The 56622-nt window shown below is 71.3% G+C and carries 55 protein-coding genes and 1 tRNA gene (1 of these 56 only partly in view); 26 read left to right on the top strand and 30 right to left on the bottom strand.

Annotated features, from left to right (window positions below; all coding sequences use genetic code 11):
• The 7 genes from ABD295_RS19630 to ABD295_RS19600 all read left to right on the top strand — a co-directional run.
• Positions 1–474, top strand: partial view of an SDR family NAD(P)-dependent oxidoreductase gene (locus ABD295_RS19630; protein ID WP_344305535.1) — the 3' portion only. It extends 390 nt beyond the left edge of the window; 474 of the gene's 864 nt are visible here — the last part of the coding sequence; the start codon falls outside the window, past its left edge; its stop codon occupies positions 472–474.
• A 42-nt stretch (positions 475–516) separates the two neighbouring features.
• Positions 517–1278, top strand: coding sequence for an IclR family transcriptional regulator (locus ABD295_RS19625; protein ID WP_344305534.1), 762 nt, complete (start codon positions 517–519; stop codon positions 1276–1278).
• Between the two features lie 395 nt (positions 1279–1673).
• A complete protein-coding gene (locus tag ABD295_RS19620; protein ID WP_344305533.1) occupies positions 1674–2804 on the top strand; it encodes a substrate-binding domain-containing protein in 1131 nt (376 codons plus the stop codon).
• Entirely contained in the window at positions 2789–4441 is a 1653-nt protein-coding gene (locus ABD295_RS19615; RefSeq protein WP_344305532.1) for a sugar ABC transporter ATP-binding protein, read from the top strand. The genes ABD295_RS19620 and ABD295_RS19615 overlap by 16 nt, the downstream gene beginning before the upstream one ends.
• Positions 4438–5460 carry an ABC transporter permease gene (locus ABD295_RS19610; RefSeq protein ID WP_344305531.1) on the top strand — a complete coding sequence of 341 codons (1023 nt, stop codon included), beginning with the start codon at positions 4438–4440 and terminating at the stop codon, positions 5458–5460. Before ABD295_RS19615 ends, ABD295_RS19610 begins: the two co-directional genes overlap by 4 nt.
• Entirely contained in the window at positions 5457–6533 is a 1077-nt protein-coding gene (locus ABD295_RS19605; RefSeq protein ID WP_344305530.1) for an ABC transporter permease, read from the top strand. The genes ABD295_RS19610 and ABD295_RS19605 overlap by 4 nt, the downstream gene beginning before the upstream one ends.
• A complete protein-coding gene (locus tag ABD295_RS19600) occupies positions 6523–7299 on the top strand; it encodes an SDR family NAD(P)-dependent oxidoreductase (RefSeq protein WP_344305529.1) in 777 nt (258 codons plus the stop codon). Before ABD295_RS19605 ends, ABD295_RS19600 begins: the two co-directional genes overlap by 11 nt.
• A 185-nt stretch (positions 7300–7484) precedes the next feature.
• Here ABD295_RS19600 and ABD295_RS19595 read toward each other — a convergent pair.
• Positions 7485–7560, bottom strand: a tRNA-Gly gene (locus ABD295_RS19595).
• An 81-nt stretch (positions 7561–7641) separates the two neighbouring features.
• On the opposite strand from ABD295_RS19595, the gene dcd reads away from it, so the two are divergent.
• Complete coding sequence (gene dcd / locus ABD295_RS19590) at positions 7642–8217, top strand: dCTP deaminase (protein WP_344305528.1); 576 nt, start codon at positions 7642–7644, stop codon at positions 8215–8217.
• Positions 8218–8324: 107 nt separating this feature from the next.
• Here the strand turns inward: dcd and ABD295_RS19585 are convergent, their stop codons facing one another.
• From ABD295_RS19585 to ABD295_RS19520, 14 genes are all read right to left on the bottom strand, one after another.
• Positions 8325–9026, bottom strand: coding sequence for a hypothetical protein (locus ABD295_RS19585; RefSeq protein WP_344305527.1), 702 nt, complete (start codon positions 9024–9026; stop codon positions 8325–8327).
• A gap of 123 nt (positions 9027–9149) precedes the next feature.
• A complete protein-coding gene (locus ABD295_RS19580) occupies positions 9150–9833 on the bottom strand; it encodes a response regulator (protein WP_344305526.1) in 684 nt (227 codons plus the stop codon).
• Positions 9830–10978 (bottom strand): sensor histidine kinase, encoded by a 1149-nt coding sequence (locus ABD295_RS19575; RefSeq protein ID WP_344305525.1) that lies wholly within the window; start codon positions 10976–10978, stop codon positions 9830–9832. Before ABD295_RS19575 ends, ABD295_RS19580 begins: the two co-directional genes overlap by 4 nt.
• A gap of 146 nt (positions 10979–11124) precedes the next feature.
• Positions 11125–11295: a hypothetical protein gene (locus ABD295_RS19570; RefSeq protein WP_344305524.1), complete on the bottom strand. Its 171-nt coding sequence runs from the start codon at positions 11293–11295 to the stop codon at positions 11125–11127.
• A gap of 42 nt (positions 11296–11337) precedes the next feature.
• Positions 11338–12183, bottom strand: coding sequence for a DUF4097 family beta strand repeat-containing protein (locus ABD295_RS19565; protein ID WP_344305523.1), 846 nt, complete (start codon positions 12181–12183; stop codon positions 11338–11340).
• Between the two features lie 86 nt (positions 12184–12269).
• Positions 12270–12818, bottom strand: a complete 549-nt coding sequence (locus ABD295_RS19560) for a pilus assembly protein HicB (RefSeq protein WP_344305522.1) — start codon at positions 12816–12818, stop codon at positions 12270–12272.
• A 383-nt stretch (positions 12819–13201) separates the two neighbouring features.
• On the bottom strand, positions 13202–16111 hold the full coding sequence (locus ABD295_RS19555) for a heterodisulfide reductase-related iron-sulfur binding cluster (RefSeq protein ID WP_344305521.1): 2910 nt from the start codon (positions 16109–16111) through the stop codon (positions 13202–13204).
• Positions 16112–16240: 129 nt separating this feature from the next.
• Complete coding sequence (locus ABD295_RS19550; RefSeq protein WP_344305520.1) at positions 16241–17578, bottom strand: hypothetical protein; 1338 nt, start codon at positions 17576–17578, stop codon at positions 16241–16243.
• Positions 17579–17703: 125 nt separating this feature from the next.
• Positions 17704–18465, bottom strand: a complete 762-nt coding sequence (locus ABD295_RS19545) for an IclR family transcriptional regulator (RefSeq protein WP_344305519.1) — start codon at positions 18463–18465, stop codon at positions 17704–17706.
• 16 nt (positions 18466–18481) lie between these two features.
• Complete coding sequence (locus ABD295_RS19540) at positions 18482–18901, bottom strand: hypothetical protein (protein ID WP_344305518.1); 420 nt, start codon at positions 18899–18901, stop codon at positions 18482–18484.
• A gap of 363 nt (positions 18902–19264) precedes the next feature.
• Positions 19265–20512, bottom strand: a complete 1248-nt coding sequence (locus ABD295_RS19535) for a vanadium-dependent haloperoxidase (protein ID WP_344305516.1) — start codon at positions 20510–20512, stop codon at positions 19265–19267.
• 77 nt (positions 20513–20589) lie between these two features.
• Positions 20590–21252 (bottom strand): hypothetical protein, encoded by a 663-nt coding sequence (locus tag ABD295_RS19530; protein WP_344305515.1) that lies wholly within the window; start codon positions 21250–21252, stop codon positions 20590–20592.
• Between the two features lie 160 nt (positions 21253–21412).
• Entirely contained in the window at positions 21413–21904 is a 492-nt protein-coding gene (locus tag ABD295_RS19525) for an RNA polymerase sigma factor (protein WP_344305514.1), read from the bottom strand.
• Between the two features lie 122 nt (positions 21905–22026).
• On the bottom strand, positions 22027–22752 hold the full coding sequence (locus tag ABD295_RS19520; RefSeq protein WP_344305513.1) for a response regulator transcription factor: 726 nt from the start codon (positions 22750–22752) through the stop codon (positions 22027–22029).
• A 167-nt stretch (positions 22753–22919) separates the two neighbouring features.
• Here ABD295_RS19520 and hutH point away from each other — a divergent pair, with 167 nt between their 5' ends.
• From hutH to ABD295_RS19505, 3 genes are all read left to right on the top strand, one after another.
• Complete coding sequence (hutH, locus tag ABD295_RS19515) at positions 22920–24485, top strand: histidine ammonia-lyase (RefSeq protein ID WP_344305512.1); 1566 nt, start codon at positions 22920–22922, stop codon at positions 24483–24485.
• A complete protein-coding gene (hutU, locus tag ABD295_RS19510) occupies positions 24482–26146 on the top strand; it encodes a urocanate hydratase (RefSeq protein ID WP_344305511.1) in 1665 nt (554 codons plus the stop codon). Before hutH ends, hutU begins: the two co-directional genes overlap by 4 nt.
• A gap of 177 nt (positions 26147–26323) precedes the next feature.
• Positions 26324–27349: a hypothetical protein gene (locus ABD295_RS19505; RefSeq protein WP_344305510.1), complete on the top strand. Its 1026-nt coding sequence runs from the start codon at positions 26324–26326 to the stop codon at positions 27347–27349.
• Between the two features lie 199 nt (positions 27350–27548).
• On the opposite strand, the gene ABD295_RS19500 is transcribed toward ABD295_RS19505, so the two are convergent.
• From ABD295_RS19500 to ABD295_RS19470, 7 genes are all read right to left on the bottom strand, one after another.
• The gene (locus tag ABD295_RS19500) at positions 27549–29576 is read right to left on the bottom strand and encodes a spermine/spermidine synthase domain-containing protein (RefSeq protein WP_344305509.1); all 2028 of its coding nucleotides are present in this window, start codon (positions 29574–29576) and stop codon (positions 27549–27551) included.
• A 49-nt stretch (positions 29577–29625) separates the two neighbouring features.
• Positions 29626–30501, bottom strand: a complete 876-nt coding sequence (locus ABD295_RS19495; RefSeq protein WP_344305508.1) for an HpcH/HpaI aldolase/citrate lyase family protein — start codon at positions 30499–30501, stop codon at positions 29626–29628.
• Positions 30498–31574, bottom strand: coding sequence for an HpcH/HpaI aldolase/citrate lyase family protein (locus ABD295_RS19490; protein WP_344305507.1), 1077 nt, complete (start codon positions 31572–31574; stop codon positions 30498–30500). The genes ABD295_RS19495 and ABD295_RS19490 overlap by 4 nt, the downstream gene beginning before the upstream one ends.
• Before the next feature lie 48 nt (positions 31575–31622).
• A complete protein-coding gene (locus ABD295_RS19485) occupies positions 31623–32165 on the bottom strand; it encodes a DnaJ family domain-containing protein (RefSeq protein ID WP_344305505.1) in 543 nt (180 codons plus the stop codon).
• A 33-nt stretch (positions 32166–32198) separates the two neighbouring features.
• The gene (locus tag ABD295_RS19480) at positions 32199–33647 is read right to left on the bottom strand and encodes an MFS transporter (protein ID WP_344305503.1); all 1449 of its coding nucleotides are present in this window, start codon (positions 33645–33647) and stop codon (positions 32199–32201) included.
• Positions 33644–34990 (bottom strand): M20/M25/M40 family metallo-hydrolase, encoded by a 1347-nt coding sequence (locus tag ABD295_RS19475; protein WP_344305502.1) that lies wholly within the window; start codon positions 34988–34990, stop codon positions 33644–33646. The genes ABD295_RS19480 and ABD295_RS19475 overlap by 4 nt, the downstream gene beginning before the upstream one ends.
• Before the next feature lie 89 nt (positions 34991–35079).
• Entirely contained in the window at positions 35080–35262 is a 183-nt protein-coding gene (locus tag ABD295_RS19470; RefSeq protein WP_344305501.1) for a hypothetical protein, read from the bottom strand.
• Between the two features lie 183 nt (positions 35263–35445).
• Here ABD295_RS19470 and ABD295_RS19465 point away from each other — a divergent pair, with 183 nt between their 5' ends.
• Positions 35446–35820, top strand: a complete 375-nt coding sequence (locus tag ABD295_RS19465; protein ID WP_344305812.1) for a PLD nuclease N-terminal domain-containing protein — start codon at positions 35446–35448, stop codon at positions 35818–35820.
• A gap of 214 nt (positions 35821–36034) precedes the next feature.
• Here ABD295_RS19465 and ABD295_RS19460 read toward each other — a convergent pair whose 3' ends face one another.
• The gene (locus tag ABD295_RS19460; RefSeq protein ID WP_344305500.1) at positions 36035–36616 is read right to left on the bottom strand and encodes a GNAT family N-acetyltransferase; all 582 of its coding nucleotides are present in this window, start codon (positions 36614–36616) and stop codon (positions 36035–36037) included.
• The gene (locus ABD295_RS19455) at positions 36613–36780 is read right to left on the bottom strand and encodes a hypothetical protein (RefSeq protein ID WP_344305498.1); all 168 of its coding nucleotides are present in this window, start codon (positions 36778–36780) and stop codon (positions 36613–36615) included. The genes ABD295_RS19460 and ABD295_RS19455 overlap by 4 nt, the downstream gene beginning before the upstream one ends.
• An 18-nt stretch (positions 36781–36798) precedes the next feature.
• Between ABD295_RS19455 and ABD295_RS19450 the strand changes: the two genes are divergently transcribed.
• A complete protein-coding gene (locus tag ABD295_RS19450; protein WP_344305496.1) occupies positions 36799–37161 on the top strand; it encodes a hypothetical protein in 363 nt (120 codons plus the stop codon).
• A gap of 3 nt (positions 37162–37164) precedes the next feature.
• Here ABD295_RS19450 and ABD295_RS19445 read toward each other — a convergent pair whose 3' ends face one another.
• The 4 genes from ABD295_RS19445 to ABD295_RS19430 all read right to left on the bottom strand — a co-directional run bounded on the left by ABD295_RS19445 (position 37165) and on the right by ABD295_RS19430 (position 40322).
• Positions 37165–37776, bottom strand: a complete 612-nt coding sequence (locus ABD295_RS19445; RefSeq protein ID WP_344305495.1) for a hypothetical protein — start codon at positions 37774–37776, stop codon at positions 37165–37167.
• On the bottom strand, positions 37773–39122 hold the full coding sequence (locus ABD295_RS19440) for an MFS transporter (protein WP_344305494.1): 1350 nt from the start codon (positions 39120–39122) through the stop codon (positions 37773–37775). The genes ABD295_RS19445 and ABD295_RS19440 overlap by 4 nt, the downstream gene beginning before the upstream one ends.
• A gap of 124 nt (positions 39123–39246) precedes the next feature.
• Entirely contained in the window at positions 39247–39699 is a 453-nt protein-coding gene (locus ABD295_RS19435) for a TM2 domain-containing protein (protein WP_344305493.1), read from the bottom strand.
• A 17-nt stretch (positions 39700–39716) separates the two neighbouring features.
• Positions 39717–40322 (bottom strand): nitroreductase family protein, encoded by a 606-nt coding sequence (locus ABD295_RS19430; protein WP_344305492.1) that lies wholly within the window; start codon positions 40320–40322, stop codon positions 39717–39719.
• Between the two features lie 37 nt (positions 40323–40359).
• Here ABD295_RS19430 and ABD295_RS19425 point away from each other — a divergent pair, with 37 nt between their 5' ends.
• From ABD295_RS19425 to ABD295_RS19370, 12 genes are all read left to right on the top strand, one after another.
• Positions 40360–41625 (top strand): threonine/serine exporter family protein, encoded by a 1266-nt coding sequence (locus tag ABD295_RS19425; RefSeq protein WP_344305491.1) that lies wholly within the window; start codon positions 40360–40362, stop codon positions 41623–41625.
• Positions 41626–41699: 74 nt separating this feature from the next.
• Positions 41700–42944 (top strand): allantoate amidohydrolase, encoded by a 1245-nt coding sequence (locus ABD295_RS19420; protein ID WP_344305490.1) that lies wholly within the window; start codon positions 41700–41702, stop codon positions 42942–42944.
• Entirely contained in the window at positions 42941–44242 is a 1302-nt protein-coding gene (locus ABD295_RS19415) for a formimidoylglutamate deiminase (protein ID WP_344305489.1), read from the top strand. Before ABD295_RS19420 ends, ABD295_RS19415 begins: the two co-directional genes overlap by 4 nt.
• Positions 44239–45435, top strand: a complete 1197-nt coding sequence (hutI, locus tag ABD295_RS19410) for an imidazolonepropionase (protein ID WP_344305488.1) — start codon at positions 44239–44241, stop codon at positions 45433–45435. The genes ABD295_RS19415 and hutI overlap by 4 nt, the downstream gene beginning before the upstream one ends.
• A gap of 132 nt (positions 45436–45567) precedes the next feature.
• On the top strand, positions 45568–45747 hold the full coding sequence (locus tag ABD295_RS19405) for a hypothetical protein (protein WP_344305487.1): 180 nt from the start codon (positions 45568–45570) through the stop codon (positions 45745–45747).
• On the top strand, positions 45744–48761 hold the full coding sequence (locus tag ABD295_RS19400; RefSeq protein WP_344305486.1) for a helix-turn-helix transcriptional regulator: 3018 nt from the start codon (positions 45744–45746) through the stop codon (positions 48759–48761). Before ABD295_RS19405 ends, ABD295_RS19400 begins: the two co-directional genes overlap by 4 nt.
• 40 nt (positions 48762–48801) lie before the next feature.
• Entirely contained in the window at positions 48802–49563 is a 762-nt protein-coding gene (locus tag ABD295_RS19395; RefSeq protein WP_344305485.1) for a CDP-alcohol phosphatidyltransferase family protein, read from the top strand.
• Positions 49564–49648: 85 nt separating this feature from the next.
• Positions 49649–49852: a hypothetical protein gene (locus ABD295_RS19390; RefSeq protein WP_344305484.1), complete on the top strand. Its 204-nt coding sequence runs from the start codon at positions 49649–49651 to the stop codon at positions 49850–49852.
• A gap of 78 nt (positions 49853–49930) precedes the next feature.
• Positions 49931–51001, top strand: a complete 1071-nt coding sequence (locus ABD295_RS19385; protein ID WP_344305483.1) for a cupin domain-containing protein — start codon at positions 49931–49933, stop codon at positions 50999–51001.
• Complete coding sequence (locus tag ABD295_RS19380) at positions 50998–51939, top strand: ferredoxin family protein (RefSeq protein ID WP_344305482.1); 942 nt, start codon at positions 50998–51000, stop codon at positions 51937–51939. The genes ABD295_RS19385 and ABD295_RS19380 overlap by 4 nt, the downstream gene beginning before the upstream one ends.
• Before the next feature lie 9 nt (positions 51940–51948).
• Positions 51949–53328, top strand: coding sequence for a cytochrome P450 (locus ABD295_RS19375; protein WP_344305481.1), 1380 nt, complete (start codon positions 51949–51951; stop codon positions 53326–53328).
• 22 nt (positions 53329–53350) lie between these two features.
• On the top strand, positions 53351–54712 hold the full coding sequence (locus tag ABD295_RS19370; RefSeq protein ID WP_344305480.1) for an MFS transporter: 1362 nt from the start codon (positions 53351–53353) through the stop codon (positions 54710–54712).
• Positions 54713–55070: 358 nt separating this feature from the next.
• On the opposite strand, the gene ABD295_RS19365 is transcribed toward ABD295_RS19370, so the two are convergent.
• Together ABD295_RS19365 and ABD295_RS19360 are read right to left on the bottom strand one after the other, a co-directional pair.
• Complete coding sequence (locus ABD295_RS19365; protein WP_344305479.1) at positions 55071–55589, bottom strand: hypothetical protein; 519 nt, start codon at positions 55587–55589, stop codon at positions 55071–55073.
• Positions 55586–55888, bottom strand: a complete 303-nt coding sequence (locus ABD295_RS19360; RefSeq protein WP_344305478.1) for a hypothetical protein — start codon at positions 55886–55888, stop codon at positions 55586–55588. The genes ABD295_RS19365 and ABD295_RS19360 overlap by 4 nt, the downstream gene beginning before the upstream one ends.
• 126 nt (positions 55889–56014) lie before the next feature.
• Here ABD295_RS19360 and ABD295_RS19355 point away from each other — a divergent pair, with 126 nt between their 5' ends.
• Positions 56015–56563, top strand: a complete 549-nt coding sequence (locus tag ABD295_RS19355) for a hypothetical protein (protein WP_344305477.1) — start codon at positions 56015–56017, stop codon at positions 56561–56563.
• Positions 56564–56622 lie beyond the last annotated feature (59 nt).

Genomic DNA, 56622 nt, shown 5'->3' with positions numbered 1-56622 from the left:
GTGATGTCGGTCAACGCCGACGGCGTCTTCCTCGTCGGACAGGCCTTCTCCCGCCTCATGGTCAGCCAGCCGGTGAACCCTGTGACGGGCCGGCGAGGGATGGTCGTCAATGTTGGGTCAGTGGCCGCTGAGGTCGGCCGGCCACCGCGAGCGGCGTACGGCGCCAGCAAGGCGCTGGTCAAGCACCTGACGATGACCCAGGCGCTGGCCCTTGCTGAACACCAAGTGGCCGCGTGCCTACTCGTGCCCGGCGAGGTCATTGACGGCATGCTCACCGACATCTACGAGAGGACCGCAGCCGTGGCAGGCCGCGACGTCGGCGACCTGATTCGCGAGGCTGAGATGCAGCTGCCGCGCCAGCAGTTCCAGACACCGGACGAGATCGGGCAGCGAATAGCTTTCCTGGCCAGTTCCCCCGGCATGACGCTCAACGGCACCACACTGTGGTGCGACTCGCGTCTGACCTCGTTTTAGCTTTCAATGTCCCCCGTCCGCTGAGTTGAGGAGAACCCGCTGGTGGCCGAGCCCCGCAAGCCGCACATCGCGTCGGTGACCAAGGCGTTCACCGCACTCTCGGCGATCGCCGAACGCCCCGAGGGCATGTCCGCCAAGGAGCTCGCCGAGCTCATGGGTGCGCCGCTGCCGACGACCTATCACTTGCTGCACACGCTGTCAGCGGCCGGCGCTCTGGCCAAGAGCGGCGGAGGGAACTATCGCCTCGGCCCGCGAATCGGTGCTCTTGGGGAGGCGTACGCAGACCAGGGCGAGCCCTTGGACCGGCTCGAAGGGCCGCTGCGCGACTTGGCGGTCGAGACCGGGGAGACCTCCTACCTCAGTGCATGGCGGGGCGGAGAGGTCGCCGTCATCTCGACCGCCGAAGGCAGCCTCGCTGTCCGGGTTGCGCAGCTTCAACGCGGATCGGTCGGGTACGCCCACGCTCGCGCATCCGGGAAGTTGTTCCTGGCGCATGCGCGACCGAGCGTGCGCGACCAGTACCTTGCCAACCACGAGCTGGAGTCGCTGACGCCCAACACCATCACCGACCGCGACGCCTTGCTGGCCGAGCTCGAGGAGATCCGGTCGCGCGGCTACTCCACCGACGTCGAGGAGTTCGCGCTCGATGTCTCCTGCGTAGCCGCCCCCATCTTCATGGCGGGCCGAATCATCGGGGCCTACACCGTCTCGAGCCCGTCGGGCCGTTACGCGCGGTCGTCCTCGCGGCTCACCGACGCGGTGCTGCGAGCGTGCAAGGAGGCTGAGGAGATCGCAGCCTCATAGCGGGGTGGGCGCGGCTCCTGTCCGTCTCTCCTCCAAAGGCTCCGACGCCGGCCCACGCTGGCGCGCATCCGACCTCTGGGCCTCAGGCCAGCCCGAGGTCCGGCGCTCTGCGCCTGAGCGAGAGGCGCTCGTGTCAACCTCTCGCGGCGCCGCCACCCCCGTGGCCAGGGTGCGGACAACTAGCGACGCGCGGCGGCGCGCGACACTCCACAGGAAGACCATTTTCTCACGATGTAATGCTTGACTCCACTATCGGATAACTCTATTGTTCCTCGCGTCACAGTCGACCACCCTCAGGCCAACCGAGGTCGCGTCCGACAACCGGGAGAGTTCAGGCCCCGCAGGGTTCCCGCTCGCTCCCACTCCGAGCAGAACCGCCCACAGTGAGGTAGCCCATGAAGATTCCACAGCGGCCGTTGCTCCTTGCCGCAGCACTCGCGCTGGTGGCCGCAGTCACCGTCGCCTGCGGAGACGACAAGCCCGGCTCGGGGCAGGGCGGAGGCGGTGACGACGGCAAGTTCAAGATCGCGCTGAACCTGAGCACGACCAACAACACCTACCAGACCCAGGCCCGCAACCTCATCGAGGCTGCGGCGAAGACGCCCCCCTACGACGAGAAGGTCGAGCTGCGCGTGGACGTGGCCGGTGTCGACGTCACCAAGCAGATCCAGATGATCAACAACGAGGTGGCCGCGGGCGTCGACGCCATCGTGCTCTACCCGGTCTCGCCGACCGGGCTCAACCCCGCCATCGAGAAGGCCTGCAAGGCCGGCGTGGTCGTGGTGGCGTGGGATAGCAACGTCACCGCTCCGTGCGCCTACAACGTCTACCCCGACCTCGAGCAGTTCGGGTACACCGGCGCCAAGTGGCTGGTCGACCAGATGGGCGGCAAAGGCGAGTTGATCGTGATCCGCGGCATCGAGGGGGTCCCTGCCGACACCTTCGAGTACGAAGGCGTCCTGAAGGCCATCGAAGGCACCGATGTCGAGATCGTTGCCGAGCCGGAAGGTGAGTGGGCGGCGGCGACCATCAAGACCACCTTCGCCCAGGCCTACGCCGCGCACCCCGAGGCCGACGCGGTGTGGGGAGCGACCGGATGCATCCAGGTGCATGAGATCGTGAAGGACAAGGAGATCTTCTGCTCCGGCGGCATGTCAAAGGACGAGATGATGCTGATGGCGCCCGAGGATGTCGGGGGCGGCGGGGTGACCACGAACGTGGCCGTGCCAGCGCCGCCGTGGGATGGCGAGCTCGCGTTCTTCATCGCGATGGACGTCCTCGAAGGTGCGGACATCCCCAAGACCACGCTGCTGCCGACACCGCTGGTCACCGCCGAGGACGTGAAGGTGGGCACGAACCCGGCCGAAGGGGCCAACCTATTCGTCGGCGACGACATCCCGCCGGACTTCTTCCCGTTCTGGAGCCCACTGGTCGAGCAGGGCCTGGAAGCCGCGCTGCACGGTACCCCGGACAAGATCTCGGATCGGAAGCCGTGCTCGGAGGTCGAGGGATGCGTCCAAAAGTGACGCAGATGGCCGGGCTCCCCGTCAACGATGGCGGGGAGCCCGGTCGCCCCGGGCCGCTTCCCAGTTCAACTCGGGCCGAGGAGGTGCGGCCCGGCAACCCCGGCAAACCAGACAGACCCGGCCCGGACCCAGGGACACCGCGATGGCGTCGGGCCGAGGTCGCCTCGGTCAGCAAATGCTTCGGGGCTATCCAGGCGCTCGACGACGTCAGCGTGGAGTTCCGCACGGGGTCGGTCCATGGCCTCCTGGGGCAGAACGGGGCGGGCAAGTCGACGCTCATCAAAGTCCTCAACGGGCTCGTCCGTCCCGACGCGGGCCAGTTGAGGATCGACGAGAACCCGACTCCGTTCGCCGGGTCGCCGGCATGGCAGGTCTCCACGGCGTACCAGGAGCTGACCCTGGTGCCGTATCTGAGCGTCGCGGAGAATCTCGTGCTGGGCCGCCGCCGTGAGTATGGCGTCACGTCGTTCGAGTCGACCGTCGCCGCCGCCTCGGAGATACTCCGGCGCTGGCGGGTTGACGACGTCGACCCACGCAAGCCGGTGAAGAGCAACCCACTGCCGGTCCGGCAACGGATCGAGATCGTGCGGGCCCTCGAGCGGACCGACCAGGTGCTGGTGCTCGACGAGCCGACCTCGGCGCTTGACCCCGCCGGAGCCGATTGGCTGAAGGGCCAGATTCGCCACCTGCGCGATCGTGGAGTCGCGGTAGTGATCGTGTCGCACCGGCTGGCCGAGATCGAGGACGTGTGCGACTACGTGACGGTGCTGCGCGATGGCCGGGCGGTGGCCTCAGAGTCGTCGTCAGGCCTGAACGAGCAAAAGATCGCCACGCTCATGCTGGGGCGCGAGATGCTCCAGACCCAGCGCGTCATCGCCGACCGTCACGACGAGGCTCCCCGGGCGACAAACACGGTGCTGGAGGTTCAGAGCCTGTCCGTCGAACCGGCACTGCGCGACGTCAGCTTGACGCTCGGTGAAGGCGAGGTCCTCGGTGTCGGCGGCTTGGAGGGGCAAGGGCAGCACGCACTGTTCATGACACTGTTCGGGGCGCAGCGGCCCACCCGCGGAGAGGTCCTGGTCGGTGGCCGGGCGGTACGTCTGAAGAGCCCGCGTCGCGCTATCCGCGCAGGGATCGGCATGGTCCCCGAGGACCGTAAGACCGAAGGGCTGATGCTGCAGCGGACCGTCAGGGAAAATCTGACACTGCCGGCGCTGCGGCGCGTGTCCCGCGCTGGTGTCGTCTCACCGGCCAAGGAAGCGCAGACAGCTGCGCCGGCGATGGCGTCCCTCGGGCTGGCCGCCGGCGTCTTCGACAACGCCGCGAGCTCGCTCAGCGGCGGCAACCAGCAGAAGGTCGTGGCCGCGAAGTGGCTGGTCGCGGACTCGCGGATCCTGCTGATGTTCGACCCGTTGCGCGGGGTCGATGTCGGCGCCCGCCAGGAGTTCTTCGCATGGATGACGACGTTCGCCGCAGGTGGCGGCGCGGTGCTGTTCTACTCCAGCGACATCGACGAGCTCACCACCGTGTGCGACCGCGTCATCACCATCTACCGGGGCGTCGTGACAGGGTCGATGGCTGGCTCCGAGATCACCCGTGAGCGCGTCCTGGCCGGGATGCTGGGAGGCGACTCATGAGCCAGGAGACTGCGACGGCAGTCAGGGTCGGTGAACGCGGCGCCGCGGTGCGCTCGTTCGCGTCCCGGAAGGTCGGGTTCCTCGCCTCCGCGGCGGTGCTGGTTGCCTTCTTCGCCATCAACGCCTCCATCAGCGAAGCCGTGTTGACCACCTACGGGTTCTCCTCTTTCGTCAACGCCGGCGCGACGGTCGCGTTGGCTGCGGCCGGCTTGTCGGTGGTCGTGATGGCCGGCGGCCTAGACCTGTCCGTGGCAGCCGTGGTGGCTCTGGTCAACGTTGTGGTCGCGACCAGGATGCAGGACACCAGCGCCTCGATGATGTGGGTCTCGTTGCTTGCCGTGGGCATCGGTGTGGCCGCCGGCGCCTTGAACGGAGTGCTGGTCACGACCACGGGCCTGCCGTCGGTGATCGTCACGTTGGCCACGTTCTTCATTTGGGGCGGCGCCGCGCTGCTGGTGCTGGACTCGCCGGGCGGGTCGGTCCCTTTCGACTTCGCCGACTTGCTGACCGGGGTGCGGGGCGGTGTCCCCAACGCGGTCCTGCTTCTGCTCGGGCTGTGCGTGCTGTGGCTGCTGCTGAGCCGCACATCGCTGCGGGTCAACATCCTCGCCCTTGGCGGAGACCGGGCAGCAGCTCGAGCGAACGGGGTCCCGGTCGCTGGCACCGAGGTCGCCGCGTTCGCAATCGCCGGGTTCTGCTACGGACTGGCAGGACTTTTCCTCAGCGCCCTCACCGTCAGCGGCACGCCGAACCTAGGCGCCGACTTCACCCTCAACGCGTTTGCTGCGGTCGTCGTCGGCGGCACGCAGTTCGGCGGCGGCAGGGGCACTCCCGTCAGCGGCCTGATCGGCGCGTTCGTCCTTTACACCTCCTACAGCATCCTGTTCACGATCGAGGCCCCGAGCGAGCTCAACTACGTGCTGACTGGCGCCATCTTGGTCGTCGCGGTCGTCGTCCAGAATCCGCGGCGACTGCTCGTCAGCCGCAGTGCCGAACCAGTGTCAGGAGCTGGCGGATGACCGTCGACGCAGAAGGCATGCTGCGGCCGCGGCAGATCTCGGCCACAGAGCTCAGTACGGGATTCCACCCCTCCCGGGAAACCGCCATCGGTCTCGGGGTGCTGTCCCTGGCCGGACTTGTCTTCGTTCTCCAGGTCACAGTGGGGTCTGTCCAGTACTCCGGCCTGGCGAGCAGCGTGTCCGCGTACGCGCTGATCGTGGCGATCGCTGCGTTCGGCCAAGGACTGGTGATGCTGTCGGGCGGGTTCGACCTCAGCATCCCGTGGGTGATGTCGATGTCCGCGCTCGCAATCACCAGGTTCGCCGACGGGTCCGACTCCCGCGCGCTGTGGGTCGCGCCGGCGATCCTGGCCGCAGGCGCGTTCATCGGCGTCGTGAATGGGCTGGGCATCGTCATGCTGCGCCTGCCGGCGATCGTCATGACACTGGCAATGAACGTCGTCTTGCAAGGGCTCGTCCTGCTGTACACCGAGGGCTCTGCCCGCGGCGTGTCGCCGCCCTCGCTGCGCAAGGTCATGGACGAGGACTTGCCAGGCACGCCCATCCCGGGCCCGGTCGTCCTGCTCGCGGTGCTTCTGCTGGCCGGAACGCTGCTGCAATCCAAGACCGGGTTTGGCCGCCGGGTCGCCTCCGTGGGTGCGAGCGCCCGCACGGCGTTCTTGTCTGGAGTGAACAACGCGCGGGTCGTGGTCTCGGTGTACGCGATCAGCGGTGTGAGCGCCGCTCTCGCCGGTGTCATCCTCGCCGGGTACAGCGGTCAGAGCACGCTCGCGATGGGCGACCCGTACCTGTTGCCAACGATCGCAGCGGTAGTCCTTGGCGGTGCTGCGGTCGCTGGCGGGCGCGGCGTGTTCCTCGGCACGCTCGCCGGCGCGTTGTTCATCGCCGTGGTCCAGTCGGTGCTGGCGACCATGTCGGTCGACGCCGCGTGGCGGACGGTCATCTTCGGCACGGTCATCCTGTTCTCGGCGGTGGTCCTTCAGCCTGGCACGATCACCTGGGCCCGCCGCCTGGGCGGCATGGCACGCCCGTCGAGCGCCGCTGTGGTCGGCCGGTCTCAGGATGCGTCCTAACGCCCCGTCGGCCAGCTCCGTACGCCGGACGGCGCTGGTCACCGGCGCCGGGTCGGGCATCGGCTTGGCCTGCGCCGAACGGTTCCTGGAGGACGGCGCGCGCGTCGTGTGCCTGGACCGCGACCTCCGGGCGCTCCGGCAGCTCGAGGAGCGGTGGGGTGAGGCGGTGGTGGCGCTCGCGTGCGACGTGGCCTCCGAGCAGAGCGTGGCGCACGCGTTCGAGACCCTCATGACCGATGCCACGGGTGTCATTGACACTGCGGTCCTCTGTGCAGGGGTGTACTTGGTTGACCAGGACGCTGCAGTCCACGAGCTGAGTCTCGAGGCGTGGCAGCGGACTTTGGACGTCAACCTGACAGGGATGTTCCTGACGTCGCGAGCGACGGTCCGGGCGATGCTCGCCGGTGTCGGCGGGTCAATCGTGCTGGTCGGGTCTCCCACCGGGATGTTCGGCATGGAACTCGGCATGCATGCCTACAGCGCGTCCAAAGGCGGCGTGCACGGACTGGCGCGGGTCATGGCCAACGAGTACGCGACTCGAGGCATTCGGGTGAACCTCGTCGTGCCGGGCTTGGTGCGGACCGGGCTGAACCGGTTCCTTTTCGAGCAGCCGGAGGCCGCGGAGGCTGCGGTCAGCACCATCCCGCTGCGCCGCGCTGGCGACCCGGCTGAGGTTGCGGCTCTGGCGGCTTGGTTGACCTCGGGGGACGCGTCTTACGCCACTGGCGGCGTGTTCACCGTCGACGGAGGTTTGACCGCCATCTGATTCAGCGGGTCCGCTATGCGCGAGTTCGACAAGCTGACTTTCTCTCATCCATCGAGCGCCGGAACGAGTGCCACGCTCTTCGCCGAAGGGCGATGCGCGGGCCACCACGGGGGCACGCCGGGGGCACATTGATTGGTCAGGGCGCGACGAAACTGTGGCAGAACCACCTCTGACCTGCGCTTTTGTGGAGCGGATGACGAGACTCGAACTCGCGACATCGACCTTGGGAAGGTCGCGCTCTACCAACTGAGCTACATCCGCATGCCGCCTCTCGGCGGCTCGGTGATGGTAGCAACCTCGGTGCCCTGCGACCCACGCGAGGTGGCCGGTAAGTTGTCGCCCGTGCTGCTCTCCGACCGCGACATCCTGACCGAGATCGAGGCGGGGCGGGTCGCGCTGGAGCCGTGGGACGTCGAGATGATGCAGCCGTCGTCGGTGGACGTGCGGCTGGATCGCTACTTCCGGACGTTCGAGAATCACCGCTACCCGCACATCGACCCCGCTGCCGACCAGTCCGACCTGACCCGCGTGGTCGAGCCGGAGGGCGACGAGCCGTTCATCCTGCACCCGGGGGAGTTCGTGCTGGGGTCGACGTACGAGGTCGTCACCCTGCCCGACGACATCGCGGCCCGGGTGGAGGGCAAGTCGAGCTTGGGGCGGCTGGGGCTGCTGACCCACGCGACGGCCGGCTTCGTCGATCCCGGCTTCTCCGGCCACGTGACGCTCGAGCTGGCCAACGTGGCGACGCTGCCGATCAAGCTCTACCCCGGCATGAAGATCGGGCAGTTCTGCTTCTTCCGCCTGTCGTCCCCGAGCGAGCACCCCTATGGCTCGGAGAAGTACGGCTCGCGCTACCAGGGCCAGCGCGGGCCGACACCGTCACGGTCGTTCCAGAACTTCCATCGGACGAGCATCTAGGTCTCGGTCGCTGCGGGACCTCCTCGACCACCAGCAGATGAGTCGTGTGCTCAGGTGGTCGCCATGGCAACCGCTTGAGCACACGACCTGTTCGGCGAGCAGCGGGGTCACACCTCGACGTCGGCGGCCTTCGTCGCCTTGGCGAGGGCGACCGCGACGACGGTGAGGATCACGGCCGAGGCTGTGGCGCCCCACACCGTGGCCTCGGAGACCATGAACACCGCGAAGGCCGCGACGCTGGCGGCGAAGCCCCACCAGCGGGCGAAGCCGGCGCGCCAGAGGGCGGCCATGATCAGCGGCAGCCCGAAGGCCAGGCCGATGATGCCCGGCATCAGGAAGACCGGCACACCCCACATGGTGTCCTCCATGTGGCCGAAGACCTTCTCGATCGCGTCGACGCCGTAGAGCTGGCCGACCGCCGACTCGAACCAGTCGGACGACAGCAGGCCCGGCATGGTGGAGAGTCCCCCGAAGCCGACGAAGCCGGCCAGCGTGGCGATGGCCGCGCCCTTGCGGCGGACGTAGGGCACCGCCATCAGCGACGGCAGGATCCAGAAGGCGTAGGCCCACTTGTAGCCCAGCGACTTGAACTGCAGGGCCTCCGGGTTGGCGGTGTAGATCTCGTGCATCCGCTGGCCGGCGATGCCCGAGGCCGGGTCGGCGACGGCGCCGACGATCAGGAACAGGCCCGCCAGGACGGGCGCCGCGACCAGGAAGGCGCGGCGTACGGCGAGCGAGCGGACCGGGCGCGGCACCTCCGGCGTGGCGGTGCGTGAGTGCTGCTGTGCGGGGCTGGCGATGGTGCTCATGGCGGTTCTCCTCGTTGAGATGGCTTGGGATCTTGCGATGTCCCAAGCCTTCTCGAGGAGCGCCTCAACCGGATCTGGCCCGAGAGGGATTCGGGGATCGGTCGCGCGACCGATCTCTCCGTGTCAGAGCGGGTCGGTCTCGCCGGCGACGACGACAGCGTTCTCGTAGGCAAACACGACGGCCTGCACGCGGTCGCGCAGGTCGAGCTTCATCAGCACGTTGCTGACGTGGGTCTTGGTGGTGCCCTCGGACACGAAGAGCGTCGAGGCGATGTCCTGGTTGGAGCGGCCGCGCGCGAGGAGCCCGAGCACCTCCAGCTCGCGGGGGGTGAGCAGGTCGAGCTTGGGGTCGCGGCGCGGGCTGGCCGAGGTCGCCCCGCGGCGTACGAACGCGTCGACCACGCTGCGGGTGACCGCCGGGTCGAGGAGCGAGTCGCCCGCGGCGATGGTGCGGATCGCGTCGGCGAGCTCCTCGGCAGGCGCGTCCTTCAGCAGGAAGCCGGACGCACCGGCGCGCAGGGCCTCGAAGACGTATTCGTCGAGGGCGAAGGTGGTCAGCACCAGCACCTTGGTGTCCACGCCGCCCTGCACGAGCTGGCGGGTGGCTGCGATGCCGTCGAGCACAGGCATGCGGATGTCCATGAGGGTGACGTCGGGGGCGAGCCGGGTGACGATCTCGACGGCCTCCTCGCCGTTGGCGGCCTCGCCGACGACCTCGAGGTCCGCCTCGTCGGAGAGCAGCGAGCGGAAGCCGGCGCGCACCATGCCCTGGTCATCCGCGATGACCACTCTGATGAGGTCGTTCATCGTCCGACTGCCTCCTCCGCGAGCGGCAGCGAGGCCGCGAGTCTGGTTCCCCCTGTGGCCCCGGGCTCGAGGCTGACGGTTCCGTTGTACAACGCCACCCGCTCGCGGATGCCGACGAGGCCATGCCCGCCCGAGGTGCTCGCGGCCCGGCCGTTGAGCCCACGACCGTTGTCGCTGACCTCGATCTCGAGCCGGCGCGGGGAGTAGCGCAGCCTGACGACCGCCTCCGACGCACCCGAGTGGCGCACGGCGTTGGTGAGGCCCTCCTGGGCGATGCGGTACGCCGCCAGGTCGACGCCGGGGCTGAGCGGCACCGGCTCGCCCTCCACCTCGAGCCTGGCCCGAAGGTCGCCGCCGTTGACGTTGCGCACGAGCCGCTCGAGCTCGGAGAGACCGGGTTGCGGCGCGAGGCCGGGGGAGTTGCCGCCCTCGTCGCGCAGGACGCCGAAGAGCCGGCGCATCTCGGCGAGCGCCTCGCGGGCGGTGGCCTCGACGGCGGCCAGGTCGGCGGCCTCGCGGGCGTTGTCGGGGCCGAGACGACGGCGTACCGCCTGGGTCTGGATGGTCACCACGCTGATCGAGTGGGACACGATGTCGTGCAGCTCGCGGGCGATGCGGGTGCGCTCCTCGGCGCGCGCGGTGGCGGCCTCGAGCTCCGCCTCGCGCTCGAGCCGCGCCGCACGAGCCACCGCTTCGTCGGCGCTGGCGACCCTGCTGCGCAGCACGTTGCCCACCAGCCACGGGCCGACGAAGAAGACGCAGGCCGCGGCCAGGTCGCTCGGCTCGAGCCGCTCCTGGATCGAGACGAGGATGAACGGCACGGTGACCAGCGCCAGGCCGGCGTAGTGCATCGGGGGCTTCGCCTCGTAGCCGACGGTGAAGCAGACCAGCACCAGCGAGAGCAGCAGCGTGAACTCACCCTGCGGGTTGATGACGATGTTGCCGGTGACGACGACGACGGCCACCGGGACTGGATAGAGCCGGCGCCAGGCGAGCGCCGCCATGGCCGTGCCGGCGACCAGGAGGTGGCGGGTCGGGTCGGTCACGAGCGGGCTGAAGAGGCCCTCGGCGACGGTCATCGCCACGAACGCGAGAGCGATGACGACGTCGACCAAGGGCGGCCGGAGGGCGAACCGGGACTTCACGGGACCGACCGTAGGTGATCGGGGACGGCCTCACATCGGTCGCGCGACAGAGATTCGAGAGTGACCAGGACGACGACGAGGGAGGCGCACCGGCACGTGCGCCTCCCTCGGGACAGTGGTCGGGGTGGTGGGTGTCAGGACGGGGGTCAGTCGTCGAGGCGGTCGGCGACCTTGCGCAGCGTGGCGGCGACGCGGATCCGGCCGGCGTGCCGGCGCCGGGGCAGCTGCGGCCCGGGGGAGCCGAGGTGGGCGCGCTCGGCGATGTGCTGGCGGGCGATGAGCTCGACCTCGGTCATGGTGTTCCCCGTCGTGTTCATGGTGGTGCTCCTTCGGGTGGGTGGTCTGTCGATCCGGTGGGATCAGATCTGGGTCAGGGTGATGTCGCCGGACACGGTCTTGGCCCGCACCTCGATGTAGTCGGCGCCTTCCTCCGGCTTGCCGGCACCCGCGAGGTCGGAGCGGATGTGTCCGCTCAAGGTGTTGATGTCGGTCCAGACGGGGATGCCGGCCGGGATGCCGATCTCGACGTCGCTGGAGGCGCCCTTGACCGAGAAGCGACCCTTGCGGGCGGTCTCGATGCGGACGTCTCCGGAACCGGTCGCCATCGACACGTCGCCGGCCGCCTCGACGACGCGAAGGTCGCCGGAGCCCGTCTTCACCACGGCCGGTCCGTTGGCCGAGCCGAGGCGGACGTCGCCGGACCCTGTGCTGACCGCGACGGCGGAGTCGGCACGGCGTACGTCGACGTCGCCGGAGCCGCTCTTGCAGCGCAGCTCGCCGTGGACGTGCTGCACCCCGATGTCACCCGAGCCGGTCTCGAGCTGCGCGGGGCCGTCGATCTCGCCGACGGTCACCTCGCCGGAGCCGGACTTGACCTGGGTGGCGCCGCAGGTGCCGTCGACCACGACGTCGGCCGAGCCGGACTTGATCATCAGCTCGCTGCGGGTCGGGACGGTGATGGTCATGTCGAGGCTGGACGAGCCGCCGAAGAAGCCCGTGCGCTGCTTGGGGGCGACCACGCTGAGCCTCCCGTCGTCGTAGGTGACGGTGACGTGCTCGGCGTCGCGACCGGTCACGGTCACGCTCGCCTCGGTGGTGTCGTGGGCGTTGACGTGGACGAGTCCGGAGTTGTTCTCGACGTAGAGGGACAGGGGGCCGTGGGCCTCGAACTGTCGCTCGAGGATCTGGTCGTTGGTGGTGGACATGGGTGCCTCCAGGGTGTGTTCGTCCGTGGGACCAGCCTGGCGCTGGTCCCCGGGGTGGGTTTGAGGGTGCTTGCGGGGTGTGGCTGCTAGAGCCAGCCGGTCATCCGCTTGGTGCCGGGCTTGCCCTTGCCCCCGAAGGGGTCGAAGTTCTCGAGGAACTTCAGGCTCGACAGGTCGATGTCGACGTTGATGGCGTGGTCGTTGGTGGCGGCACGGACGACGTTCACCAACCAGGTGTTGAGGCTCTGGCCGGCGTCGGCCGCCTTGGCCTCGGCCCTGACCTTGACCGACTCGGGGATCCGGAGCGTCACCCGGGCGAGGCTGTCGTCGCCGTCCTCGCCCTCGCCGCCGGGCGGCAGCGGCGGGGGCGGCGGCGCGGGCGGGGCGAGCTGCGTCGGCGCCTGCACGACGAAGTCGAGCTCGCGGCCGTTGAGCCGCACGTCGATGCTGCCCGCCGGCAGCTCGGCGGTGATCTCCGCGGCGGCCTGCGACACGACCTCCATGAACGCGAGCCGCGCGGCGGCGTCGAGCGCGTAGCTCAACCGCTCGGCGGCTGCGCGGATGTCGTCGCCGCCGCTCTCCGCCGCGGCCACGAGGTCCCGCCGGAGGCTGTCGACGTAGGGAGTGATGTCCATGCGCATCACTCTGACATCACAGTGACGTCATGTCAAGCATCCTGTGATGTCATCTGACGTCAATCTGCCCTCTTCATGATGTCAGGTGAGGCTCGCGATGACGTCGTACGCCGTCCATAGGTCGATATCTGGCGCGTTCCTCTGCGAGGAGCCGCCGGATGTATCACGCTGATTGCTGGTGGTGACCCCCCGACCGCCACGCGTGCCATCGTCGTGCCGATCTGGGGTGCTCACCAGAGCTTGACACGACCCACCGGGAGGGCCGTGGCGAGCTTCGTCCGCCGGGCGGCCCCGCACACCGGGGTGTGACAGCGCGGCCCCCGGCGGACCCCGAGCTTCTCCCGGCCAGGTCGAGATTGCCCGTCAGGCAACGGGCTGTGCCGTCAGATGTCGAACAGCGAGCGGGGCGCGTTGACGTCGACGTCGGTCTTGGGCTCGGTCGGTTCGTCAGCCGGTGCCTCGTCCGACCCCGCAGGCTCGTCGGTCGGCTCGTCCGCTGGTGCGGCGGCCGGCTCGCTCACCGGCTCGTCGACGTCGAAGAGGCCACGCGGCTGGGTCGCCTGGGTCGGCGGGGCAGGCTGAGCCGCGGCGGTCGGCGTCTCGGGCTCGGCGTCGTCGGCGTCCAGGATCGTCTCGGGGTCGGGCGCGGCGGCCGGCTCGACGTCGAAGAGGGACGGCGGGCCATCGGTGACCTTCGCGGGCTCTGAAGCCTTCGCCGCGGGCTCGGGCGAAGGCTTCGGCTCTGTCGGGGCGACGTCGAAGAGCCCGGTGGACGCGGGTGCGGCGAGCTCCTCAGCGGCCTGGGGCTGCTCCGCCGGGGGCGCGGTCGGGGCGACGTCGAAGAGCGATCCCGATGGCGCCGGTGCGGCCGGCTTCTCCTCTGCGGGTGCCGGAGCCGGAGTGTCGAAGAGGGAACCGGACGTCGCCGGCTTCGCCTCAGCCGGCGCCTCCTGCGCCGCAGGTGCGGGGGTGTCGAAGAGGGACGCGCCCGTCGATGCCGCGGCGGCAGGGCCGACGTCCTCGGTCGCGGTGACGGTGTCCTCGGTCTGGGTGACGTCGCCGGGCTCCGGCTCGGCCTTGAGCTCGACGGCCGTGTCCGCAGCGGGGGCGGCCGTGGCACCAGTGGGCGCCCGCCTCGCCGACTCGCCCTTGACAGACGCCAACAGCATCTGGGCGACGTCGAGGACCTCGACCTCCTCGCGCGCCGCGCCCTGGGCCTGCAGCGCGGTGAGCCCGTCGGAGAGCATCACCCGGCAGAACGGGCAGCCGACGGCGATCTGGTCGGCGCCGGTGCCGACGGCCTCGGTCGTGCGGTTGACGTTGATCCGCGAGCCGATCGTCTCCTCCATCCACATGCGGGCGCCGCCGGCGCCGCAGCAGAAGGAGCGTTCGGAGTTGCGCTCCATCTCGACGAGCTGGGCGCCGGGCAGCACCTGGAGGAGCTCGCGCGGGGGCTCGTACACCTGGTTGTGACGGCCGATGTAGCACGGGTCGTGGTAGGTGATGGAACGCTTCGCCGCGCCTGCGCCCTCGGCCACCGGCGTCAGTCGGCCTTCGCGCACGAGGCGGTTCAGCAGCTGCGTGTGGTGCACCACCTCGAGCTCGATGCCGAACTGCTTGTACTCGTTCTTCAGCGTGTTGAAGCAGTGCGCGCAGGTCGAGACGACCTTCTTGACCTTGAACTCCTTGAACGTCTCGATGTTCTGCTGGGCCAGACCTTGGAAGACGAACTCGTTGCCAGCGCGTCGCGCCGAGTCGCCGGTGCAGGTCTCGCCCTGGCCGAGCACGCCGAAGGACACCCCCGCGATGTTGAGCAGCTCGGCGACAGCGCGGGCGGTCTTCTTGGCCCGGTCCTCGTAGGCGCCGGCACAGCCGATCCAGAAGAGCCAGTCCACCGACTCGAGCGACTCGATGTCCTCGCCGACCACGGGGACGTCGAACTCGAGACCCTTGGCCCAGTCCATGCGCGCGGAGGGCGCCATGTTCCACGGGTTGCCCTTGGTCTCCAGCCCCTTGAAGAGCTGGTTGAGCTCGGCAGGGAACGACGACTCCACGAGCACCTGGTAGCGGCGCATGTCGACGATGTGGTCGACGTGCTCGATGTCGACGGGGCACTGCTCGACGCACGCGCCGCAGGTCACGCACGACCAGAGCACGTCGGGGTCGATGATGCCGCCGCCCGTGGGATGCCACGCCTCGCCCTCGGTCTCGCCGACCAGGGGGCGCTCCGCCTCGGCCAGGGCCGTGGCGGGTACGCCGTCGCGGCCGCTCTCGCCGGCCAGGATGTACGGCGCCTTGGCGAACGCGTGGTCGCGCAGGCCCATGATGAGCAGCTTGGGGGACAGGGGCTTCTCGGTGTTCCACGCGGGGCACTGCGACTGGCAACGACCGCACTCGGTGCAGGTCGCGAAGTCGAGCATGCCCTTCCAGCTGAAGTCCTCGATGCGCCCGATGCCGAACGTCGCGTCGTCCTCGAGCTCGTCGATCTCGTCGAGGGTCACCGGCTGGCCGGCCAGCGTGAGGGGCTTGGCGGCGCCGAGAGCCACCGGCTGACGCTTGAAGAGCACGTTGAGGGGAGCCACGAAGATGTGCAGGTGCTTGCTGTTGAGCACGATGATGAGGAACGTCAGCATCACGCCGATGTGCAGCAGGAGGCCGATGCCCTCGAGCACCTCGAGGGTGTCGTGGCTCAGGCCGTCGAAGAGGTTGCCGAGCCCGATGGACACGAATGCGCCGCTGTCATAAGGGAGGTTGCCCGTCGCGGACGCCGCGCCGCGGAAGAGGAACATCGTCCAGATGACGTTGAAGATCATGACGAGGACCAGCCACGCGCCACCCAGGTGCGAGCCCTTGAAGCGCGAGCGGCGACCCAGCCTCTCCGGGGAGTTCTTGAACCGGATCAGGGCGAACGTGATCAGGCCGAGCAGCGCCATCACGGCGATGAAGTCCTGGGCGAAACCGAGGATCGCCCAGTGGCCGATCAGCGGGATGGCGAAGTCGTGGTCGAAGAGCGCGCCGTACGCCTCGACGTACACGCTGCCGAGGATGACGAACGCCCAGAAGACGAAGAAGTGCGCGGCGCCCGGGACGCTCCACTTGAGCAGCTTGCGCTGGCCGAAGACCTCGACGAGCTGGTTCTTGAGGGCGTTGCCGAGCTTGCCGGTGACGTTGGCGACGCGCTCGGGTGCGGGCTGGCCGCTGGTGATCAGCCGGTAGAGCCACACCACCCGCCGCGCGGCGATCGGCAGGGCGATCGCGTTGAGCAGAAGGCCGACGACCAGGATCCAGGACAACGCGAGCTCCTCCAGCGGGGATTCGACAGACGGGTGGAGCCTAGAGGCGGCCCTGGGGTCACGTCGTCCCCCGCACCTGTCCTGGTGAGACTACCAACTGGTAACTTGACGGTTTGCCGGGGTCTGGGCTCAGGGCTGGGCCAGCAGCTGGAGGTCGACGGAACCGGTGCCGTTCGTCGGCGGCACGTACACGGCCCTGCCGGCGCCAGGATTGCTGACCAGGTGACCGGCGTCGACTCCGACGTAGTCGTAGTCCCCGCAGCCGTTGCAGCCATGGGGGTACGCCCCGACATGGGCGACCATGAGGACGGCGTACCAGCTCGCGTTGGAGAAGCCGGCGTTGCTCGCCTTGAGCGTGTTGTAACCAGGGAGAGTGGCGCTCACCGGAAGGATCGTGCCGCGGCCTGCCGGATCCGCCGTCACTGTCGTCGGAGCCGCGCCCGGCACGAGCGCCGGCCCCACCGCGACGGACGAGAGCTGCAGCGGGGCCGACTCCTCGCCTTGGATCGGGAACAGGAGCAGCCGGCTTTGTCCGGTCTGGGTGAGCTGCCAGAGGTCCCGGCGCGGCGTCGGGTCGACGTACTTGCCGTCAGGTCCCTGGAGGATCGTCGCGTATCCGCTCGCCGACCCCTCTGAGGTGCTGAACCACTGCCCTGCGGTGCCGTCGAGGACGATCTCGACCGCATGCGCTGCCGAGGTGTCGACGGGGACGGGCGCGCCGTCGAGTACGCCGGCCACGCGGGTGGGCGTGACGGCCGACGCGACTCCTCCGGTGGTGAGGAGCCGCATCACCGCCCCGGCGTGCTGTGCGCGGGAGCGCGGGTAGCCGGACGGGCTGCCGAGGGTGGCGGGCATGTCGTCGCCGAGCAACAGGGTGTAGCGGTCCGCCCACAAGAGCGCGGGCTTGTCGGGCCGCACCAGGAGGTGGTCGCCGCTGCTCAGCACGGTTCCCGAGAGGAGTCCCGACTTCGGGACCTCGAAACCGGCGGCCCAGACGTAGCCGCGCTTGGCCGGCAGCAGACGCTCGGGCGCGTCGCGCTCGATGTCGACGAACCGGAGCTTGGTCAGCTGGGCGGGGACCTGCTTGCCGTAGGTCATCTCGAGTCGGAACGTGTACCAGCCGTCCCGGGGCAGCCGCCACCATGGCCGTCGTTCGCGGGCCACCGTGCCACGCTGACCGGTGAGCTCGGCGTCGCCGTTCCAGACGTCGACGTCGTTGCCGGGTGCCGGCCGGGTCACCATGACGCGGTCGCCCTGCTTGCCCTTGAAACGGATCTCGAGGACCTGGCCCCCGTGGTCCGGTCGGACCGGGCCGGCGCCGTACGTGCGGGTGACCGTCTTGACCGATGGCTTCGCCGCCGACGCGATCGACTGGGCCAGCCCCGCGGTGGCCGCGGGGCTGGGGACCACGGCGGCGAGCGCCGCTGCGAGGAGCAGTGCGCCCAGAGGGGCGAGGGTGGGACGCATCGGGGCTCCGCTCTCAGGTCTGGCTACAGCTTGTCGACGACTATGACGCCTGTCGGCACGGTTCTGTTCGCCCAGGCGCGACGCGATCGATCGTGGGTCGACGGCACGGCCCACCATGTCGCGGGTCACCTGTGCCCGCTGATCCTCCTGGTGAGCGCGTTCGCCGTCTCACGGACCGCGGTCGCGGTCCCCGCGATGCCGGCCTCGTCCAACGACTCGCTCGGGAAGGTCGAGGCGACACCAGCGACGGGATGACCGTTGTGGTCGAGCACGGGCACGGCGACGCTGGCGAAGCCGGGTGTCACCTCGCCGTCCTCGGTCGCGAACCCGCGTTGTCTCGTCTCCGTCAGCAGCGTGCGCAGTCCCGACAGCGTCGTGGGCCCGCGGTCGTGTCGCTGCACGAACGCCTCGCGGTCGGGGAAGAGCGCGCGCACCTGCGCCGACGGCAGGGCCGCGAGGATCGCGCGACCGCTCGCGGTCAGCGCCGCCGGGAGCCGGACGCCGACGTCGGTCACCAATGGCGGCCGGCGAGGCGCTCTCTCCTCGAGCACGTAGAGGACGTCGCGGCCGTGCAGCACCGCGAGGTGCGCACTCTGCCCGGTGCGGTCGACGAGGGCGACCAACGGTCGTCGAGCGATGCGCTGCAAGGGCTCCTGGCGGGCGTACCCGCTGCCCACCTCGAAGGCCGCGATCCCGAGCCCGTAGCGCTTCTCCTCGGGCAGGTGGGTGACGAAGCCTTCCTCGATCATCGTCGCGATCAGGTGGTACGCCGTCGAGCGTGGCAGGCCACAGGCGCGCGCGATCCGCTCCAACGGCACCGGATCGGTCTGGCTGGCGAGGTACCGCAGCACCCGCAGCGTCTTCGACGCCGCGGGCACCTGGCTCATGCCGCGATCGTAGGCGTCAGGTGCGCGGGGTCGGAGGCGCCTCGTCGTGCTGCGGCGGCGCGGCCGGTCCGGCGACCGGCGGAGTGGGGTCGTAGTCGTCGGTGCGGGTCTTCACGTCCGGGTCGCGCTCGTCGGCCTGGCGGAGCAGGTCCTCCTGGCGTGCCTGCTCGACGGTGACGCCCTGCTCGGCTTCGGCGGCCCGCTGCTCGGCTTCAGCGGCCTCGCGGCGGAGGCGCTCGGCCTCCTGCGCGGCCCGCTCGGCTTCGAGTGACGCGTCATGGACGCCGGCGCCGCTGGCGACCGGGTCGCTGCGAAGCTCCTGCGCCTCGGTGCGGGCAGCCTCGCGCTGCTTGGTGCTCTTGGCCACCACGATCGCGACCACGGCGAGCGCGGCCAGCACGAGGAGCACGAGGACGATCAGAACGCTGCTGGTCATGGGCTTCCCTCCCTGCGCCGGGGGCGGCTGCCACCCGGTACCTCGACCATAGGAACGCCTCACGGGTGCGGACACCACCCGCACGGGTGGCCACGTCGCGACGCGGCCGCGACAATCCCCAGGTGCGCTACCTCACCCGCGTGGCGCCGGCGCGGGTCGCGACAAACCACGCGTGGAGGACGAGTCCATCGACAGCGTGCCCCGCTGCTCCACGACGACCGGGTCCGCCGCGCGCCCGCCGCAGCGGGAGGCCAAGTCGGGCCAGCCGCATCGAGATCACAGCCGGCGGAGCTGGTCGGACTGATACCCCGACGGCCAGCGGCCCGCCCTCCTGCGAGAGAACGGGCCGCCGATCGTGAGTGACTACTTGATCTCGCTCATCACCTCGTGGGCGACCGTGTGACCGAGGAGGTAGCCGTCGTCCATCGCGTCACGGAAGTGCAGCCCGCCCCAGATCCTGGCCATGAACGCGTCGTGCTCCAGCGCGGACAGGTCGGCGTAGGTGCGGTCGTCGAAGCCCGCGAGCCGCAGCTCCAGCTCGGTGTCCTCTCCCAGCGTGTGCCGCAGGATCTCGGCGAACGGCGCCGTGACGGCCGCGTGCCCGCTGGTGTAGTCGGAGTACGCCGGGTTCGGGATCAGCGGCGTCCAGTTGTCCTGAGGCTCGGTGTCGTCGTTGCCGTCGGTGGCGGCGCCGGCGATGGCCTGGAAGGGCCGCCAGAAGCCGATGTCGTACTTCAGTCGCCAGGTCTGCCTGAATGCCTCGACGGTGGCCGCGTCGAGCCGGGCGAAGAGCCGCGTCGTGGGGATCAGCCCCATCGGCTCGGCCTGCAGGTGCCGGATCAGGGCTTCGCGGTACATCACGACGACGCTCACGCTGGGCGTGCCGTTCATGAACCGCGAGATCGTCGTCTGCTCCGGCGACCGGTCGGCAGGCAGGGCGGTGGCCGACCCGATGCGCTTCACCTCGTTGTAGTCGGTGGTGTACTCGGGGCTCCCGAGCGGGTCGGGTCCGTCGAGCTGGACGGTCGGCACGTCGACGACCGGCCTGAGGAACGCGAACCACGCCAGCGCCATGCCGGTGGCCGGCGGCTGCCAGATGCCCGCCGCCGGCGTCTTCGAGTAGACGACCGACGAGTCGAAGCGACCGTCGCCGACGCGTGAGGCGATCATCCGGTCAGCGGCCGCGGCGCCGATCTCGACTCCGGCGTCCTCCTTCTTCCCGTCCGGCACCTCGGCGAGCGAGTCGGAGAGCTGGGCGTCGATCCGGCTGCGGGCTGCCCCGCCGGGGAAGTACGCCCACAGCACGTCGTGGGCCGCCGTGGCGACCGCGGCTGCGGCCGCGTGCGTCCCGTACCGCTGAGCCTCACGAGCGGCGTCGTGCACGGCGAGCGAGGTGAAGGAGAGGTACATCGCCATCACGGGCGGCCCGGGAGCCGGCGTCGTGTCGACCGACATGACCTTCAGTGCGGTGCGTTGCCAGTCGAGGGCGACCGACGACGCGAGCGGGCCGTCGCCCGCGTCCGCGGGCGAGCTGGTGAGGGCGACCACGGGCAGTGGTGCCGCGAGGAGCGCCGTGGCCGCGAGGGCTCGGGCATGGGTACGTGCAGGCATGACAGGACTCCTTTCAGGGCGCGCCCGACCGTCGGACGCACCTGAGGTGGTGCGGTGGGGGATGTCGCCGCTGCCCGTTACGGCGTGACTATGGAGGCGGTCTCGACCATGTGGACGAGCTCGTCGACCTGCCCCTCGGTGGCGGCAGGGCCGAAGCAGGCGTCGATCATGAGCGTCCTGCCGGCGACGTCGACGGTCCAGATGAGGTCCGTCCAGCCGCCCTCGGAGTAGCCCTTCTCCCAACTGGCATTGCGGTAGATCGAGAGCCACCCGCCGTCGCAGCTCGCCAGGTCGATGCCGGTGGGGACTTCCAGGCGGACGAGGTGCCCGTCGTAGCCGCCGACGCTCGCCGCTCGTGGTGGTCCGGTCGCGAGCCTTCTCATCTCTGCGAACGCGGCGGCGGTCTCCGCAGCGCCCCGACCAACCTTCAGAGGTCCGCCCTTGCATGGATCTTCGGACACCCGCTGGACGTCTCCGCTGAGCTCGATGCGAAGCGTGCCGGGGGCGTTGCCGACACCAGTGGTCAGGACCATGTCGTCGTCCTGGCTCCAGCCTGTGGGGACGTCCACCTCGAGGTAAGCGCCTCCGGAACCTTGGAACGCCACCAGGTAGCGCCCCGGATCGATCGGGGCAGGGTCGAGGAACTGCCCACGTTCGGGCACGAGGGTGCTGGCGCTCGTTGGCACGTCGTCCACGGGCTCCGGTGCCCCCTCGGTCGACCGCAGTCCGTACGTGGTCACGAGGACAGCCGCCACCGACGCGGCCGCAGCCCCGAAGGCACAGGCCGTTCGTCGTACCCACATGCGTCGCTTCGCGCGTCGCAGGACCCCCTCGAGCTCGGCCTCGACCCGTGGATCGAGGCTCTCGACTCTGGCCGAGAGTGCCGCACGAAGGTGGTGGTCACTCACCATCGCCGCTCACCCCCTCGAGCAGCGCGACGCCGAGACGGTTACGGGCCTGGAAGAGATGTTGCTTGACCGTCGAGGACGAGACCTCCATGAGCACGGCGATCTCGTCGATGGGTCTGTCCTCCAGGTAGTAGAGGGCCACCGCCGCCCGTTGTCGCGGCGGGAGTGCGGCGACCGCGTCGAGGAGGTCCAGGTCGCGGTGTCGATCGTCGGCTCCCCTGTCGTCGACGAGCTCCATCACCATCTGGCGCCGCTCCCGCTCTGCCCTGCGGATCGCCTCGCGCACGGCGACGGTGCGTACCCACGCGACCGGGTGGTCGTAGCGGATCGCCTTGCGCCAGCGCTCGTAGAGCCTCAGGAACGCCTCTTGGGTGACCTCCTCGGCGCGGCCCTTGTCGTGCAGCACCAGGAAGGCCGTGCGCAGCACCGAGGCGTACGACGAGCGGAACACCAGCTCGTACTCCACGCGGTCGTCGCGTCGCATCGGATCTCCTGGTCAGAGGCCTGTCTCGGCCGTTGTCGGTGCTGTTCCGCCTCTACCCATGACGAGGCGCCGGGCGGCGGCCAGGTTCAGCGCGCCGCGAGTGGTCTGGTCCAGCAGCGGCGTCAGTCGAGCGCGGCGACCCGGGCGACCCTGGCGCCACGGTCGACGTGCCCGGCCACCAGGTCGCGACCCTCGAACACCCGGACCGCTGCCAGCCTGTTGGTCACACCGAGCTTGCGATAGCTGTTCTCCAGGTGCTTGCTCACGGTGCCCGGCGACAAGAACAGCGAGGCGGCGACCTCCGCGTTGGAGAGCCCGTGGGCGACCCGCATCATGACGCGTCGTTCCTGGACGCTCAACGACTTCGGCAGGTGCGGTGTGTGGGCCTGGCGGAGATGTCGCTGGAGCACGGGCATGAGCACGTCGAGCATCGCCAGGTCGCGGTCACTGAACGGCTGTCGCTGCCGGTCCCAGAAGACCTGCGCCACCGCGTCGGCCCCGGAGCGGAAACCGATGGAGAGGCTGTCGACGTGCCCGGGCAGCATGGCGTTGCAGTACGCCGCCTGCTTGGGCTTCCTCGACCAGTGCATGACGCCGACGAAGAACGGGTCGCTGCCGTGCTCGTCGCCGTTGCGGAAGCGGCCGTAATAACCCCCCGGTGCTTCGCGGAAGTCGATGATCTCGCCGTCGTTCCTCGCGACGACGGCCCCGAGCGCGTCGCCGGGGACCAACAGCGCCAAGCTCTCGAGGAAGCCGCGATCGGGGACAGGTGACCCGGCGACCGGCTCCGCCGCCAGCAGGGTGCGCATCGCCGTCTGCTCGCGTGCGGAGAGCGTCAGGTCTGTCACCGCCCCTCCCTCCCCAGACCTTCAAAGGCCTTCTCGATCCTCCGAGAGTAGGACGGTCGGATCGCCACCGGAATACGCGAAGTGACGTAGTTCGGAGTCTCGGATTCGAGACAGCTTTGACTGCGCGGTGGATGGCAGTAGCGGGTCGGCGGGAGTTCGATGGAGCCATGACGACGACGGCTGCCCCTGGCACGACGGTGATGATCGGCATCGCGCCGGTGACCCCCGAGGAGGTCGTGGCCGTGGCCCGCGAGGGCGCGGCCGTCGCGCTGACCGAGGAGTCCGTCGCGGCGATGGCGCGCGCTCGGACCGTCGTCGAGGAGCTCGCGGCGGCGCCGACGCCGGCGTACGGCATCTCCACCGGGTTCGGCGCCCTGGCGACCCGGCACATCCCGACGGAGATGCGGGCGCGGCTGCAGCGCTCGCTGGTGCGGTCGCACGCGGCGGGCTCCGGACCCGAGGTCGAGCGCGAGGTCGTGCGCGGCCTGATGCTGCTGCGTCTCTCGACCCTGGCGACCGGGCACACCGGCATCCGGCCCGAGACGGCGAAGCTGATCGCCGGCCTGCTGTCGGCCGGGATCACTCCGGTGGTGCACGAGCACGGCTCGCTCGGCTGCTCCGGCGACCTCGCGCCGCTGTCGCACTGCGCGCTCGCGCTGATGGGGGAGGGTCAGGTCCGCGACGCGACGGGGAGCTTGATGCCCGCGGCGGAGGCCCTGGCCGCCGCCGGGCTCGAGCCGGTCGAGCTCGGCGCCAAGGAAGGCCTCGCTCTCATCAACGGCACCGACGGCATGCTGGGGATGCTGGTGCTGGCGCTGGCCGACCTGGACATGCTCCTGCGCACGGCGGACGTCGCGGCCGCCATGTCGGTCGAGGGCCAGCTCGCGACCGACCGGGTCTTCGCCCCCGAGCTGCAGGCGCTGCGGCCGCATCCCGGCCAGGCCGCGTCGGCGGCCAACCTGGTCGCGCTGCTGCGTGACTCCGGTGTCGTCGCGTCCCACCGCGGTCCCGACTGCAACCGCGTCCAGGACGCCTACTCCCTGCGCTGCTCGCCGCAGGTGCACGGCGCAGCCCGCGACACCGTCGCGCACGCCGCCCTCGTGGCGTCGCGCGAGCTCGCGTCGGCCATCGACAACCCGGTGGTGCTTCCGGAAGAGGGACGCGTCGAGTCCAACGGCAACTTCCACGGGGCGCCGGTCGCCTACGTGCTCGACTTCCTCGCGATCGCCGCCGCCGACGTGGCCTCGATCAGCGAACGGCGTACCGACCGCTTCCTCGACAAGGCGCGCTCGCACGGGCTGCCGCCCTTCCTCGCGTCCGACCCGGGTGTCGACAGCGGGCACATGATCGCGCAGTACACGCAGGCCGCGATCGTGTCGGAGATGAAGCGGCTCGCGGTGCCGGCTTCGGTCGACTCGATCCCGTCGTCGGCGATGCAGGAGGACCACGTGTCGATGGGCTGGTCGGCGGCGCGCAAGCTGCGGCGGTCGGTCGACGGACTCTCTCGTGTCCTGGCGATCGAGGTGCTGACCGCCGCGCGGGCCCTCGACTTCCGGGCACCGCTGCAACCTTCGCCCGCGACCGGCGCGGTGGTCACGTTGCTGCGCTCGTCCGGCATCGAAGGTCCCGGCCCCGACCGCCACCTCTCGCCCGAGATCGAGACGGCCGTCTCGCTCGTCCAGTCCGGCGCCGTCGTACGCGCCGTCGAGTCCGTGATCGGAGACCTGTCATGACCCGCACCACCAACCCCCGGCTGCCGATCCATGCCGCCCACGGCACCGAGCTGTCCGCGCTGTCGTGGCAGACCGAGGCTCCGCTGCGGATGCTGATGAACAACCTCGACCCCGAGAACGCCGAGCGCCCCGAGGACCTGGTGGTGTACGGCGGCACCGGCAAGGCGGCGCGCAACTGGGAGTCGTACGACGCGCTGGTCCGCACGCTGCGCACGCTGAAGGACGACGAGACGATGCTCGTGCAGTCCGGCAAGCCGGTCGGCGTGATGCGCACGCACGAGTGGGCGCCGCGGGTGCTCATCGCCAACTCCAACCTCGTGGGCGACTGGGCCAACTGGGAGGAGTTTCGGCGGCTCGAGGACCTCGGTCTGACGATGTACGGCCAGATGACGGCCGGGTCGTGGATCTACATCGGGACGCAAGGGATCCTGCAGGGCACCTTCGAGACGTTCGCGGCGGTGGCCGACAAGAGGTTCTCGGGCACGCTCGCCGGGACGATCACGGTCACCGCCGGGCTCGGTGGCATGGGCGGCGCGCAGCCGCTCGCGGTCACCATGAACGCCGGCGTCGCGATCTGCATCGAGGTCGACCAGTCACGGATCACCCGGCGCATCGAGCACCGCTACCTCGACGAGCAGGCCTCGTCGCTGTCCGACGCGGTCGCTCGCGCGACCGCCGCTCGGGACGAGCGCCGGCCGCTCTCGATCGGGGTGCTCGGCAACGCCGCCGAGCTGCTGCCGCGGCTGTTGGAGATGGGCGCGCCCATCGACATCGTCACCGACCAGACCTCGGCGCACGACCCGTTGTTCTATCTGCCGACCGGCGTCTCCTTCGACGACTGGGAGCGCGAGCGCACTGAGGACCCGGCCGGCTTCACCAAGCGCGCGCGGGAGTCGATGGCCGGGCACGTGCGCGCGATGGTCGAGCTGCAGGACGCCGGCGCGGAGGTCTTCGACTACGGCAACTCGATCCGCGACGAGGCCAGGAAGGGCGGCTACGACAGGGCTTTCGAGTTCCCGGGCTTCGTGCCGGCGTACATCCGGCTGCTCTTCTGCGAGGGCAAGGGCCCGTTCCGGTGGGCCGCGCTCTCGGGAGACCCGGCCGACATCGCCGCGACGGACCGGGCGATCCTCGAGCTGTTCCCCGACAACGAGCGGCTGCGCAAGTGGATCACGATGGCGGGGGAGCGCGTGCACTTCCAGGGGCTGCCGGCGCGGATCTGCTGGCTCGGCTATGGCGAGCGTCATCTCGCCGGGCTGCGGTTCAACGAGATGGTCGCGTCGGGCGAGCTGAAGGCGCCGGTCGTGATCGGGCGCGACCACCTCGACTGCGGGTCGGTCGCGTCGCCGTACCGCGAGACCGAGGCCATGCTCGACGGCTCCGACGCCATCGCCGACTGGGCGCTGCTCAACGCGCTGGTCAACACCGCATCCGGGGCGACCTGGGTCTCCATCCACCACGGCGGCGGCGTCGGCATGGGCCGCTCCATCCACGCCGGCCAGGTCTGCGTCGCCGACGGCACCGACCTCGCCGCCCAGAAGATCGAGCGAGTCCTCACCAACGATCCGGGCATGGGCATCATCCGCCACGTCGACGCGGGCTACGACAGCGCCGCCGAGGTCGCCGAGGCTCGCGGCGTCCGCATCCCGATGGCGGAGTAGTCCCGCCCTTGGAGTTACCTGACCACGAAAGGCACCTTCCGATCGACTGAGGATTGCGCTTTTCGTGGTCAGGTATCCCGGCCCACCAGGTGTCCACAGCCGGCCTCATGCGCCACCCGTCCACAGGGACGGCCGCTGCGGACGTCGCAAGGACGGCGCGCGTCGCAGCCTGCGTTCGTGCACGAACTTCTGTGGCAGCCGAGGTGTGAGCGGCCCGTCGGTCTGATCCGTCCGGTCCGGCTCGATCCGGCAGGGGTCGCGGGGCCGACCCGCAGCCAAGCGCGCAGCCGCAAGTGGCGGTCGACCGGACACGGTTGGTACGTCGACGCGAGGGCGGCTCCCACTTGCGTCGAGCAACGGATCCTCGAGCAGGCGGTCAAGGTCGAGCGTGGTGGCGTGGTCACCGGTTGGGCCGTGCTGCGCTGGCATGGGGCTCGGTACTTCGACGGGCTGACCGCAGGTGGGCGACAGCGGGAGGTGCCGCTCATCCGTCTGACGGGCCGCTATCCCAAGGGTGCCGATTGGCGCCGCCACAAGATCGGGGCGCAGGAGCAGGAGATCGTCGCCGGCATCAGGTGCGCGACGGTCCAGCGTGCGTTGTTCGATGAGATGCGATTCAGCGACCTCCGCTCCGCGGTCGTCGCGATGGAGATGGCCGCAGCGGCAGGGCTGACGTCGTCCTGGCTGATGACGCTGTACACCTCTCACCGACAAGGCTGGGAAGGGATCCCCCTCGTCCGCGAGGCCCTCACGCTCGCCGGCGACGACAGTCGCTCACCGCAGGAGACGCGGCTGAAGCTTGTCTGGATCCTGGATTCGGGACTGCCGTACCCCGTCGTCAACCAGCCGGTCTTCGACCTCAGGGGCAACCTGCTGGGCATTCCTGACCTCCTCGACCCTTGCCTGGGCGTCGTCGGTGAGTACGACGGCGTGGATCACAAGGACCGGGACCGGCACCGCAAGGACGTCGAGCGCGAGCAGCGGTACCGCGAGCACGGACTCGAGTACTTCACCGTCGTCGGTGGAGACCTCCGCGACAGGGACATGGTCGCGCGACGGATCCACGCGGCGAGGTCGCGGGCTCGCGTCCTCGAGGTACCGCGCCGCTGGACGTTGAGGCAGCCGCCGTGGTGGCGGGCTCAGGAGTCGCTGGACGCTCGGCTCATCCGCGCGGGCCGGGTCGGTGAGCTCATCCGTTGGTGAAGTCCCTCTCGCTACTTGACCACGAGAAGCACCATCCAGGTCGCGCCAGAAGGTGCCTTTCGTGGTCAGGTATCGAGCCCGGGCGGGCGCCGACGACTCGATCCGCCAGCCCATGTCGGTGTAGGCCCAGGCTGCGGGACCGACCAGGCGAGGCCCGGGCCGGCCACGAGGACCGCGATGAACTGGTGGAGCAGCTGGGTCAGGCGGTGCGCAGGCCGGTCTTCGGCACGAGCAGGAAGGCCACCAGGTAGAGCAGTCCCGTCACCAGCAGCAGGTTGTTGTAGCCGGTGAGCAGCGCGGCGTACTCCAGGCAGCCGCCGACGATCGCGCCGAGCAGGTTGATCGCGAACGCCGACTGCGAGTCAGAGGACTCGGCGAACCTCTTGGCGAAGGCGACGTTGGCGAGGTAGATCGGCAGGAAGGCGACGAGGGTTGCCGCCAGCAGCCGCGGCCAGAACGGCAGGTACAGCAGCCAGCCGGGCTTGACCAACCACGCAAAGGCCAACGACGCCGCGATCGCTGCGAACACCACCGGCAGCGGTGGAGTTCGGAACCGCCTGGTCGTCTCGACCGCCGCCAGCACCACGACCAGGACGCCCGCGAAGACCAGTGCGTTGACGAACCAGGTCGTGCCGAAGAGCAGGGCGAAGGTCGCGACGTTCTTGGTCTCCAGCAGCAGGAACGCCGCGCCCATGAAGAAGAGGTCGGCGTACGGCCGCATCTGGCTGATCGGTCCGCCCAGGACTCGCACCGCGAGAAAAGAAGCGAAGAGGATGCCGAGCAGGGTCACGATGTAGAGGGGTGGGAACGAGTCGCCCTTGAAGTAGAGGAACGGCGCGTCGTCGGTGGCGGGCTCGATGACGTCGCCCGTCGGCGACCACACCGTCTCGCACGTCTGGAACTGCTCGACCACAGCGACGGTGATGACCGCCTGCGCGCCGGCGAAGGTGTCCACGCAGGGCGGGTGTCCGAAGACGTCGGCGGCGGTGCCGGCCAGCCGGTCTATCAGCCAGGTCTCGCGGTAGTAGTTGTACATCGCGAACGCGCCGTCGGGCTTGAGGTGATCGCGGACGGACCGCATGGCCTCCTCGGTGAAGAGGAACGACTCGAGCCGGATCTGGGACGCGCCGCTCACCAACGTCAGTGAGTCCGGCAGCGCGAAGAGGATGAGGTCGTACTCCTTGTCGCCGAGTCCCTGGAGGAAGGCCCGCCCGTCGTTGGCGTGCTCGGTCACCTGCTCGCTCTGGTACGGCCTGTCGAGGTTCTTCTCCTCTCCGATCTCGAGGATGCGGGGGTCGATGTCGACAGCGTCGACGTGCCCCGCGCCCTTGCTCAGCGCGATGGCCACGTCGGAGCCTGAGCCCGCGCCCACGATGAGCACGTCCTCCAGCCGGTTCGTCGGCGTCCGGAGGTACGGCGTCTGGTAGATCTGCTCTCCGAGGTTCATCTTCCACTCGGCCGGCGCCATCAGCTGGTGCGGGACCCCGTTGGCCTTGATCAGGAGGAAGCCGTTGTCAGGCTGGTCCACGTCCTCGGTCTGGATCTTGTAGTACGGCGACCAGCTGACGCCGGCCGCGACCGACTCGACGAGGAGCATGCCGACCACGATGGCCGAGCACACCGCGGCCACGGCCTTTCCGCGGATGCCGCGCCAGAGCGCGACGTAGAGGAGACAGGCGACGACGCCCCAGACGACCGAGGGGGCCCGCAAGAAGCTCAGCAGGCTGAACGCGGTGATGCCGGTCAGCGAGCCGATGAGGTCGTAGCGGTACGCCGTCAGCGGGACGAGACGTCCGAAGCACTGGCCGACGAGCTCGGCCGGCCCGGCCAGGACGACAGCGACGATGAGGAACACCACGGGCAGCGCCAACCAAGCGGGCGGACCGCTGACGGCGAGAGACGTGAAGTAGATGACGTCGGAGCCCTGGCGCTCGATCGTCACGGGGAACTGCAGCACGCCGACGACGAGCGCGGTCAGCAAAGGGAGCGACACCGGCCAGATGGACCAGGACTTCCGGCTGATCAGGAAGCCCGCGCCGATGCCGAGGAAGGACCCCAGGAGCACGAAGTTGGAGAAGTAGCTGAGGTGGACGACGTTGGCGCCCAGCCAGCGGATCAGCGCGAGCTCCAGGAAGAGCATCAGCGAGCTCGAGAGCAGCAGCCGCACCACGGCCCCCCGGTCGACGGCCTGGGTCGACGGGCCGCTGCGGGTCACCTCGGAGGTCACGCCGCGATGTTGTCACAGCGGAGCGGAGCTGCCCCCGTCCGCCGCGTGTTCACGAACGCGAGCTGATCGCCTCGTGCAGCGCGAGCGTGCGCTCGGCGGTGTCCACGTGCAGGCGCTCGACCATGCGTCCGTTGTAGGTCACCACTCCGGCACCGCGCCCCGCCTCCCAGGCCTCGACGATCCCGCGCGCGTCGGCGACGGCGGCCTCGCTCGGGGCGAACGCCCGGTTGGCGGCCTCCACCTGGCCGGGGTGGATGAGGGTCTTGCCGTCGAAGCCGAGCTCGCGTCCCTGGCGGCACTCGGCGAGAAAGCCCTCGGTGTCCTTCACATCGTTGAAGACCCCATCGAGGATGGCCGTGCCGGTGGCTCGCGCCGCCAGCAGCGCCAGCGAGAGACCGGTGAGCAGCGGTGCCCGACCCGGGACGTGCTCGGCGAACAGCTCCTTGGCCAGGTCGTTGGTGCCCATCACGAACACCGTCAGCCGCTCGGAGGCGGCGCCGATCTCCTCGGCGTGCAGCATCGCGCGCGGCGTCTCGACCATCGCCCAGAGCTTGGTGTGCTCCGGTGCGCCGAGCGCCTCCATGGCCGCCACGAGGGCGCGCACGGCGTCGGCCGAGTCGACCTTCGGCACGACGATCGCGTCCGGACCCGCCGCGCTGACCGCCGCGAGGTCGTCGTCGTGCCACTGGGTGCCGGCCGCGTTGATCCGGATCGTCAGCTCGCGGTCGCCGTAGTCGCCCGAGCGGGCGGCCGCACAGGCGGCCTCTCGGGCGGCCGGCTTGGCGTCGGGGGCGACCGCGTCCTCGAGATCGAGGATCAGCGCGTCGGCCGGCAAGGTCTTGGCCTTCTCCAGCGCGCGCTCGTTGGATGCAGGGAGATAGAGCACCGACCGACGTGGGCGGAGCCCTGGGTCCTCGGCGGTCACGCGTCGATCCCGTCCGGGACCTCGGCGTAGGCGGCCTTGAGCTCGGGGTCGATCGCTGCGAGCTCCTCGGCGAGCCGGACCATCACGAGGCACTGCTTCAGCGAGGCGTCGTCCTCCATCTTGCCGTCGAGCATCACCGCGCCGGTGCCGTCACCCATGGCGGCGACGACGCGGCGTGCGTGCGCGACGTCCTCGACGCTCGGGGAGAAGACCTTGCGGGCGATCTCGATCTGCGACGGGTGCAGGGACCACGCGCCCACACACCCGAGCAGGAAGGCGTTGCGGAACTGGTCCTCGCACGCGAGCGTGTCGGCGATGTCGCCGAACGGCCCGTAGTAGGGGTACATGCCGTGCATCGCGCACGCGTCGACCATCCGCGCGATCGTGTAGTGCCACAGGTCCTGCTGGTACGTCGACCGCTGCTGGTCGGAGCCGTCGGAGTCGCGCACCGGGTCCTCGCGGACGAGGTAGCCGGGGTGACCGCCGCCCACCCGGGTCGTCTTCATGCGCCGGTCGGCGGCGAGGTCGGCGGGCCCGAGGGAGAGCCCCTGCATGCGCGGGCTGGCGCCGCAGATCTCCTCGACGTTGGCCACGCCGCGCGCGGTCTCGAGGATCGCGTGCACCAGGAGCGGCCGGTCGAGACCTGCCTTCGCCTCGAGCTGGGCGAGCAGCCGGTCGACGTAGTGGATGTCGTCGGCGCCCTCGACCTTCGGGACCATGATGACGTCGAGCTTGTCGCCGATCTCGGACACCAGGGTGGTCAGGTCGTCGAGCACCCAGGGGCTGTCGAGGGAGTTGACGCGGGTCCACAGCTGGGTGGGCCCGAACTCGTTGGCCTTCGCGATCTCGACGAGACCAGCGCGCGCGGCCTCCTTGCGGTCCGCCTTGACGGCGTCCTCGAGGTTGCCCAGCAAGACGTCGACCTTGCCGACGAGCTGGGGCACCTTGGCCGCCATCTTCTCGTTGCTCGGGTCGAAGAAGTGGATCGCGCGGCTCGGCCTCGCGGGGATCTCGCGCAGCGGCTCGGGAGCCCCGACGGCGAGCGGACGGAAGAAGTCCTTGGCGGATCGCATGCGGCGGAACGTACCGTCGTACGGCTGCCGAGCGGTATGACCTAAGCCTCAGCCCTTGCGGAACCGCCGGCGCCGTCTGGCCCTCTCGTGGGTCTCACGCTGGGCGACCGCGGCCCGCTGAGCCTCGTGCCGTGCGGCCCGGCGCCCCTTCCAGCGCTCGACCTCGGCGTCCACGTCGCGCTCCTTGGTGATCATCGGCGGACCACCAAGTGGCTGGATCCGGGCCTTGCGGACGCGGTCGTTGAAGTCGTCGAGCTCGGCACGCACCTCTCGCTCGGTGGTGACGCGGTCCAGCTTGCCGTCCAGCTGCGCGTCATCGGTGCGCAGCTGCAGCGCCGGGGGCAGCACGCCGGTGATCTGCTCACGCTCGACGAGCTTCTTCACCCACCAGTCCGGGTCGTGCTGCGTGCCCAGGTCCTCCAGCGGCTTGCCGAACCCGGGGAGGTCGTCGAAGTCGCCGCGTTGCTGGGCCTGCTGCACCTGCAGCTCGACCCACTTCGCCTGCTGCTGCATTCGCTGGTACGCCGCGGACTTGCCCGTGCGCGGGTCTCGCGGGGGCTGCCGGTCGGGAGCCGGTGACTTCTCGGCCATGCCTCCACCGTACGTCGGCCGCGCCCTGGTGGGTCAGCCCACCTCGAGCGGACGGTCGGAGAACGCGTGCTTCGGCGCGGCGAGCAGCGCCAGCGCTGCGAGGAACCCGGCACCCGAGCACACCGCCCAGACGGTGAGGTAGCCCGACAGGGGAGCGACCTGCTCGCCGGCCGCGTCGAGCGAGCCGGTGGCCGCCAGGGCGATCGCGAAGATGGCTGACGCGATCGCCCCGCCGAGGGTCTTGGTGCCGTTGGTCATGCCGGTCGCGATGCCGGTGCGGTCGGGCGGGGCGGCAGCAGCCGCGGCCGCGGGGAGGGCGGCCACGAGCGCCCCCGAGCCCAACCCCGCGATGCCCATGTTGAGCAGCGCCTGCAGCGTCGTGTCGTGGAAGGGCAGCCACAGGAGGTAGCCCAGTCCCACCAGTGCACACGCCACGACCAGGGCCCGGCGTACGCCCAGCCATCGCGACGTGAGCGGGAGCGTGAAGGCGCCGATCGCGAGGGTGATGACGTAGACCCCGATCAGCGTGGAGATGAAGGCCGAGTCCGCTCCCAGCCCGTAGCCCCGCACGTCCGGGTCGGCCTGGGCGTACGTCGACAACGGGATCTGCCCGCCCAGCACGGGGATGCCGAAGAGGAAGGCCGTGAGCTGGACCGGCCACTGAGCCGGCTTCGCGAGCAGTCGAACGTCCACGATCGGCTCGGCGAGGCCGAGCTCGTAGCGCACGAACGGCACGAACGCCGCGAGCCCCACCAGCACGACGAGCCAGGCGACGAGGCTGTCGGGGCCGTCGACACGGATCAGCACCATGCCGGCCATCACGAGCCCGATCGCCAGTGTCACCAGGCCGAGGCCCGCCCAGTCGATGCCTCCGGTCGACTCGCCGCGAGCGTCCTCGATGCCGAACAGGACGACGAAGAAGACCGCCGTCACCACGATCGCGGGGAGCGCGAGGATGACGTTCATGCCCGTGGTGTCGACGAGCAGGCCGCTGGTCAGGGCGCCGATGATGACCGCTAGCTCGAGGGCCCCGACCAGCACGGCAGCTCCCCGGCGGGTGAGGAGCTCCTGGCGGCCGGAGTCGCGGGTACGCCGGTGGATGATCGCGATCTCGAGCGGCAGCCACACGACGTACGCACCTTGGACCGCCCAGCCGATCAGGAACGTCGTGAAGGACGGCGCGAACGCCAGGATCCACGAGCCCAACGCGGTGACCGCCGTCGAGAGCAGCAGGACCTTCTTGTGCCCGATGAGGTCGCCCAGTCGCGCCAGGATCGGGATGCACAGCGCCGAGACGATCAGCTGGGCGGCCTCGAACCAGTTGACGTCGCCCTCGGGGATCGAGAGATGGTCGGCGATCTGCGGGTAGATCGGCGTGTAGTAGCCCTGCAGGACGCCGCTGGCGACCTCGACCATGACGAGGAAGCCGACGACGGCGACGAGGCCGTGCACGGGCCTGACCTGCGTCGTGGGTGTGCTCACGCGGGCTCCGTTCGGTGGTCGAGACCCTCGATCAGGTGCTGGTACCAGTCCACGCCTGCGACGAAGTCGTCGACGCCGATGCGCTCGTCGTAGGAGTGGATCGCCTCGCGCTGGGCCTTGCTCATCCGGAACGGCGCGAACCGGTAGACCCGCTCGCAGATCCCGGTGAAGAACCGCGAGTCGGTGGCGGCCATCATCACGTAGGGCGACACGACCGCGTCCGGGAAGTCGGCCGCGATGGTGGCGGCGAGGAGGTCGAACGCCTCGTCGCCGTCGTAGGGCGACAGCGGGCTCGGCTCGTTGGCCTCGACCACCTCGATGTCGATGGTCTTGTCACGGATCGTCTTGCGCACGTGGGCGATCACGCCGTCGACGGAGTCGCCGACCAGGATCCGGAGGTTGAGGCCGGCGGTGGCGCGCGAGGCGATCACGTTGAGTGCCGGTGAGCCGGACAGGGTCGTGGCGGCCAGCGTCGTACGGGTCATCGCAGCCGACTCGGGGCCGGCGGCGACGAGCGCCCGGGTCAGCAGCGGGGCCAAGCGCTCGGCGTTGCCCATCAGCGGGCGGAGCGCCACAGGCGCGTGCGGCGCGAGCCGGGTCATCAGCTCGCGGGTCGGCGCGGGCAGGCTCGAGGGGAACGGCGCCTTCTCCAGCCGGTTGATCGCGCGGGCGATCCGCGCGGTCGGCCCGTTGCGGGCCGGCGTCGAGGCGTGCCCGCCGCGGCCCTGCGCCGTGAGCAGCAGCGAGGTGACGCCCTTCTCGGTGACCCCGATGACGGCGACCGGCGGCTTGACGCCAGGGAAGGCGCCGTGGGCGACAGCGCCACCTTCGTCGAGCACGAACCAGGGGCGGACGCCGCGTCGCTCGAGCTCCTCGACCGCCATGCGGGCCGCTCCTCCTGAGACTTCCTCGTCGCACCCGAAGGAGAGCCACACGTCCTGCGCCGGCGTGAAGTCCTGCTCGAGCAGCCGCTCGACGGCCTCGCAGATGCCCACGACGCAGCCCTTGTCGTCGAGCGTGCCGCGGCCCCAGAGCTCGCCGTCGACGATGTCGCCGCCGAAGGCGGGGTGTCGCCAGGGGGCCGTGTCGTCGACCGGGACGACGTCGAGGTGGCCCATGAGGACGACGGGCCGCTCCTGGGCGCGTCCGGACCAGTGGAAGAGCAGCCCGTGCGTCGCGACGCGGGTCAGCTCGAGGCGGTCGTGAAGGAGCGGGAACTGGCGCTCGAGCTCGGCGAGCAGGTCGTCGAACGCCGCCCGGTCGACCTGCGCCGGATCGCGGTCGGAGACGGTCGCGATGCGCACCAGGGCCTGGAGCTTGGCGACGACCCGGTCCTGCGACACGTGCGCAACCTAGTGCGCGACCCCGGGAAATGCGACGAGATGCGACTGGGCCCGGGTCGATGACCCGGGCCCAGTCGGAAGTGTGGAGATCAGTGTGCGGCGGCGACGCCGGCGGGGTACGAGGTGGCGGGGCGCTGGGTGGCGGTGCGCGCGGGACGCCTGGCGATGAAGTCACGGCCGACGGTCACCGCGGTCAAGGCCACCCCGAGGCAGGTGACGACCGAGACGACGACGAGCAGGACCATGGCGGCGGTGGGGTCGAAGATGTTCATGATCTGACCTGCTTTCTCGGGTTCCGGTTGGCTTGATGACCACCTTCCTCGCTGCTGGACCACCGGACCGTACGCGCGCTGACACAAGACGAAATCGCTGTGTCGGGGTGCCGACACACCGAAGTCGAGACAAAGGTCCTTCACATCGGCGTCGCCATCGGGACAGACTGCGGCGTGCTCAAGATGCAGCTGCTCTTCGGGGTCGTCACCTTCGCGCTCTGGGTCTTCAGCCTGGTCGACGTGATCCAGTCCGGCGAAGATCGCATCCGCTACCTGCCGAAGCTCTGGTGGCTGCTCATCGTCCTGCTCTTCCCGTTGGTCGGCTCTATCGGCTGGCTCGTCGCCGGGCGGCCTGCAGGCGCTGGTGGTCCGCGGTCGGCGTACGAGCGGCAGCAGCCCGCCTTCCCCGAGTACGACCGCCCGGGCCGCGCTGCCGCCGCCGATCCGGAGAAGGACGAGGCGTTCCTGCGTCAGGTGCGTGCCCGTGCCGAGGAGCAGCGCCGTCGCCACGAGGCCGAGCGGCGCAAGCGCGAGCAGGAACAGGGCGGCGACGGCTGAGCAGCATCGACGGACGACGTAGATCGGCGCCAGGACCACTAGACCCTGGCGCCGAAGCAGCCGGCTGGCGACGACGGAGGTGAGTGCGGCCTCGTCGTACGCATGGGCTGGAGGGCTGGAGGCGCTGCCGCCACGGCCGCTCGTCGGTGGTCTGCGCCTGGCCACGGGAGCGAAGAAGCCACTATTCCGCTATAAGTAGTCCACTTCAAGTCCATCAAGTGGGAACATGGGGGCAGCTGTTTGCGCCTTCACTGTCCAACCGCGCGTAGAGGTGCTCGCTGCCCCACGCGCCCTTGAAGAAGATGTTGTCGACGAAGTGCGCCTCCTGCCGGAAGCCGACCCGGGTGAGCAGCGCTTGCGCCGACAGGTTGAGGGCGTCGGTGATGGCGATGACCCGGTGCAGCTGCAGGCTGCCGAAGAGCCAGTCGAGGTACGCCGTCAGCGCCTCTGTGGCGTAGCCCCAGCCTTGGTGGCCGGGGTCGAGGGTGAAGCCGATCTCGGCCTGACGTGGCTCGTCGGCATCGACGTGCAGGGCGAGGTCGCCGACCAGCGTGCCGGTGGCCCGCACCTCGATGGCGAGCTGGAACCAGTCACCGGGTGTGCCGGGCTGTTCTCCCTCGAGGGACGCGACGAGCGCTCGGGCCTCTGCGATCGTGTAGTCGCTCCAGCTCTGGTAGCGGGCGACGTCCGGGTCGGCGCGGTACGCCGCGAACGGCGCCGCGTCAGCCGGCCGGAACGGGCGGACGACCAGCCGCTCGGTCTCGAAGAACGCCGATGCTGCCTGCGGATCGCTCATCGGCCCAGTGTGTCGTCCTGGGTCCACAGCAGCCACTGCAGCGACCGGTCCTCGGCGGCGCTGGCCTCGATGCCCGCGCCCACGACCAGCACGCCCTCGACCGAGCGCTCGACGTCGCCCGGCACCGACCAGTTGGCGTCGTCGTACTCGCGCGGGAGGATCATCGCGACAGGGAGGTGCACATGCAGATCGCGGCTGGGCTGACGTCGATCCTGCTGGGCCTGGGTTTCGGGTTGCCGGGAGTCCTCGGCATCCGGCACTTCCGCCAGACCGGGGAGGTCTGGACGTTCATGGGCTTCCCGACGTACGCCGGCGGACCGTTCGAGAGCGTCGGTCTGAGGACCAGCACCGGCCTGCTCGCCGCCTTCGTCCTCGTCTGCGTCGCGGAGGTGATCGCGGGCGTGCTGCTGGTCGCGGGCTGGTCGTCGGCGCCGGTGCTGGCCTACGCGCTGCTGCCCGTGGAGATGGTCTTCTGGATCGGCTTCGCACTGCCGTTCGGGCCGGTGCTGGGCATCGCGCGCACCGTCCTCCTGCTTCTGCGCTGAGCCTCAGAGGAGGTTGCGGACCCGGTCGACCAGGGAGTCCCGGACGGCCTGGCTGACCGCCGCCTCGACCTGCCGGTTCAGGGCGCCCTGGTCGTCGACGTCCTCGAGCACGTCGCGGAGATCGAGGTCCTCGATCGTGCGGGTCAGCACGTCGTCGGTCTTCAGCGCCGCGTCGACGACGGAGTCCGGCAGCCGCCGGATCAGGGACTCCAAGATGCTGTTGAGGTCCGCCGTCTCGAGCGCCTCGTCGACGAGCTCGGAGGCCGGGGGCAGCGTGCCGTCGGCCTTCATCCGTCCCACGGCGTCGAGAAGCCCCTGGCGCAGCGCCCCGATCACCTCGTCGGACGGCTCACCGCCCTGGGCGAGCTCCAGCGTGAGTGCCTCGCGGTTGACCCCCAGCGTGCAGGCGGCGCCGTCGATGCCGATCAGCACGAGCGTCTCCGTGAGGCCCTCGATCCCAGCCGACTGCGAGGACACGGCCCGTTCGGCGCAGGGGTCCGCTGGCCGGAGGGGCTCGTAGGTCCCGCCACCGTGCGCGACCTGGACGGCGAGCACCGCGCCCACCAGGCCCAGCGCGAGCGCCGGCAGGCCGGCGGCGCGGGCGATCGTGGTCATGCCGACCTCCGCCACGGGGGCACCGCCGCCGCCAGCAGAGCCAGGAGCGCGAGACCGGCCCCCGCCAGGAAGGAGTCGCGGAAGGCGCGCGTGACCGCGCGCTCCAGCTGGTCGTCGAGGTCGCGCTCCAGCTCGGCCGCGGCGGCCCGGGCCTCGGGCTCGAAGTCGGTGGTGACGAAGGCTCGGTGGAGGTCGGGCACCCGACCCTCTTGGTTCGCGAGCTCGGAGCCGAGCGCCTTGGCGAGATCCACCTTGTCCTGCGCGGTCAGCGGCGCGTCGAGGACCAGGGCGGTGATCGCCTCCTGGGCGGGCACCTGCGCGTCCTCGAGATCGCCGACGAAGATCGGCGTGAGGATCGCCAGCCCGACGACGACGCCCAGGTGCCTGGCCCCGATGGTCCAGCTGGCGTGCTCCACCCGCGGCTCGCGCAGGTGCATCGCCTGCGCGGTGAGCTGGTCGACGGTCAGGCCGAGCCCGAGACCCACTAGTGCTTGCGGCGCCACGGTCCAGGCGAGCTCGGCCGCGGGCAGCAGCGCGAGCCCGCTGAGTCCGCCGGCCACGAGGAAGCAGCCGACGGCGATCTCGACCTGCGGCGGCGTCCGCAGCAACCGGACGATCGGCCTGGCGGCGAGAGCAGCGACCGGGACGACGGACACCGTCAGCGCCGCGGTCGCCGGCGAGTGCCGCCACCCGTCCACGAGCAGCAGGACGAGCAGGAACAACGCCGCCGTCAGGGCCGCCGACGCCAGGGCGAGCGTCACGTTGGAGCGCACGGACGGGAGGTGCCGGACCTGCCCCGGGCTGCAGCGCACCCCCGCGCGGACCGTCAGGGCCGCCGGTACCGCCAGCGCCGCGACGGGCACCTGCACCACGAAGATCGACTGCCAGGAGATGGCCTGGGTGAGCAGCCCTCCGGCCACCGGACCCGTGGCGGTGCCGATCACCCCGGCGGTCACCCAGGTGGCGATGCCGCGACGCTCGCCGTACACCGCCATCAGCAGCTCGAGACAACCGACCAGCGCGAGCGCGCCGCCGAGCGCCTGCAGGCACCGCGCGGTGATCAGCACCTCGATGGACGGCGCCGCGGCGCACCAGGCGGACGCCCCTGCGAACACCGCGATGCCGAGCGCGCCCGTGATCCGCGCATCGGCCCGGCTCGCGACCACGGCCGTCGGGACGGCGACCAGGCCCAGCACGAGGTTGAAGGAGATCAGCACCCATGCGACCTGGGCGACCGACGTGTCGAGGTGGCGGAGGATGTCGGGCAGCGCCAGCGTCACGACCGCCGAGTCCGCCAGCACCATGGCCACCGTGACCGCAAGAAGGAGACCTGCGGCACGACGCACGCGCTCATTCTCGCAGCGGGCGCCGGCGCCCGGATCACGAGCCGAGCAGCACCGGCCCGCCCTGGGCGTCTCCTCCGTCGTAGTCGGCGATCTCCGGGCCCGGCGACACCATCGACCGGTCGGCTCAGCCGCGCAGCGGGCGCTGGTAGGCGTCGACGGGGTTGCCCGTCAGGATGAGGATCCCGTCGATGAAGGACCAGAGGCCGCCGATCCCGCAGGTGAGGACCGCGACGACGAGCTGGAGGATGCCGGTCCGGGTGTCGCCCATGTAGAAGCGCCCGACCCCGAACGGCAGCACCAGCTGGAGCACACCGGCCACGACCTTGGACTTGTCGGAGTACGGCGCCCCCGTCACCGGGTGTCGCCCGTAGGGGGCCATCGCGTCCGGGATCCACGGGGCCGGGTATCCGCCGGGCGGTGGCCCGTAGGCAGGCTGCCCATGCGGAGCCTGGCCGAAGGGAGCCTGGCCGTAGGGAGCCTGGCCGTACGGCGGCTGGCCGTAGGGAGCCTGGCCGTAGGGAGGTTGGCCTTCAGGAGGCGGGCCGTACGGGTCGGTGGGCTCGCCGGGCGTGGTCATGGCGTCAGGCTAAGCCGTCACGACCAGCGCCCGCGGTGGATCACCTCGGCCGGGTCTCGCCGGGGCCGGGTCGCGGCGGAGCCCTTGGCGCCGGCGTCCGGGACCCGGTGACCGAGGGTGATCGCCCCGATCGGGTCGAAGGCGGCCGGGATGGCGAAGCGCTCGCGCACGCGCGTCTCGTGCTCCGGGGGGATGCCGAAGTAGCAGGCTCCGAGTCCCTCGTCGGTCGCGGTCAGCAGGATCAGCAGCGTCGCCATCGCGGTGTCGAGGTGCCAGAACGGCACCGGCCACCGGGCCTCGTCGCGGTCGGTCCAGCCCTTGTCGGGCTCGGCGTAGCGGTCGAGGTACGCCGCCTTGCTGCTGCACGGCACGATCACGACCGGGGCGGTGCGCATCCCGCGCAGCCAGGAGTCCGGCTCCCCGCCGGGGTCGGTCGTCGCCTCCCAGAACGCGTCCACGTCTGCTCGTTCATCCAGGACGAGGAAGCCCCAGCCTTGGCTGAAGCCCGCGCTGGGGGCGTGGGTCGCATGGGCTAGGGCGCGGTCGACGACCTCGCGGTCGACCGGGCGGTCGGCGTACCTCCTGACCATGCGGCGGCGGCGCACGACGTCGCGGAACTCCATAGGCGGATCATGCCTGGCGCGCACTACGGTGGCCGCCGTGACCGATCCGCCGCAGCTCGTTCTGGGCCGCCTCGGCGCGCTGCTGCTCGACACGGGCGCCTCGGTGGTCGACGTGCGCACCGCGCTCGAGCGGGTGGCCGCTGCGACCGGCGTGGGCGGTCTCGCGATCGGGGTGCTCCCGCAGATGGTGCTGGTCAACGACGTCGACACCGGCCGGTCGACCGCGGTCAACGCGGCGGAGCAGGAGCTCACCCTCCACCAGGCGGCGCAGGCCAACCGGCTGGTCGGGTCGCTCGAGGACGGCCGGGTCGGGCTCGAGGCCGTGGGCGAGGAGATCGCGACGATCCGGGCGTACGTTCGCCGTCACGCCCGCAGCCAGTGGGTCGCCGGCAACCTCGTGGTCGCCGGAGCCCTGGCCGCCCTCCTGCGCTGCCCGTGGTGGGCGGTGGTCGCGGCCGCCTGTGTGGGCGGCATGGTCGGGGTGCTGACCGCCTGGGCGGGGTCCCGGCGCGGCGCGGCCGCGATCGCGCCGTTCGTCACGGCGCTGGTCGCCACGTCAGTGGTGGGGGCCCTCGCGTCGGCGCTCGACCTGGGGGCGGTCCCGCTCTTCGCGGTCTGCGCGCCGGTGGCGATCCTGGTGCCGGGCGCCCTGATCACCAACGCGCTGCTGGAGCTGACCGCCGGTGACGTGATCACCGGCTCGGCGCGGCTGGCCTACGGGCTGGTCGTCCTCGGGTTCATGTCGGCCGGCATCGCGGCGGGTGCTGCCCTGACCGGGCTTCGTCTCGACCGGGGATCCGCCGCCCTCGTCGGAGACGCGCGTGATGTGACCTCGACCGCGACGGGCTGGGGGTCGCTCCCGCCGGTGGGCCTGTCGTGGGTCGCGGTCGTGCTGCTGGCCGTCGGGCTCGGGCTGGCGTTCGGCTCCGGCATCCGCCTCACCCTGCTCACCGTGGTGGTGATGAGCAGCACCTACGCGATGCTCACGGTCGCCACGCCGGCAGTCGGCGGGGTGCTGGCCACGGGGATCACGGCAGGGGTGTTGTTCATCGTCGGCCGCCTGGTCGAGCAGCGCACCCGACTCGTTCCGGCGGCGGTGCTGTTCCTCCCGGCGTTCCTGCTCCTGGTGCCCGGGACCGTCGGCCTGGTCGCCCTCTCCACGCTGGAGGGCGCCGCGATCGGCGACGCGCTGCGCACCTTCGCCAGCCTGTGCATCGGCACGCACGCCGGCGCCTTGCTGGCCGACCTGCTCGGCCCGCTCGTCCGGGGGAGGGGCGAACCGATTGGACCGGGGGTCTCGTGACAGTCGCTTCGCGACTTCCTCGGCCAGTGTTGTCTCGGATCCCAGACCAGGTGTCGGCGCGGGCGGTTGCCGCGATGGCGGGCGACCGATGGACTGACCCCGTGGGCTTCGAGCGGATGTGGGGCGAGCTGGCGCAGGTCGGCCGCTCGGCGCGGACGGGCGGCTACTTCCGCCAGCCGTGGACCAGTGCGGACAACGAGCTGCGAGCCTGGTTCGTCGGCGAGGCGGAGCGGCGCGGGCTCGACGTCGAGATCGACGGGGTCGGCAACGTCATCGCGTGGTGGGCGCCGGACGGTGTGACCGGCCCCGGAGTGCTCACCGGTTCGCACCTGGACTCGGTGCGCGACGGCGGTGCGTACGACGGCCCGCTGGGTGTGGTCTCCGCCCTCGCCGCGGTCGACCTGCTGCGCGAGCGCGGCTTCGTGCCGGCGCGGCCGCTCGGCCTGTCGGTCTTCGCCGAGGAGGAGGGGTCGCGGTTCGGCAGGGCCTGCCTGGGCTCGAGGCTCGCGGTCGGCGCCCTCGACTGGGCGGCTGCCCGCGAGCTGCGCGACCGCCAGGGCGTCGCGCTACCCGACGCCCTCGCCGGCGCCGGTCTCGACCCGGGCGACATCGGGCCGCGCGCGGACCTCGCCGAGCGGATCGCCTGCTTCGTCGAGCTGCACGTCGAGCAGGGCCGCGACCTCGTCGACCGCGGCGAGCCGATCGGCGTGGCCAGCGAGATCTGGCCGCACGGGCGCTACCGCTTCGAGTTCAAGGGTGAGGCCAACCACGCGGGGACGACGCGCATGGAGGACCGGCACGACCCGATGCTGACCTACGCCATGACGGCACTGGCCGCCAACAAGCAGGCGCGGCTGGCTGGGCAGCGGGCCACCTTCGGTCGCGTCGAGGCCGAGCCCAACGGCACCAACGCGGTCCCGTCGCGGGTGACCGCCTGGTTGGACGCGCGCTGCGACTCCGACGCCGCGCTGAGCGACCTCGTGGAGGTGATCAGCCGCCAGGCAGGCGAGCGGGCCGAACGCGACGGCACCGCCGTCGAGGTCTCCGAAGAGTCGGTCACCAGCGCGGTGTCCTTCGACGCCGACCTCGCGGCCCGGATCGCCGGCGACCACGAGGGCGGCGACTGGCCGGTGATCCCGACGCAGGCCGGCCACGACGCCGGCATCATCGCCGCGGCCGGCGTCCCGACCGCGATGCTCTTCGTGCGCAACCCCACAGGCGTCAGCCACGCGCCCAGCGAGCACGCCGAGATGCCCGACTGCCTGGTCGGCGTCTCCGCGCTGGCCGACACGCTCGAGCGGCTGGCCGGCCCGAGTTGAGCAGCGCGACGGCGTACCTCCTCGAGCGGGCGTGGGTCGACGGCGCGGTCCGCGACGACGTGCTCGTGACGGTCGAGGACGGGGTGATCGCCGCTGTCGACTCACCGGGTCTCGTGACGGTTGCTTCGCAACCTCCTCGACCACCGAGTGTCGTCCCCGGCCTGACGATCCCCGGGCTGGTGAACGACCACAGCCACGCGTTCCACCGGGCGCTGCGGGGGCGCACGCAGCGCGAGCGGGGCACGTTCTGGACGTGGCGGGAGCAGATGTACGCCGTGGCGGGGCGGCTGCACCCCGAGTCGTACTTCGGGCTGGCGCGCGCGGCCTACCGGGAGATGGTGGCCGCGGGCTACACGCACGTGGGGGAGTTCCACTACCTGCACCACCGGCCGGACGGCTCGCAGTACGCCGAGGCCAACGCCATGGGCGAGGCGCTCCGAGCTGCGGCAGCCGAGGCCGGCATCCGGATCACGCTGCTCGACACCTGCTACCTCAGCAGCGGCTTCGGCGCGCCACCCGAGGGCGCCCAGATCCGCTTCAGCGACGGGACCGCGCGGCAGTGGGCGACCCGTGCCGGTCTCGACAGGCTCGACCATCGAGTCGGCGCCGCCATCCACTCGGTGCGCGCGGTGCCGCGCGACCAGCTGCACGTCTTCCGCGGCCGGGACCCCCTGCACGTGCACCTCTCCGAGCAGCCGCGCGAGAACGACGAGTGCCTCGAGGCGTACGGCGTCACCCCGACCCGGCTGCTGCACGACGAGGGCCTCCTGGGGCCTGGCACCACGGTCGTCCACGCCACCCACCTCACCGACGAGGACATCGACCTGCTGGGGACGAGCCGCACCAACGTCTGCATCACCCCCACGACCGAGCGCGACCTCGCCGACGGCATCGGCCCGGCCAGGCGGCTGCACGACGCGGGCTGCCGGGTCAGCATCGGGAGCGACAGCCACGCGGTGGTCGACCCCTTCGAGGAGCTCCGCGGCCTCGAGATGGACGAGCGCCTGGCGACCCGCGAGCGCGGCCACTGGACCGGCGCCGAGCTCCTGGACGTCGGCACCCGCGGCGGCCGCCTGGAGGTCGGTGCCCCTGCGGACCTGGTCACGATCGACACCCGCAGCCCGCGGACTGCCGGCACGGGGGCCGACGAGCACACTGCTGTCTTCGCCGCGACCGCCGCCGATGTCACGCAGGTGATGGTCGACGGGCGGATCGTCTACACGCAGGCGGACGACGAGCAGATCGGGCGAGAGCTCGACGAGACGATCGGAGCACTGTGGAGAGGAGGGGGGACATGACCACCTCCACCCTGGTCACCCACATCGGCGAGCTGACCACCAACGATCCCGGGTGGGACCAGCGCGACGGCCTGCTCGGTCTCGTCGAGGACGCCGCCGTCGTCCTCGAGGGCGATCGCGTCGCCTGGGTGGGCCGGGCCGCCGACGCGCCGGAGGCCGATGCGTACGTCGACGCCGGCGGCCGGGCCGCGATCCCCGGGTTCGTCGACAGCCACTCCCACCTGGTCTTCGCCGGCGACCGCGCCCAGGAGTTCGCCGCCAGGATGACCGGTGCGCCCTACACCGCCGGCGGGATCCGCACGACCGTCGCCGCGACCCGCGCGGCCACCGACGAGCAGCTCACCCACAACGTGGCCCGGCTCGTCGCCGAGATGCGCCGCAACGGCACGACCACGGTGGAGATCAAGAGCGGCTACGGCCTCACCGTCCACGACGAAGCGCGGTCGCTGGCCGTCGCCCGCCAGTTCACCGACGAGACGACGTTCCTCGGCGCCCACGTGGTCCCGCCGGAGCACGCGGGCGACCCGGCGGCGTACGTCGACCTCGTCACCGGCCCGATGCTCGACGCCGCGGCGCCCTACGCGTCCTGGATCGACGTCTTCTGCGAGACCGGCGCGTTCGACGAGGACCAGGCCCGCGCGATCCTCGACGCGGGCGCGGCGAGGGGCCTTCGCGGCCGCTTGCACGCCAACCAGCTGGGTCCCGGCCCGGGGGTGCGGCTGGCCGCCGAGCGCGGCCTGGTCGCCGTCGACCACTGCACCTACCTGACCGACGACGACGTCGCCGCGCTGCGGGACTCCGGCACCATCGCCACGCTGCTCCCCGGTGTGGAGTTCTCGACGCGCCAGCCCTACCCGGACGCGCGGCGGCTGATCGACGCCGGCGTCCGGGTCGCGATCGCCAGCGACTGCAACCCCGGCTCGAGCTACACCTCGTCGATGCCGCTGTGCATCGCCTTGGCGGTCCGCGAGATGCGGATGAGCCCCTCGGAGGCCTTGTACGCCGCCACGAAGGGCGGCGCCGATGCGCTGGCCCGCGACGACGTCGGCGTCCTCGCGCCCGGCAAGCGAGCCGATCTGGTGCTCCTCGACGCCCCGTCGCACATCCATCTGGCCTATCGGCCCGGCGTCCACCTCATCTCCGGCGTCTTCGCAGGTGGGAGGCCTTCTGAGGTAGCCGGCGCGACCGTCTGAGGTAGGCGCCTACGTGCCGTCTGAGGTGGGCGCCGACGCAACATAGGGAGCTCCTCCGATGTGGCCGGCTACCTCAGCGACGGAATCTCTTCTCACACCCCGACAAGGGGTCCACCCAGAAGGGAAACCGACATGTTCACGATCGATCGCTCCATGACCGCCGAGGTCGAGTACCGCCAGCAGCGCATCTCGCAGGGCTACACCCCGCGCCGCCAGGGCCTCAAGGCCCTCGCGCGGCCGGGCCGCCGCCTCACCGCAGGGTCCCGCCCGGGTCTCTCCGGCGTCGGTGGCACCGTCGCCGCAGCCCGGTGACCACCCTCGCCGCCCCCACCGGCGCCCTTAACGACGGGCGCTCGTCGGTGCCGGGCGCGATGATGGGGTCCGTGCCGTCCCTGCGCTGTCCCGACCTCGTCGGACGAGATGCCGAGCTGGGTGAGCTGATCACCCGGCTCGGCATCGGCGCGTCCCCCGAGCGTGCGGCCGCGGCCGACACGGTCGTCCTCCTCGGCGGCGACGCCGGCCTCGGCAAGACCCGCCTCCTCACCGAGCTCCGCGACCGCGCGTTCGAGCACGGTTGGCAGGTGGCCGCCGGTCACAGCCTCGACCTGGCCGACAGCGCGCTGCCCTACCTTCCCTTCACCGAGATCCTGGGCCGGCTGGCCGCCGAGACCCCCGAGGTCGTCGCCGCCACCGTCGAGCTGCACCCCGCGCTGGGCCGCCTCCGGGCCGGCCGCCGGATGCGCAGCGACGCCGCCGGCGACGACTCCATGCTCACCCGTGGTGAGCTGTTCGAGGCCGTCCACGCCCTCCTCGAGGCGGCCGCTGAGGCCGCACCGCTCCTCGTCGTGATCGAGGACGCCCACTGGGCCGACCAGTCCACCCGCGACATCCTCAGCTTCCTGTTCACCCGCCCGTTCGCCCACCGCGTCGGGCTGGTCGTGTCCTACCGCTCCGACGACCTGCACCGCCGGCACCCGCTGCGCCGCCAGGTCGGGGAGTGGGCGCGGCTCCCCGGCGTCGGCCGGCTCCAGCTCGAGCCGCTCTCCGACGCCGACGCACGCCGCCTGGTCCGCCGGCTGCACCCCGAGCCGCTCCGCGAGAGCGACCTCGCCGACGTGGTGTCGCGCGCCGACGGCAACGCGTTCTTCGTCGAGGAGCTCGTGGGCGCGCTGCACTTCTCCGGCGGCTCGGTGCCCGGCGACCTCGCCGACCTGCTGCTCGTGCGCGTCGACCGCCTCGACGACAAGGCCCGCGAGGTCGTGCGCATCGCCTCGGTCGCCGGCCGCCAGGTCGGGCACGAGCTGCTGGCCCAGGTGTGCGACCTGGCTCCGGCCGAGCTCGACGCCGCGGTGCGCACGCTGGTCGAGTCCAACCTGCTCGTGCCCGGCACCAGTGACCGCTACGCCTTCCGGCACGCGCTGCTCGCCGAGGCGGTCTACGACGACCTCCTGCCGGGCGAGCGGGTGCGCATGCATGCCCGCTACGCCGACGTCCTGCAGTCCGGCCGGCTGCCCGGCTCCTCCGCGGAGCTCGCGCGGCACGCGCGCCTGGGCCAGGACCACCGCACCGCGCTCGTCGCCTCGATCGAGGCCGGGGACGAGGCGATGCGCGTCGGCGGGCCCGACGAAGCGGCCCACCACTACCGCCAGGCGCTGACCCTCGTCACCGACCCCGCGGTCGGCGACCTCACCGACCTCGACGTCCCGGACCTCGTCACCAAGACCTCCGACGCGCTGGTCGCCGCCGGCCACGTCGCCAAGGCCGCCGCGGTCGTGCGCGAGCAGCTCGACGCACTCCCCGCCGACGCACCCGCCCTGGCCCGCGGCCAGCTGCTCGGCGCGCTCGCGGGCTCGCTGGTCATCCTCGACACCGAGGAGGACCCGCGCGTGCACGCCGCCGAGGCGGTGCTGCTGCTGGGCGACGACCACCCCCGTGCCCGCGCCAAGGCGCTCGCCCTGCAGGCGCGGGTCCTGGCGGCGTACCGCAACACCGAGGCCGCCCGCCAGGCCGGGCTCGAGGGGCTGGCCCTGGCCGAGCGGCTCGACATGCCGCGACTGGTCACCGACATCCTCACCACGCTGGTCGGGCTCGACCGCGAGCAGCACTCCGACGACATCAAGGCGGCGCTCGAGGACGTCATCGCCCAGGCCAGGTCCACGGGGGCGGTCAACGCCGAGATGCGGGGTCTGTACCTCCTCGGCCGGCTCCACCAGGACCGGGCCGACCACGCCGAGGCCGTGGCCGCCTTCGGGCGCGCCCACGCGCGCGGCGTCGACGCCGGCACCCCGTGGTCGCCCTTCGCCGGAACGGCCCGCTTCATGCAGGGCGCGGCGGAGTACGCGGCCGGCCACTGGGACGAGGCCTACGTGCTCATGGACGTCACCGGCCAGTCGCCGCCGCACGACTACGAGCTGATGTTCCACGCCGTCTGCCTCCAGATCGACGCCGCCCGCGGAGAGCCCGGCGTGCTCGAGCTGAGCCGGGCGCAGCGCCCGTTCTGGGGCCGCGAGGGCCTGATCGGCATCTGGGGCGTCTCCGCCGAGCTCGAGGTCCACGAGCACGCCGCCGACGCCGACGGCGCGCTGGAGTCCTACCACGCCATCGTCGCCGCCCTGAGCGGCGCCTGGCGCGACCTCTTCCAGGCCCGCCTGCGGCTGGCCACGCTCACGTTGGGCGTGCACGGCACCGCCGCCGCGACCATGAGTGCTGAGGAGCGTGCCGCCCGCCACGCCGACGCCCAGCTGCTGCGCGATGAGGGCCGCAAGGTCTACGACTTCCACCGCGAGGCGGGGTTCAAGTTCGGGCCCGAGGCCGTCGCCTGGGCCGAGCGGCTCGACGCGGAGTGGCTGCGCTGGCGCTGGGTCGCGCAGGTCGACCCGCCCACCGAGGACGAGCTGGTCAGTGCGTGGCGGACCACCGAGCAGGCGTTCACGGAGTTCACGCACCCGTTCGAGCTCGCTCGCGTGCGGGCCCGGCTGTCCGGCATCCTCCGCGCCACCGGCGACACCGCGGGCGCCCGCGAGGCCGGCGACCTCGCCCGGGAGACCGCGCACCAGCTCGGCGCCCAGCCGCTGCTCGACGAGCTGACGGCGCTCGGCTCGACCGGCCCCCGCACCGTCCCCGCCGGCGCCGACGTCCTCACCCCACGCGAGCGGGAGATCATCGCGTTGGTCGCCGAGGGCCGCAGCAACGGCGAGATCGGCAAGCAGCTCTTCATCAGCACCAAGACGGTGTCGGTACACGTGTCCAACATCCTCGGCAAGCTCGGCGCCGCGTCGCGCACCGAGGCCGCGGCCGTGGCGCGGAGGCGCCAGCTGCTCGGCTGAGTAGGTCTGCCCCGCGCCCCACCCTCTAGTGTGGTCGCCCATGGACGCCACGGAGACCGGGCCCGCGCCTGAGTCGACCTGGCAACGCCGACAACGGTTGGCGGCCGCGAGCGTCCACGTCTACACCGCGACCGGCTCGGTGCTGGCCCTGCTGATGGTGCACTACTCCTACAAGGGCGAGGTCGAGACCGTCCTGTGGCTCTTCCTCGCGGCCATGGTCGTCGACGGGACCGACGGCATGCTGGCCCGCCGTTTCCACGTGAAGCGGGTGATGCCGTCCTTCGACGGGGCGCTGCTCGACAACATCGTCGACTACATGACCTACACCCTGGCGCCGATGGCGCTGCTGTGGTCCAACGGCTACCTCCCCGGCGGTGCCCTCGGCGGCATCCTCGCGTGCGCGCCGCTGCTGGCGTCCTGCTACCAGTTCTGTCGCAGCGACGCCAAGACCGACGACCACTTCTTCCTCGGCTTCCCGAGCTACTGGAACATCTTGGCCTTCTACGTCATCGCGACCGGGCTCGGCACGACCGTGACCGCCTGGCTGATCGTCGTGCTGATCATCCTGGTCTTCGTGCCGATCAAGTACGTCTACCCGTCGCGCACCGAGCCGATGTGGCAGGTCACCTTCGTGCTGACCGGCCTGTGGTTCGCGGCGTACGCCGTCATCGTCGCCGGCCTGCCCGACCCCAACGAGCTCGTGGTGGCGGCGTCGGTGGCCTACCTCGTCTACTACACCGGCCTGAGCCTCTACCTCACGTGGTACCCGCCGGTGAAGGCCGCGCGCGCCGCCGCAGGTTGAGACAACCTCCCGTCGGGTACCCATTCCTCGACTCGCTCGACACACTGACGAGCGGACCGTTGCACCCCATCTCGAGGAGGACCGCATGACCACCACGCCCCAAGAGCCCCTCAACGACGACGACATGACCACCGGCGGCGCTGCCGACGGCGGCCTCGGCGGAGATGCCGACGGCACCGACGGCGGGGACGCCGACGGCACCGACGGCGACTCGACCGACACCACCGACGGCGACGCCAGCGACAGCGACGGGTCCGACGGCGGGGACGCCGACGGCACCGACGCCTGACGGACACCTGTCCTGAGCGCGCTCGATCTGCTCAGCGGCGACGCCCAGACCTTCCTCGCGAAGGTCTGGGCGTCACGCGTGCACCTGCACCGCACCGACCCCGCGCTGCTGGTCGGCAAGCTGTCGCTCGACGACGTCGACCGCCTGCTGACCGAGACGGCCATCCGGACCCCGGCGATCCGGATCGCCCAGGACGGCAGCGTGCTGCCGGAGTCGTCGTACACCCGCTCGGCGACGCTGGCCGGCCGGCCGCTCACCGGCCTCGTCGACGCTCGCAAGGTCGCCGCCCTCTTCGACGGCGGTGCGACCGTCGTCCTCCAGGGGTTGCACCGCTACTGGCCGCCGCTGACCGAGCTGGTCGCCGACCTCGAGGCCGAGCTGGGGCACCCGTGCCAGGCCAACGCCTACCTCACGCCGCCGGGCTCGCAGGGTTTCGCCGTGCACAGCGACACCCACGACGTGTTCGTCTTCCAGACCTACGGCACCAAGCTGTGGGAGGTGCACACGGCGGCGGGTGGGCTCGAGAAGGAAGAAGTCCAGCTGGAGCCCGGGCTCTCGCTGTACCTGCCGACCGGCACCCCGCACTCCGCCCGCGCCCAGGACGGCGCGTCGCTGCACGTCACGCTCGGCGTCAACCAGCTCACCTGGCGCGGCCTGCTCCGGCGCACGGTCGACCGGCTGGTGGCCGAGGTGCCCGACGAGCACCTCCCGGCAGGCTGGCTCGACGAGCCGGCGCTGCTGGCCGAGCCCCTGGTCGACCAGCTGCGCAGCCTGGCCGACCGGCTTGCTCGTCTGGCGCCCGAGGCGGTGGTCGACGCGGAGGCCGAGCGCTTCCTGACCACCCGTCCGACCCGCCAGCGCGGAGCGCTCCACGACGTGCTCGGCGTCCGCGACCTCGCTGACCACACCATCCTCCGGCGGAGACCAGGAAAGCCGTGCGTGGTCGCGGCGGCGTCTGCTCCCGACCGCATCAAGCTGCTGCTGGGCGATCGGGTGCTCGAGGCGCCGGCCTGGTTGCGCCCCGCGCTCGAGGACCTGCGCGGACGCCGCGAGCTCGCTCCGGCGGACCTGTCGATGCTCGACGAGCAGTCGCGGCTGGTCCTCTGCCGCCGCCTCGTGCGCGAGGGACTGCTCGAGATCGTCCGGTGACGCAGGCACCGGCCTGGCGCTGCGCCGCCGACAGCCTGTCCCGCGGCGACGACCTGGCCGGGACGGCGTCGACGGTGGCGGCGTACCTCCTCCTCGAGCACGCCGGATCCTGGGGTGAGGACGCCTTCCGCGACAGCCGTCTCCCTGCCGCGCTGGGCCCTGCTCTGAAGCGGCACGCCACCAGCGCGGGGGTGCGCCCGCTCCTCGTCCGCAGATCCGGACGCGGCCGCGCGACCCAGGGCGGGGTGCGCGTGCTGGCGGCCTCGGCCACCCACGGCTGGGCCGAGACGGCCGTGCTGCCCGACCTCGAGGCGGTGCTCGACCTCGACCTCACGAGGCTGCGGGCCGGCGAGAGCCTGGGTCTCGAGCGGGTCGAGGGCCCGGTGTACGCCGTCTGCACGCACGGCCGCCATGACGCTTGCTGTGCCGAGCGCGGCAGGCCCGTCGCGCTGGCCCTGTCGGAGGTCGAGCCCGAGCGCACGTGGGAGTGCTCCCACATCGGCGGCGACCGGTTCGCGGGCAACCTCGTCGTGCTCCCGCACGGCCTCTACTACGGCCGGCTCGACCCCGAGTCCGCCGTGGCCGTGGCGGCCGCGACGGCCGAGGGCCGACTCGACCTCGATCACCTCCGCGGCCGCTCGACCCGGGCGATGCCCGTCCAGGCCGCGGAGATCCACCTGCGCCGTCTCCTGGAGGAGGACCGGTTCGACGCGGTCACGCTGCGGGGGCGGCCGGAGCGCCACGGCGACACGGTGACAGCCGGCTTCGCGGTGGCAGGCGCGGCCGGCGACGCCGTCTACGCCGTGGCCGTGCGGACCACCTTCGCGACGGCGCCGGCGGCACTGACCTGCCAGGCCGGCCGCGGGGGCCGCACCGACCAGGTGCCGCGGCACGAGGTGGTCGACATCACCCGAGTGGACCCGCGCACGTCCTCGTAGCATGTCGAGATGGCCGACCCCGTCGACATGGTCGCCCGGCTCGCCGACCGCCGCTTCAACAAGATGCGCCCCTTCGGAGGGCGCGCCCTTCCGCGCGTCGAGGCGACCGGCCTGCCGCCCGGCCCGCGCTGGCCGGCGCTCGCGCAGACCGTGGGGCTCCTGAGGTTCCGGCACCGCTTCGTCCCGGCGATGCACCGGCGCTACGGCGACGTCTTCACGATCCGCACGGTGCCCGGGCGGCGACCGCTCGTGCTCTTCACCAGGCCCGAGCACGCCAAGGAGATCTTCGCCGGAGACCCGGACGTCTTCCACGCGGGCAAGGGCAACGCGATCCTCGGGCCGGTCATGGGGGAGCACTCGCTGCTGCTGCAGGACGGTGCCGAGCACAAGCGCGCCCGCCGCCTGCTGATGCCCGCCTTCCACGGCCAGGCCCTGCGCGGCTACGAGGGACTCGTCACCGAGGTGGCACGTGCCGAGGTCGCCCGGTGGCGTGACGGCGAGGCCTTCGCGTCGCTGGCCAGGATGAACGCGCTGACCCTGGAGGTGATCCTGCGCGTCGTCTTCGGCGTGACCGACGAGGGCCGGCTGGCCGCGCTGCGGCCGCGGGTCAACCGGACCGTCGACATCGAGCCGTACATCCTGCTCGGCTGGAGCTATCCCTGGCTCCAGCGGATCGGGCCGTGGAGGCGGACCGTCGAGAACGCCGTCGCGCTGGACCGCCTCGTCTACGCCGAGATCGCCGAGCGCCGCGGAGCCTCCGACCTCGGCGAGCGCACCGACGTCCTCTCGCGGCTGATCACGGTCGCCGACGGCGACGACCGGCTGAGCGACGAGGAGCTGCGCGACCAGCTCATCACCCTCCTGCTGGCGGGCCACGAGACCACCGCGACCGCGCTGGCCTGGACGCTCTACGAGGTGGGCCGCGACCCGGTGCTGCGCGAGCGGGCCCGCGACGCCGCACGCACGCGCGACGACGACTGGCTCGAGGCCGCGCTCAAGGAGTCGATGCGGCTGCACCCGGTGATCCCGATGGTGGTGCGCACGCTGACGCGACCCACGACGGTCGGCGGCCACGACCTGCCCCGAGGAGCGACGGTCGGGCCGTCGATCCTGCTCACCCACGCCCGCGAGGACAACCATCCCGAACCGGGCGCCTACCGGCCGGCGCGCTTCCTGGGCGCGCAGCCACCCACCAACACCTGGATCCCGTTCGGTGGTGGCGTGCGTCGCTGCATCGGCGCCGGCTTCTCCCTGATGGAAGGCGTCGCCGTGCTGCGCGAGATCTTCGCCGCGGTCGACGTGCGCACTGAGGGGGCTGACGCGCCCAAGGTCCGCAACATCACCAGCGTCCCGCGAAATGGGGCGAAGGTGCGCGTCACTCGCGTCTAGCATCGTCGCTCGTGACCTGCCGATGAAGTCGACCTGGGGCGAGCGTTTCCGGGCGATGCGGATGGACACCCGGCCGTTGCGGGAGTCCCGCGACTTCCGGCTGCTCTTCATCGCCGGCACGGTGTTCTACCTCGGCGGCATGGTGTCCTACGTCGCCATCCCGTTCCAGATCTACGACCTGACCGGCTCCAACTTCGCGGTCGGCGCGGTGGCCCTGGTCGAGCTGGTGCCGCTCATCGTCTTCGGTCTGTACGGCGGCGCGCTGGCCGACCACGTCGACCGGCGGCGCCTGCTCATCGGCACGGGCATCGCCCAGGCCGCCTTCACCGCGATCCTGGCGGTCAACGCGTTCCGCGACGACCCGAGCCTGGTGGTCATCTTCGCCGTCGCCGGCCTGCTCACCTCGTCCTCGGCCCTCCAGCGTCCGTCGCGCGAGGCGCTGATGCCACGCACGGTCAAGCACGACCAGATCCCCGCGGGGCAGGCGCTGACCAGCCTCGGCATGCAGATCGGCGTGCTCGTCGGTCCCGCGATCGGTGGCCTGCTGGTGGCCTACGTCGGCATCGGCTGGTGCTTCGTCGTCGACATCTGCGCACTCCTCGTCGCGACGCTGATGTACGTCGCGATGCGGCCCTACCCGCACATCGCCGAGACGACCCCGCCGTCGCTGGCGGGGATCGCCGAGGGGATGCGCTACGCCCTGCGCCGACGCGACCTGCTCGGCACCTACGTCGTCGACCTGGCCGCGATGCTCTTCGCGATGCCGGTGGTGCTCTTCCCGGCCCTGGCCGCCGAGGTCTTCGCGCGACCTGAGCTGCTGGGTCTGCTCTACACCGCCGAGACCATCGGGGCGCTCGTCGCCACCGCGCTCTCGGGGTGGACCTCACGGGTGCACCACCACGGTCGCGCGATCGTGGTGGCCGCCGCGGCGTACGGCTTGATGATCGCGCTGGCCGGGGTGATGCCGAGCATCTGGCTGGTCGCCCTCTTCCTCGCGCTGTCGGGCGCCGCCGACATGATCTCGGCGGTCTTCCGCGGCACCGTGTGGAACCAGACCATCCCCGAGCAGATGCGCGGCCGTCTCGCGGGCATCGAGATGTTGTCCTACTCGCTCGGCCCGCTCGGCGGCCAGGTGCGCTCCGGCCTCGTCGCCGACCTGTGGACCGTGCGCGGCTCGATCGCCAGTGGCGGCTTGGCCTGCATCGTCGGCGTGGCCGGCACCGCGCTGTGGTTGCGCGACTTCTGGGACTACGACGAGCGCACCGACCCGCACGCCGTCGCCGAGCGCGAGCTGAGGGCATCTCGAGGTGAGGCCAGAGGTGAGGCCAGAGGTGAGGCCAGTGGCGAGAACGACGACGCGACCGCCTCGAACAGCCCGCTGTAGTCGCCGTAGTCGTCGCGCCCCACGGTCCCGGTGAGCGTGTAGCCGCACCGGTCGACGAGCCACGCCCACTGCTCGCACGTCAGGTCGTCGTCGCCGCGGCGGTAGCCGAAGCGCCGGTACGACACGGCGTGGTCCCCGAGCTCGTAGTCTTCCTCTTCCTCCAGCTCGAAGTCCGCCCGTCGGCTCGCGACGGCGCGCAGGTCACGTGCTCGCCAGGCGGGCAGGGTGCCCGTCACCGGGCTCACCTCGAGGCGCACCAACGGGACCACCCCCGTGGCCCCCGCCACGGGCCCGCGGGCCGCGACGAGCACGCCCCGGTCCGGGTCCGACGTGTGCCGCCACGTCGGCGGCAGCGCGATCACGCGGTCACCTCCAGCGCCCGTTCGAGACCGTGCCGGGCCTCGCGCTCAGCGGACCGGACCGAGGTGACCAGCTCGTCGCAGTGCCGCCAGGCGTCCCAGTCGGCGCGCGCGGCGTCCGGCGCCGGCGCCGCCAGCCGGTTGTCCTCCAGGAGCCCGTGCGCCCCGGCGCGGCCGCGGACCTCGTCGAGGTCGGCGGCGGCCCGGTCGAGCAGCCCGGCCGCGTCGAGGAGGGCGGCCGCGACGGCCCGGCAGCGGGCGACCAGGTCGTCGGCCAGGTCGACGCCCTGACGGCAGCGAGCGCCGTAGGCCGCCGCCCAGCGGCCGGACCCGTCGAGGTCGCGGTGGGCGAGCAGCCGTTCCGCGACCTCGTCCAGCACCACTCCGAGCGCGTGGACGTCCGCGGCGGAGTCGCGGCACGCCTGCGGGTCGCCGTGCAGCCACAGCGAGCGCGACTCGAGGCTGCGCTGCCGTGGGGGCTGCCCTGGGAGCTGCCCGGGCAGCTGCATTGGGATCACCGCAGCTCCCACGAGAGCAGCCGCGACCACGCGGCGACGTCGCCGTCGACGGCCCCGGCGCCACGTGCGGAGGCGACCAGGGCGCCGGCGAGCGCGCCGAGCAGGTCGGCGAGCTGGTGCGCGGGCTGCGACACGGGGATCGCGAGCCGTCCGTCGACCATGAGGTGCTGTCCGACGTCGGGCTCGCGCGGATCGGCGACGGCGGCCAGCTCGCGGGAGAGCAGGTCGAGCCGGGCCGACGTACGCCGGAGCCGGTCGTCGTCGATGTGGAGGGCAGCGGCATCGGGGTCAGTCGTCATGCCCCGGAATGTCGTCCGGAGACCCGGTCCTGAAACCCATGGCCTGCGCGCCTGTGGACGGGAGCGTGGATCGGTGGCGCGTTCGGACGGTTTGGGATCGGTCGCCGCGACCGGGACAATGGCGACGTGACCACCCGCAACGAGCACCCGATCCTTCACGGGCTGGCCGCGCTCGTCGGGGTGGCGGTCGCGATCGGGCTGCTGTTCGGCGCCGGGACGCTGGTCGTCACCAAGGGACTGGGTCTGGGCTCCGGCGGCTCCGGCGAGGCCAGCGACCCCGAAGCGGGCGACGCGTCGATGTACCTCCCCAAGCCCACCAAGAAGGAGACCGCGACCGGCCCGCTGGTCAGTCTCGCCCCGGGCGAGGAGGAGACCCCTGGCTCGACCGGGTCACCTCAGGCGCAGACCGGGATCGTGCTCCAGGCCGGGCAGACGTCTGTCGCGCCGATGCAGCAGATCGACCTGAGCGGCAGCTATGCCGGGGGCGACGGCGCGATCCTCCAGGTGCAGCGGTTCGAGGGCGGCAGCTGGCGCGACTTCCCGGTGACGGCGCAGGTGAGCGGCGGCCAGTTCACGACGTACATCCAGACCGGCCAGACCGGCGAGAACAAGTTCCGCATGGCCGACACCGACTCGGGGGCCGCCTCCAACGAGGTCACGGTGACGATCGGCTGATATGTAGCCCTTGGTTGTCAAGAGGGCATGGTGAGGCGCCGCCGGCACTGGGTGTGCTG

This window comes from Nocardioides bigeumensis (genome assembly GCF_039531755.1).
GTDB lineage: Bacteria > Actinomycetota > Actinomycetes > Propionibacteriales > Nocardioidaceae > Nocardioides > Nocardioides bigeumensis.
This window is presented reverse-complemented; position numbering and strand designations above follow the sequence as displayed.

Coding starts and splice junctions, on each gene's coding strand:
- ABD295_RS19620 (WP_344305533.1), top strand. CDS start 1,674: ATGAAGATTCCACAGCGGCCGTTGCTCCTTGCCGCAGCACTCGCGCTG.
- ABD295_RS19615 (WP_344305532.1), top strand. CDS start 2,789: ATGCGTCCAAAAGTGACGCAGATGGCCGGGCTCCCCGTCAACGATGGC.
- ABD295_RS19610 (WP_344305531.1), top strand. CDS start 4,438: ATGAGCCAGGAGACTGCGACGGCAGTCAGGGTCGGTGAACGCGGCGCC.
- ABD295_RS19605 (WP_344305530.1), top strand. CDS start 5,457: ATGACCGTCGACGCAGAAGGCATGCTGCGGCCGCGGCAGATCTCGGCC.
- ABD295_RS19600 (WP_344305529.1), top strand. CDS start 6,523: ATGCGTCCTAACGCCCCGTCGGCCAGCTCCGTACGCCGGACGGCGCTG.
- ABD295_RS19585 (WP_344305527.1), bottom strand. CDS start 9,026: ATGAGCACCATCGCCAGCCCCGCACAGCAGCACTCACGCACCGCCACG.
- ABD295_RS19580 (WP_344305526.1), bottom strand. CDS start 9,833: ATGAACGACCTCATCAGAGTGGTCATCGCGGATGACCAGGGCATGGTG.
- ABD295_RS19570 (WP_344305524.1), bottom strand. CDS start 11,295: ATGAACACGACGGGGAACACCATGACCGAGGTCGAGCTCATCGCCCGC.
- ABD295_RS19565 (WP_344305523.1), bottom strand. CDS start 12,183: ATGTCCACCACCAACGACCAGATCCTCGAGCGACAGTTCGAGGCCCAC.
- ABD295_RS19560 (WP_344305522.1), bottom strand. CDS start 12,818: ATGGACATCACTCCCTACGTCGACAGCCTCCGGCGGGACCTCGTGGCC.
- ABD295_RS19550 (WP_344305520.1), bottom strand. CDS start 17,578: ATGCGTCCCACCCTCGCCCCTCTGGGCGCACTGCTCCTCGCAGCGGCG.
- ABD295_RS19545 (WP_344305519.1), bottom strand. CDS start 18,465: ATGAGCCAGGTGCCCGCGGCGTCGAAGACGCTGCGGGTGCTGCGGTAC.
- ABD295_RS19540 (WP_344305518.1), bottom strand. CDS start 18,901: ATGACCAGCAGCGTTCTGATCGTCCTCGTGCTCCTCGTGCTGGCCGCG.
- ABD295_RS19535 (WP_344305516.1), bottom strand. CDS start 20,512: ATGCCTGCACGTACCCATGCCCGAGCCCTCGCGGCCACGGCGCTCCTC.
- ABD295_RS19525 (WP_344305514.1), bottom strand. CDS start 21,904: ATGCGACGCGACGACCGCGTGGAGTACGAGCTGGTGTTCCGCTCGTCG.
- hutH (WP_344305512.1), top strand. CDS start 22,920: ATGACGACGACGGCTGCCCCTGGCACGACGGTGATGATCGGCATCGCG.
- hutU (WP_344305511.1), top strand. CDS start 24,482: ATGACCCGCACCACCAACCCCCGGCTGCCGATCCATGCCGCCCACGGC.
- ABD295_RS19490 (WP_344305507.1), bottom strand. CDS start 31,574: ATGCGATCCGCCAAGGACTTCTTCCGTCCGCTCGCCGTCGGGGCTCCC.
- ABD295_RS19485 (WP_344305505.1), bottom strand. CDS start 32,165: ATGGCCGAGAAGTCACCGGCTCCCGACCGGCAGCCCCCGCGAGACCCG.
- ABD295_RS19470 (WP_344305501.1), bottom strand. CDS start 35,262: ATGAACATCTTCGACCCCACCGCCGCCATGGTCCTGCTCGTCGTCGTC.
- ABD295_RS19465 (WP_344305812.1), top strand. CDS start 35,446: ATGCAGCTGCTCTTCGGGGTCGTCACCTTCGCGCTCTGGGTCTTCAGC.
- ABD295_RS19460 (WP_344305500.1), bottom strand. CDS start 36,616: ATGAGCGATCCGCAGGCAGCATCGGCGTTCTTCGAGACCGAGCGGCTG.
- ABD295_RS19455 (WP_344305498.1), bottom strand. CDS start 36,780: ATGATCCTCCCGCGCGAGTACGACGACGCCAACTGGTCGGTGCCGGGC.
- ABD295_RS19450 (WP_344305496.1), top strand. CDS start 36,799: ATGCAGATCGCGGCTGGGCTGACGTCGATCCTGCTGGGCCTGGGTTTC.
- ABD295_RS19445 (WP_344305495.1), bottom strand. CDS start 37,776: ATGACCACGATCGCCCGCGCCGCCGGCCTGCCGGCGCTCGCGCTGGGC.
- ABD295_RS19435 (WP_344305493.1), bottom strand. CDS start 39,699: ATGACCACGCCCGGCGAGCCCACCGACCCGTACGGCCCGCCTCCTGAA.
- ABD295_RS19430 (WP_344305492.1), bottom strand. CDS start 40,322: ATGGAGTTCCGCGACGTCGTGCGCCGCCGCCGCATGGTCAGGAGGTAC.
- ABD295_RS19420 (WP_344305490.1), top strand. CDS start 41,700: ATGGCGGGCGACCGATGGACTGACCCCGTGGGCTTCGAGCGGATGTGG.
- hutI (WP_344305488.1), top strand. CDS start 44,239: ATGACCACCTCCACCCTGGTCACCCACATCGGCGAGCTGACCACCAAC.
- ABD295_RS19405 (WP_344305487.1), top strand. CDS start 45,568: ATGTTCACGATCGATCGCTCCATGACCGCCGAGGTCGAGTACCGCCAG.
- ABD295_RS19395 (WP_344305485.1), top strand. CDS start 48,802: ATGGACGCCACGGAGACCGGGCCCGCGCCTGAGTCGACCTGGCAACGC.
- ABD295_RS19390 (WP_344305484.1), top strand. CDS start 49,649: ATGACCACCACGCCCCAAGAGCCCCTCAACGACGACGACATGACCACC.
- ABD295_RS19375 (WP_344305481.1), top strand. CDS start 51,949: ATGGCCGACCCCGTCGACATGGTCGCCCGGCTCGCCGACCGCCGCTTC.
- ABD295_RS19370 (WP_344305480.1), top strand. CDS start 53,351: ATGAAGTCGACCTGGGGCGAGCGTTTCCGGGCGATGCGGATGGACACC.
- ABD295_RS19360 (WP_344305478.1), bottom strand. CDS start 55,888: ATGACGACTGACCCCGATGCCGCTGCCCTCCACATCGACGACGACCGG.